The organism is Arthrobacter sp. KN11-1C, assembly GCF_052180225.1.
In the GTDB taxonomy this organism is placed as follows: domain Bacteria; phylum Actinomycetota; class Actinomycetes; order Actinomycetales; family Micrococcaceae; genus Arthrobacter.
In genome coordinates this window covers 3,992,030-4,049,700 of record NZ_CP197467.1, presented here as the reverse complement: position 1 = coordinate 4,049,700, position 57,671 = coordinate 3,992,030, and the positions used below count along the sequence as shown (strand labels likewise).

Annotated in this window: 53 protein-coding genes (2 of these 53 running past the window's edge); 30 read left to right on the top strand and 23 right to left on the bottom strand. The window is 62.0% G+C overall.

The annotated features are described in order from the left end of the window. Positions 1-118, bottom strand: partial view of a pyridoxal 5'-phosphate synthase lyase subunit PdxS gene (gene pdxS, locus ACSBOX_RS18875; RefSeq protein WP_241709994.1) — the 5' end (the start) only. The gene continues 731 nt to the left of window position 1, outside the view; 118 of the gene's 849 nt are visible here — the first part of the coding sequence; its start codon is at positions 116-118; its stop codon lies off the left edge, out of view. Between the two features lie 365 nt (positions 119-483). Here pdxS and ACSBOX_RS18870 point away from each other — a divergent pair, with 365 nt between their 5' ends. The 4 genes from ACSBOX_RS18870 (at position 484) to ACSBOX_RS18855 (ending at position 4,627) form a co-directional block, all read left to right on the top strand. Then, on the top strand, positions 484-1,485 hold the full coding sequence (locus ACSBOX_RS18870) for a shikimate dehydrogenase family protein (protein WP_442543835.1): 1,002 nt from the start codon (positions 484-486) through the stop codon (positions 1,483-1,485). A gap of 51 nt (positions 1,486-1,536) precedes the next feature. Next, complete coding sequence (locus ACSBOX_RS18865; protein WP_442543834.1) at positions 1,537-2,172, top strand: bifunctional 4-hydroxy-2-oxoglutarate aldolase/2-dehydro-3-deoxy-phosphogluconate aldolase; 636 nt, start codon at positions 1,537-1,539, stop codon at positions 2,170-2,172. Positions 2,173-2,176: 4 nt separating this feature from the next. After that, positions 2,177-2,797, top strand: coding sequence for a histidine phosphatase family protein (locus ACSBOX_RS18860; protein ID WP_442543833.1), 621 nt, complete (start codon positions 2,177-2,179; stop codon positions 2,795-2,797). 447 nt (positions 2,798-3,244) lie between these two features. Then, a complete protein-coding gene (locus tag ACSBOX_RS18855) occupies positions 3,245-4,627 on the top strand; it encodes a YhfT family protein (RefSeq protein ID WP_442543832.1) in 1,383 nt (460 codons plus the stop codon). A 134-nt stretch (positions 4,628-4,761) separates the two neighbouring features. On the opposite strand, the gene ACSBOX_RS18850 is transcribed toward ACSBOX_RS18855, so the two are convergent. Then, entirely contained in the window at positions 4,762-5,697 is a 936-nt protein-coding gene (locus ACSBOX_RS18850; protein ID WP_442543831.1) for a phosphotriesterase family protein, read from the bottom strand. A 334-nt stretch (positions 5,698-6,031) separates the two neighbouring features. Further along, entirely contained in the window at positions 6,032-6,757 is a 726-nt protein-coding gene (locus ACSBOX_RS18845) for a GntR family transcriptional regulator (protein WP_442543830.1), read from the bottom strand. A gap of 159 nt (positions 6,758-6,916) precedes the next feature. Here ACSBOX_RS18845 and ACSBOX_RS18840 point away from each other — a divergent pair, with 159 nt between their 5' ends. From ACSBOX_RS18840 to ptsP, 6 genes are all read left to right on the top strand, one after another. Next, on the top strand, positions 6,917-7,318 hold the full coding sequence (locus ACSBOX_RS18840) for a DUF2620 family protein (protein ID WP_442543829.1): 402 nt from the start codon (positions 6,917-6,919) through the stop codon (positions 7,316-7,318). 98 nt (positions 7,319-7,416) lie between these two features. Beyond that, the gene (locus ACSBOX_RS18835; RefSeq protein ID WP_442543828.1) at positions 7,417-7,722 is read left to right on the top strand and encodes a PRD domain-containing protein; all 306 of its coding nucleotides are present in this window, start codon (positions 7,417-7,419) and stop codon (positions 7,720-7,722) included. A gap of 3 nt (positions 7,723-7,725) precedes the next feature. Then, a complete protein-coding gene (locus ACSBOX_RS18830) occupies positions 7,726-8,946 on the top strand; it encodes a phosphopentomutase (RefSeq protein WP_442543827.1) in 1,221 nt (406 codons plus the stop codon). Next, the gene (locus ACSBOX_RS18825; RefSeq protein WP_442543826.1) at positions 8,937-10,184 is read left to right on the top strand and encodes an alanine racemase; all 1,248 of its coding nucleotides are present in this window, start codon (positions 8,937-8,939) and stop codon (positions 10,182-10,184) included. The genes ACSBOX_RS18830 and ACSBOX_RS18825 overlap by 10 nt, the downstream gene beginning before the upstream one ends. After that, positions 10,181-10,462 (top strand): HPr family phosphocarrier protein, encoded by a 282-nt coding sequence (locus ACSBOX_RS18820; protein WP_442543825.1) that lies wholly within the window; start codon positions 10,181-10,183, stop codon positions 10,460-10,462. The genes ACSBOX_RS18825 and ACSBOX_RS18820 overlap by 4 nt, the downstream gene beginning before the upstream one ends. Then, positions 10,459-12,162 (top strand): phosphoenolpyruvate--protein phosphotransferase, encoded by a 1,704-nt coding sequence (gene ptsP, locus ACSBOX_RS18815; protein ID WP_442543824.1) that lies wholly within the window; start codon positions 10,459-10,461, stop codon positions 12,160-12,162. The genes ACSBOX_RS18820 and ptsP overlap by 4 nt, the downstream gene beginning before the upstream one ends. A 6-nt stretch (positions 12,163-12,168) precedes the next feature. Here the strand turns inward: ptsP and ACSBOX_RS18810 are convergent, their stop codons facing one another. From ACSBOX_RS18810 to ACSBOX_RS18790, 5 genes are read right to left on the bottom strand one after another with little or no spacing between them, the layout of a single operon-like run. Continuing rightward, a complete protein-coding gene (locus ACSBOX_RS18810) occupies positions 12,169-12,873 on the bottom strand; it encodes an HAD family hydrolase (protein ID WP_442543823.1) in 705 nt (234 codons plus the stop codon). Continuing rightward, complete coding sequence (locus ACSBOX_RS18805) at positions 12,866-13,798, bottom strand: phosphoglycerate dehydrogenase (RefSeq protein ID WP_442543822.1); 933 nt, start codon at positions 13,796-13,798, stop codon at positions 12,866-12,868. The genes ACSBOX_RS18810 and ACSBOX_RS18805 overlap by 8 nt, the downstream gene beginning before the upstream one ends. Further along, entirely contained in the window at positions 13,795-14,367 is a 573-nt protein-coding gene (locus ACSBOX_RS18800) for a glucose-6-phosphate isomerase family protein (protein WP_442543821.1), read from the bottom strand. The genes ACSBOX_RS18805 and ACSBOX_RS18800 overlap by 4 nt, the downstream gene beginning before the upstream one ends. A gap of 17 nt (positions 14,368-14,384) precedes the next feature. Further along, on the bottom strand, positions 14,385-15,599 hold the full coding sequence (locus tag ACSBOX_RS18795; RefSeq protein ID WP_442543820.1) for an aminotransferase class V-fold PLP-dependent enzyme: 1,215 nt from the start codon (positions 15,597-15,599) through the stop codon (positions 14,385-14,387). 25 nt (positions 15,600-15,624) lie between these two features. Then, positions 15,625-16,986 carry an aminotransferase family protein gene (locus ACSBOX_RS18790; RefSeq protein WP_442543819.1) on the bottom strand — a complete coding sequence of 454 codons (1,362 nt, stop codon included), beginning with the start codon at positions 16,984-16,986 and terminating at the stop codon, positions 15,625-15,627. A gap of 106 nt (positions 16,987-17,092) precedes the next feature. Between ACSBOX_RS18790 and ACSBOX_RS18785 the strand changes: the two genes are divergently transcribed. After that, positions 17,093-18,142, top strand: coding sequence for an SIS domain-containing protein (locus ACSBOX_RS18785; RefSeq protein WP_442543818.1), 1,050 nt, complete (start codon positions 17,093-17,095; stop codon positions 18,140-18,142). A gap of 44 nt (positions 18,143-18,186) precedes the next feature. Here ACSBOX_RS18785 and ACSBOX_RS18780 read toward each other — a convergent pair whose 3' ends face one another. Continuing rightward, positions 18,187-18,345 carry a hypothetical protein gene (locus ACSBOX_RS18780; protein ID WP_442543817.1) on the bottom strand — a complete coding sequence of 53 codons (159 nt, stop codon included), beginning with the start codon at positions 18,343-18,345 and terminating at the stop codon, positions 18,187-18,189. Positions 18,346-18,593: 248 nt separating this feature from the next. Between ACSBOX_RS18780 and gdhA the strand changes: the two genes are divergently transcribed. Continuing rightward, a complete protein-coding gene (gdhA, locus tag ACSBOX_RS18775) occupies positions 18,594-19,931 on the top strand; it encodes an NADP-specific glutamate dehydrogenase (protein WP_442543816.1) in 1,338 nt (445 codons plus the stop codon). Positions 19,932-20,047: 116 nt separating this feature from the next. Beyond that, entirely contained in the window at positions 20,048-20,173 is a 126-nt protein-coding gene (locus ACSBOX_RS18770) for a hypothetical protein (protein WP_442543815.1), read from the top strand. 140 nt (positions 20,174-20,313) lie between these two features. Here ACSBOX_RS18770 and ACSBOX_RS18765 read toward each other — a convergent pair whose 3' ends face one another. The 3 genes from ACSBOX_RS18765 to ACSBOX_RS18755 all read right to left on the bottom strand — a co-directional run bounded on the left by ACSBOX_RS18765 (position 20,314) and on the right by ACSBOX_RS18755 (position 23,385). After that, positions 20,314-21,090 (bottom strand): glucosamine-6-phosphate deaminase, encoded by a 777-nt coding sequence (locus ACSBOX_RS18765; RefSeq protein WP_442543814.1) that lies wholly within the window; start codon positions 21,088-21,090, stop codon positions 20,314-20,316. Between the two features lie 107 nt (positions 21,091-21,197). After that, positions 21,198-22,193, bottom strand: a complete 996-nt coding sequence (locus tag ACSBOX_RS18760) for an ROK family protein (RefSeq protein WP_442543813.1) — start codon at positions 22,191-22,193, stop codon at positions 21,198-21,200. A 76-nt stretch (positions 22,194-22,269) separates the two neighbouring features. After that, a complete protein-coding gene (locus tag ACSBOX_RS18755) occupies positions 22,270-23,385 on the bottom strand; it encodes an ROK family protein (RefSeq protein WP_442543812.1) in 1,116 nt (371 codons plus the stop codon). 210 nt (positions 23,386-23,595) lie between these two features. On the opposite strand from ACSBOX_RS18755, the gene ACSBOX_RS18750 reads away from it, so the two are divergent. The 9 genes from ACSBOX_RS18750 to ACSBOX_RS18710 are packed head-to-tail and all read left to right on the top strand — an operon-like array spanning position 23,596 to position 33,163. Then, positions 23,596-24,708, top strand: a complete 1,113-nt coding sequence (locus ACSBOX_RS18750; RefSeq protein ID WP_442543811.1) for an ABC transporter substrate-binding protein — start codon at positions 23,596-23,598, stop codon at positions 24,706-24,708. Between the two features lie 39 nt (positions 24,709-24,747). Beyond that, entirely contained in the window at positions 24,748-25,500 is a 753-nt protein-coding gene (locus tag ACSBOX_RS18745; RefSeq protein ID WP_442543810.1) for an ATP-binding cassette domain-containing protein, read from the top strand. Continuing rightward, entirely contained in the window at positions 25,497-26,720 is a 1,224-nt protein-coding gene (locus ACSBOX_RS18740; protein WP_442543809.1) for a sugar ABC transporter permease, read from the top strand. The genes ACSBOX_RS18745 and ACSBOX_RS18740 overlap by 4 nt, the downstream gene beginning before the upstream one ends. 9 nt (positions 26,721-26,729) lie before the next feature. After that, positions 26,730-27,632, top strand: a complete 903-nt coding sequence (locus ACSBOX_RS18735) for a sugar phosphate isomerase/epimerase family protein (RefSeq protein ID WP_442543808.1) — start codon at positions 26,730-26,732, stop codon at positions 27,630-27,632. Then, positions 27,629-29,242 carry a GMC family oxidoreductase gene (locus ACSBOX_RS18730; protein ID WP_442543807.1) on the top strand — a complete coding sequence of 538 codons (1,614 nt, stop codon included), beginning with the start codon at positions 27,629-27,631 and terminating at the stop codon, positions 29,240-29,242. The genes ACSBOX_RS18735 and ACSBOX_RS18730 overlap by 4 nt, the downstream gene beginning before the upstream one ends. A 15-nt stretch (positions 29,243-29,257) precedes the next feature. Then, positions 29,258-30,127, top strand: a complete 870-nt coding sequence (locus tag ACSBOX_RS18725) for a sugar phosphate isomerase/epimerase family protein (protein WP_442543806.1) — start codon at positions 29,258-29,260, stop codon at positions 30,125-30,127. Positions 30,128-30,129: 2 nt separating this feature from the next. Beyond that, the gene (locus tag ACSBOX_RS18720; protein WP_442543805.1) at positions 30,130-31,122 is read left to right on the top strand and encodes a Gfo/Idh/MocA family protein; all 993 of its coding nucleotides are present in this window, start codon (positions 30,130-30,132) and stop codon (positions 31,120-31,122) included. Further along, positions 31,123-32,127, top strand: a complete 1,005-nt coding sequence (locus ACSBOX_RS18715; RefSeq protein ID WP_442543804.1) for a Gfo/Idh/MocA family protein — start codon at positions 31,123-31,125, stop codon at positions 32,125-32,127. It abuts the gene before it with no gap. Between the two features lie 19 nt (positions 32,128-32,146). After that, positions 32,147-33,163, top strand: a complete 1,017-nt coding sequence (locus ACSBOX_RS18710; protein ID WP_442543803.1) for a zinc-dependent alcohol dehydrogenase family protein — start codon at positions 32,147-32,149, stop codon at positions 33,161-33,163. 773 nt (positions 33,164-33,936) lie between these two features. On the opposite strand, the gene ACSBOX_RS18705 is transcribed toward ACSBOX_RS18710, so the two are convergent. The 3 genes from ACSBOX_RS18705 to ACSBOX_RS18695 form a co-directional block, all read right to left on the bottom strand. Then, on the bottom strand, positions 33,937-34,947 hold the full coding sequence (locus tag ACSBOX_RS18705) for a WxL protein peptidoglycan domain-containing protein (RefSeq protein ID WP_442543802.1): 1,011 nt from the start codon (positions 34,945-34,947) through the stop codon (positions 33,937-33,939). Positions 34,948-35,097: 150 nt separating this feature from the next. Next, entirely contained in the window at positions 35,098-35,664 is a 567-nt protein-coding gene (locus ACSBOX_RS18700) for a WxL domain-containing protein (protein ID WP_442543801.1), read from the bottom strand. A 933-nt stretch (positions 35,665-36,597) separates the two neighbouring features. Further along, positions 36,598-36,777 carry a hypothetical protein gene (locus tag ACSBOX_RS18695; protein ID WP_442543800.1) on the bottom strand — a complete coding sequence of 60 codons (180 nt, stop codon included), beginning with the start codon at positions 36,775-36,777 and terminating at the stop codon, positions 36,598-36,600. Between the two features lie 1,279 nt (positions 36,778-38,056). Here ACSBOX_RS18695 and ACSBOX_RS18690 point away from each other — a divergent pair. Continuing rightward, positions 38,057-38,275: a hypothetical protein gene (locus tag ACSBOX_RS18690; protein WP_442543799.1), complete on the top strand. Its 219-nt coding sequence runs from the start codon at positions 38,057-38,059 to the stop codon at positions 38,273-38,275. A gap of 263 nt (positions 38,276-38,538) precedes the next feature. Here the strand turns inward: ACSBOX_RS18690 and ACSBOX_RS18685 are convergent, their stop codons facing one another. The 6 genes from ACSBOX_RS18685 to ACSBOX_RS18660 all read right to left on the bottom strand — a co-directional run bounded on the left by ACSBOX_RS18685 (position 38,539) and on the right by ACSBOX_RS18660 (position 45,945). After that, on the bottom strand, positions 38,539-39,768 hold the full coding sequence (locus ACSBOX_RS18685; RefSeq protein WP_442543798.1) for a hypothetical protein: 1,230 nt from the start codon (positions 39,766-39,768) through the stop codon (positions 38,539-38,541). A 277-nt stretch (positions 39,769-40,045) separates the two neighbouring features. Beyond that, positions 40,046-41,674 carry a PucR family transcriptional regulator gene (locus tag ACSBOX_RS18680; RefSeq protein WP_442543797.1) on the bottom strand — a complete coding sequence of 543 codons (1,629 nt, stop codon included), beginning with the start codon at positions 41,672-41,674 and terminating at the stop codon, positions 40,046-40,048. 601 nt (positions 41,675-42,275) lie between these two features. After that, a complete protein-coding gene (locus tag ACSBOX_RS18675) occupies positions 42,276-43,985 on the bottom strand; it encodes an FAD-dependent oxidoreductase (RefSeq protein WP_442543796.1) in 1,710 nt (569 codons plus the stop codon). A gap of 23 nt (positions 43,986-44,008) precedes the next feature. Then, on the bottom strand, positions 44,009-44,272 hold the full coding sequence (locus ACSBOX_RS18670) for a UBP-type zinc finger domain-containing protein (protein WP_442543795.1): 264 nt from the start codon (positions 44,270-44,272) through the stop codon (positions 44,009-44,011). 165 nt (positions 44,273-44,437) lie between these two features. Further along, positions 44,438-45,010: an HdeD family acid-resistance protein gene (locus tag ACSBOX_RS18665; RefSeq protein WP_442543794.1), complete on the bottom strand. Its 573-nt coding sequence runs from the start codon at positions 45,008-45,010 to the stop codon at positions 44,438-44,440. Positions 45,011-45,075: 65 nt separating this feature from the next. Beyond that, positions 45,076-45,945: a S1C family serine protease gene (locus tag ACSBOX_RS18660; protein ID WP_442543793.1), complete on the bottom strand. Its 870-nt coding sequence runs from the start codon at positions 45,943-45,945 to the stop codon at positions 45,076-45,078. 707 nt (positions 45,946-46,652) lie between these two features. On the opposite strand from ACSBOX_RS18660, the gene dnaK reads away from it, so the two are divergent. From dnaK to trxA, 6 genes are read left to right on the top strand one after another with little or no spacing between them, the layout of a single operon-like run. Then, positions 46,653-48,551, top strand: a complete 1,899-nt coding sequence (gene dnaK, locus ACSBOX_RS18655) for a molecular chaperone DnaK (protein ID WP_442543792.1) — start codon at positions 46,653-46,655, stop codon at positions 48,549-48,551. Between the two features lie 8 nt (positions 48,552-48,559). Continuing rightward, on the top strand, positions 48,560-49,105 hold the full coding sequence (locus tag ACSBOX_RS18650; protein WP_442543791.1) for a nucleotide exchange factor GrpE: 546 nt from the start codon (positions 48,560-48,562) through the stop codon (positions 49,103-49,105). After that, a complete protein-coding gene (locus ACSBOX_RS18645; RefSeq protein ID WP_442543790.1) occupies positions 49,098-50,027 on the top strand; it encodes a DnaJ C-terminal domain-containing protein in 930 nt (309 codons plus the stop codon). Before ACSBOX_RS18650 ends, ACSBOX_RS18645 begins: the two co-directional genes overlap by 8 nt. After that, complete coding sequence (locus ACSBOX_RS18640; RefSeq protein ID WP_442543789.1) at positions 50,024-50,338, top strand: chaperone modulator CbpM; 315 nt, start codon at positions 50,024-50,026, stop codon at positions 50,336-50,338. Before ACSBOX_RS18645 ends, ACSBOX_RS18640 begins: the two co-directional genes overlap by 4 nt. Continuing rightward, a complete protein-coding gene (gene clpB, locus ACSBOX_RS18635) occupies positions 50,335-52,971 on the top strand; it encodes an ATP-dependent chaperone ClpB (RefSeq protein ID WP_442543788.1) in 2,637 nt (878 codons plus the stop codon). Before ACSBOX_RS18640 ends, clpB begins: the two co-directional genes overlap by 4 nt. Beyond that, positions 52,968-53,396, top strand: a complete 429-nt coding sequence (gene trxA / locus ACSBOX_RS18630) for a thioredoxin (protein ID WP_442543787.1) — start codon at positions 52,968-52,970, stop codon at positions 53,394-53,396. Before clpB ends, trxA begins: the two co-directional genes overlap by 4 nt. A gap of 166 nt (positions 53,397-53,562) precedes the next feature. On the opposite strand, the gene ACSBOX_RS18625 is transcribed toward trxA, so the two are convergent. Continuing rightward, positions 53,563-55,539, bottom strand: a complete 1,977-nt coding sequence (locus tag ACSBOX_RS18625; RefSeq protein WP_442543786.1) for an amino acid transporter — start codon at positions 55,537-55,539, stop codon at positions 53,563-53,565. Positions 55,540-55,983: 444 nt separating this feature from the next. Between ACSBOX_RS18625 and ACSBOX_RS18620 the strand changes: the two genes are divergently transcribed. Continuing rightward, positions 55,984-56,634: a DUF1345 domain-containing protein gene (locus tag ACSBOX_RS18620; protein WP_442543785.1), complete on the top strand. Its 651-nt coding sequence runs from the start codon at positions 55,984-55,986 to the stop codon at positions 56,632-56,634. A gap of 715 nt (positions 56,635-57,349) precedes the next feature. Here the strand turns inward: ACSBOX_RS18620 and ACSBOX_RS18615 are convergent. Beyond that, a protein-coding gene (locus ACSBOX_RS18615; RefSeq protein ID WP_442543784.1) for a DUF1931 family protein crosses the window boundary here: on the bottom strand, positions 57,350-57,671 show its 3' portion. Its footprint extends 128 nt past the window's final position; 322 of the gene's 450 nt are visible here — the last part of the coding sequence; its start codon lies beyond the right edge, outside the window; its stop codon occupies positions 57,350-57,352.

Here is a 57,671-nt window from a genome sequence, read left to right as displayed (position 1 = left end):
TGTCGGCGGGAACGCGCTCGAGCGCCATGACGGCCACGGCACCGGCATCTTCGGCGATGCGGGCCTGCTCGACGTTGACGACGTCCATGATGACGCCGCCCTTGAGCATCTCGGCCATGCCGCGCTTGACGCGGCTGCTGCCCGTAACGCTGGCTGCGGACGAAGGTTGGAATGGCGTCTCAAACACGAGTAATTCCTTGGCTGGTGACGGTAGATTCCCCTGCCAGCCGGGCAGCTGGCAGGGGTATTGAGGCAGTTGAAGCTATGAAGGCGAATCCCTTGAACGGAAGGACGTGCCTTCAGCTCGCCGACGAGAGTCGCGGAAGGGAGCGACTCGCGCTGCTGCGGCAATGCCAAGGGTTTGGGACTTTACTTTGCCATCATATCATTACATGATGATGTGATTATATGTTGCTGATGTTGGCAGCTCGAACCTCTACGGGCATTCCACCCGGTTCATACGCAGACGCGAAAGGGTAAGAAGTGGATATCACCTATAAACATGACACTCTCCAGCCAGCGGTCCGTCCAACCTTGTATTTCATTGGGGTGACGACCGGCAGCTCTTCCATTCGCAGGGTATTTCCCCTGTGGGCTCAGGAGCTGGGGTTGAGCGGCGTTCAACTTGTCGGCATTGACATGCCGCTGCATGCATCGCCTGACGCCTACAGGAATGTGGTGGCCTTTATTAAGGATGACCCCCTCAGTCTTGGCGCCCTTGTAACGACGCACAAGATTGATCTCTACAACGCTGCCGTGGATTTGTTCGATGTCGTAGATCCCCTTGCGGCGCTGATGTCGGAGGTCAGCTGTATTTCGAAGCCGGGTGGAATCCTCACCGCTCATGCGAAGGATCCTATTTCGTCAGGCTTTGCTCTGGAGGATTTTATCCCCCGCGGTTACTGGCGTGACCGTGAGGCCGACGTGTTCGTCATGGGGGCTGGTGGCTCGGCAGTTGCGATCAGTTGGTATCTGACCCGCCCGGAAAGGGGAACGGACCGGCCCCGGCGGGTCGTAATTTCGAACCGCAGCCAGCAACGATTGGCGAGTCTTCGCCGGGTCCACGACGAACTGAAGTCGGATGTCCCCCTGGAACTGGTGCATACCCCGAATCCGCAGGACAACGATGCGGTGCTGCAGAACCTCCCGGAGGGTTCCGTAATCATAAATGCCACTGGCCTGGGTAAGGACATGCCCGGATCCCCGCTTACCGACCGGGCCCGGTTCCCGGAGAACGCGATTGTCTGGGACTTGAACTACCGGGGTGACCTTGTCTTTCTTGACCAAGCGAGGTCGGCTGACGCTCAGCTAAACGTCACCGTCGTTGATGGCTGGGTCTATTTCATTCACGGCTGGACACAGGTCATCGCGGAAGTATTCGGAATTGAGATCCCCGCCTCCGGACCTTCATTCGACCGTTTGTCCGAGTTGGCATTGTCGGGCAAAAGCGAGAGCGGCACATCGATGGCCACCGCCGGATTGTGACTCCCTATTTGCGCCCTAGAATCAGACATCCACGACCGTAGGAAGTGAATTATGACTACTCCAGTATTGACCGTCCTCAAAGAAGATAGAGTCGCAGCGGTCATCCGAGCCAAATCCGTGGATGATCCCGTGCGGCTGGTCCGTACACTCAGCGGTGAAGGTATCCGGTGCGTCGAGTTCACTTTCACTATCCCATCAGCCGCGGAAATCATCCGGGAAGTCGCTTCCGAGGCATCAGCGGTGGTGGGCGCTGGCACGATCCTGACCGCAGATCAGGCCCGAGAAGCGATCTCTGCGGGAGCCAAGTTTGTCGTGTCGCCTGGCCTCGTCCCCGCAGTGGCCGCCGTATGCAACGAACATGACATACCCTTTTTCCCCGGTGCGCTGAGCCCGACCGAGGTCTACAACGCCCATTCGATGGGAGCCGCGGCAATAAAAATATTTCCCGCGAATACCGCAGGCCCCAGGTACCTGCGCGACCTCTTGGGACCGTTTCCCCACCTTGCCTTGGTGCCATCGGGCGGGGTGACGCCAGAAAATGCTCTTGCATTTCTCCAAGCCGGTGCGGTGGCCGTGTTCGCCGGGTCAGATCTGGTGCCGAGCCTGTCCGCCGAGCAGGGCGCGTATGAACTCGTCAGGTCAGGGGCGAAACGGTTTCGTGACGCCCTATCCATTCAGGTGGGATAGGGCGGTGCGACTCATAATGGTTCGGCACGGGCTTCCGCTGCGTGTCGACGGGCCAACCGAAACGGTTCCGACTGCGGCAGCGGACCCCGGTCTGGCAGCCGACGGCGTCCGTCAAGCCCAACAGGTCGCTGACTTTTTGGCTGCGGAACGGATCGATGAGATCTATTCCTCGCCCTTACTGCGTGCAGTGGAGACGGCATCACCGTTGGCAAACCGGCTTAGTATCACAGCGACCCTCGTCCAGGAGATTGCTGAATGGGACTCGGCCGGCCCCGCGTATGTGCCGGTTGAAGAACTCAAAAAGGCGAACGACCCCCGATGGCAGGCGCTTCGGCAGGGACATTTTTATGACCCTGAAATCGATCTCACCGCGTTCCGAGCTCAAGTTGTCGGGGCCGTAGAGTCGATCATCCGTAAACATCCAGGTGGTACTGCCGTGTTGTTTACCCACGCGGGCGTCATTAATGCTTATACCGGCCATGTTTTGGGCCAAGACAAAGCCTTTTGGCTTGCCCTTCCCTATTCTCCGGCATATGGATCAATCACCCGGGTGATCGCTGACCAAAGGGCTGCTCGCAGCCTCATTTCGGTGAACGAAACGGGCCATGTGCGGGACCTGCTCTAGGGCGGGCGGAACGATCCACCGCGAGGGCAGCTCAGGCTTTCGATGACAACCGGTAAAGCCGCTCGGTAGCCGCAAGCTAACCTAGACACGAAATGACCTTGACAGGTCATCACGTCATAATAATATGATGACAAAGTTGGATGCTCGCAAGCGGACGGACCCACGGCGGTCGCCGGGGCCTTTGTATTAGTGGCTGGGGCAAGCGCTTCGTCACTCCGAGATGGAGCAATATGAAAAAGCGACAAGGACCTGGACCAATTCTGTTGAACGCAGCTCTGGTCATAGTGGGTTCAACAATTGCGCCGGCAGTGCACCTGTGGGCTCTGCTGGAGCCGATGCGAAGACGGCGAACCGGGAGCGCAGCTTAACGCAAACGGCGGAAGCCACAGGTAGAGCCGCAATCCGCTAGTTCTTGTACACACACTCTTCACCCTTTGGAGGGCCCCAATGTTCGGTTCGGAAGTAGCTATGCCCGTCCCTCTGTTGCCACAAGCCATTCTTTTCGCCGCGATGGGTGGGTTATCCGCAGTTCTTGCGAACCGCGGGGTGGCAATATTCCATGACGGGCTCCGACCGATCTTGCCCTCCTATAAGGCCGGCAACGTGGACACCAAATCCATCCGACGCACGTCCTTTACGCTGGGGCTCGGGTTCCTGTGGGCGTTCGGTCTGCCGTTCTCGCTCGGCCATGCCATTCCCATGCTCTACCTGATCTTCATTGCAACCGACTACATCGGCGTTGCAATGCGGACGACTCACGATGAGGCCTGGTACAAATCGCGGCGTGGGCTTTTCGGGGTGCTGTCCTCATTCGTTCTGGGAGCAGCGTGGAGCGCGGCTGTTGCCGTCGTTCTTCGGTTGGCTTCGGACCTCATGGCTGCCGCACCTATTGAGATGGCAAGAACTGTTCAGCTCATCACCCAGCCGGCCCTTGAAGCATTCTTCCTGTTTGCCGTTCTCACAGTTTTTTACCACTACGGACTCAAGCAGGGGCTCTGCTCAGCCATTGTGGCCACAGCCGTGTGGGCTGCCGCCGCGACACTCGGGCTGCCGTATCCACCGGCCTGGGCCTTCGGGGCGGGACTCGTTTATCTCGTGGTTCTAGTCGTGCGCGAATCACGTCGGCCAGGAAATGAATTCGGCGATGTGCCGCCGGAATGGCTCACGGATGAGGCCGGTTCGGGTTCGGTCCAAAACGCCCCTGATGAAGACGATTTCTTCAGAAAAAATACCGGACGCATCAAACGGAACCTCCCGCTGATCATTGTCATCCATGCGCTGGCAGGGGCGGCGTACAATCTCGGGTACATGGCCAGCGACCCGATTTCGGCCTCACTATATCTTCACGGAATGGCAATCCCTGCCGCCCTGGCAGCGGCCGCCTGGTTCCTGGCCTTCGTCCCAATGAAGTATACGACCGCCGTCATGACCGGCGTGTGGATCCTTACAGGAACCTCCCTGGAACCATCCATCGCCATGCTGATGCCAAACCCGTGGGTTGCTGCCGGCGCCGTGGCCGTCTTCCGTGTCATCGAAGTGTTCAGCCTCCTGTGGTTCTTCAAGAACCTGGACCGGTTCACCGTTGTTCGGGAAATTGCGGACACCATGCGAACCGCGATCTTCCACGTTATGGAAATCGCATTCCTGGCGGGCGGGGCAATGGCCGCAGCAGCATTTGCCGGCGGCTGGGGAGTGGCGGCCGTCATTGGCGCCTGGTTCATCAACCAGCGGTCCAATGCGCCGGTGATGCCGATGGCCCTGGGCGCGGTGACAGCCATTGGCGTAGGCATCATTGCCAATCTGCTAGCCCTCGTGGGCGTTTCCCTCTGACGACCACACCCAGTCAGGGGCGACGCATATCCGGAGCTGCGACAGCGGCTTCCAGAAGCACTTTTCAGTGAGCGCTTCTCCTTCACTTGACCCGACTGCCTCCGCCAGCACAGGCAGTCGGGTCATTCCCCGATTCAGGACCAGGTAAGGAGTTTGGCCGGGTTCGAGACCAGCGTCGTAAGTGCGTCCTGTCCCAGGCCGGCTCGTCGAAGCCACGGAACCAGACGGTGGGGGATATGGGTGTATCCCGGGCCTCCGCCCCAGGAGACCAAAGCGCTCCGCCGAGCCAGGTCGCCTGAGAGACAGACCCTGTCGCCAAGTCCGAGTTCCACGAGCCGCACGATGAAGTCGACCCGCCGGCTGTCCGGTTCGTACCAGTCCTTGGACGTCTGGTCGTAGCCGAGACGGAAGCCTTCCTCGGCAAGGTGGCGCTGTTCCTCAAAATCGAGGGACCTGTCCAAATGACCGATGCAGACACGTTCCGGGTCGGCCCCCGCATCCAACAATATGCGGGCCTGCGCCGTCGCCATGGTGCCGGCCGTAGTATGCGTCGTGATGGGTGCCCCAGTCAGCTTCTGAGCGGCCGCAGCGGCACGGAGCACCCGCTCTTCCGTCTCCGTGATTTCACCCTTGGAGCTCCCGGCCTTTATGACGCCGGCCCTTACTCCGCTGGTTCCAATACCCACGGTCAGTTCCTCCACCATCTCCTGGACAAGGCACTCCCGCGACATGGAGTCCACGTCGAGCACGCCGGCCCAGAAATAGGGCGTGACGTGACCCGTTGTGGCAACGATATGGATCTTGCTCCGGGCAGCAATGCGCCCGAGTGCTTCGGCGTCCCGGCCGTACTCTTTCGTTGTGAGTTCAACAAGGGCTCCACCGCCAGCCTCGTGGAACCTCGCCAATTCTGCCACCGCAAGGTCTTCGTCGTCGAGTAGCAGGTCCTCGCTGCCCTGATCCTCGTGAAGGAGACGGTCAGCTGGGCGGGTGATGAGATGCTCATGGCCCAGAGTCAAGCCCAGTTCCTCCGGTTTCACATCACCTAGCACCGTTCGTACAAAATCACTCATCGCTACACCTTCCCATTGAAGAATTCCTTGACCCGCAACAGGACTCATCATAATATGATTACGACTAGGAGGAGGATCAATGATGATATCAACGGCACCGCCGCAGGTCGCCGCATCACAGCGGTCTCTCCCGGAGGCGATCAAAGGACCCTCAGGCCCGCCTCATGGAAGCCGTCGCCCTGCAGGCGTCGGGGCGGGCCGCCAGTTGCGGGCGCAGCCAGGGGGCTGCAGCGGCGCAGCTGGTGGATCTCTGAGGTTCCGCGGTGGCCCGACTGCAAGACAGGCATCTTCGCGCGGCGCCGGCCCAAATCCACCGGTAAAAGTGGCGGGGCAGCTACCGACGAACTACGTCAATTTCCAGTCGGGTCCGGTCGGCCCGATGCCATGCACGAAAATACTCGACAGGGGTGCCGCCAGCGTCTCGTCCGATCGATTCGATGTAGAGCGCCGGGGTCCCTGCCTTGACTTCGAGAATGCCCGGCAGCACGCCGCTGGTCGTCACCACTTCAAGGGAGCGCCTGCCGGACTCAATGCGCAGGCCCCAGTTTTCTTCAAGAGTCCGGTACAGCGAATTAGTGGAAAGGTCGGCAGCAATCAGGTCGTCGACCATGTTGGCATCCGCGCTGTTGATGTAGGACTTTGTAAAAGCGATCAGATCTTCATTGACGTAGCGAAGACGGGTGATTTCCACGCATTTCGACCCGGGGTCAATTTCCAGTGCCTCGGCAACGGTGTTTTCCGCGCCGACAAGCTTGCAGCTGATGACCTTGCTTTGTACGGAGTGGCCGCGGAGGCTCAGATCTTCAAAAAAGCCTACGGTGCTCTGCATGAACTGTTCCCTGACCTTCGGCCGGGAAATGAAGGTGCCCTTGCCCTGTTGGCGAACCAGTATGCCCTCGTTGACGAGCTCGCCGATGGCCTGGCGGACCACGGTGCGGGAGACCTCGTAGCGTTCACACATCTCACCCTCCGAAGTGAGCATGTCGCCGGGCTGCATGTTTCCCGATTCGATTTCCTTCAGAATCAGAAGCTTGACCTGCTCGTAGTAGGGGATCCGCACATTACGGCGGACCGAGGGCGTAGGCCGGGACATTATGACTCCCACTTCCTTCTCGATTGAGCGTCACACGTGTAATAACAACGTAACAACATTATAAAGCATGCCAGCTTGGGGCTGTCGGAAACCCGACGCAGTGCAGCGATAACAAAGGAGTTTCTCGTGATAGAAAATCGAGCGGTTCGGATTGTCCTTGCCGGAGTAGATGCCAAGATCATGGCCAAAATGGCCCAGGACGCCGGGGGTGACCGAGTGCAGGCTGTCGCAATGGGGGACATGCAGGGAGCAAGGCTGGTGAAGAGCGGTCAAGCCGACTACTACCTGGGCACGTGCTGGTCCGGGGGCGGCGGCGCGCTGGCCGCCGCGACGGCGACGCTCGGTGCCAATCTGGTGGGCATCGCAGGTACTCCGGGCATGCCCGTTACCGAAAAGCATGTGGCCGAACTTGTGGGCGAAGGCCGGATGGCTTTCGGGTTTGCCTATGAGCAGTCGGGTGTCGCAATTCCGATGCTGGTCAGGGAGATCCTGGCCCACCGGTCCCGCACCGCCGGCGCATCATCGTGACGGGCACAACCCAGCCGCATGACACGGCGCCCGCCGATGTCCGGGAGCCCTTTCGCGAACGTCTGGACCTTCTGGAAGATTCGGGAATGGCGAGCCCCGTGGCACGGAAGCTGGCCGAGACTGCCCTCCTTGAAATTACCAGGCAATTCTCTCTGGAATTGACGGAGGAGAATGCGGCTCCCTTCGTGACACACCTTGTCATCGCTCTGACCCGCCTGCAGCGCGGTGAGCCGGAAGCGGAGGCATCGGAGGCCGTCGAATCGGAAATCACCGGTCGAGACCGGGAAAAGACAGTGATCGGGGGGATCATGCACAGTTTCGAGGATGAGCTGGGACGGTCCGTGCCAGAGTCGGAAATCTCCTACATAACGGTTCACTTGTGTGCGCTTCTAGAGGAGGACTAGCGGATGATGCGGTTCCCCCCGCAACGGCGCGTCGTTATCCTCGTCCTGGACGGGTTCGGAGTCGGGGCACTCCCCGACTCGGAAGGTCAACAGCCAAATTTCAACACGCTCCGTAGCATCGACGAAACTGCAGGGGACCTGCAGTTGCCGATTCTCGAATCCCTGGGACTGGGAAATCTGACGCCGCTGTCGAAGATAGCTCCTGCGCCGGTGGCCAAAGGTGCCTATGGACGCTGTTCGCCGATTCACCCCGGGGCGGACACCTATCTGGGCCATCAGGAACTTATGGGCGGCGGTCTCGATCGCATTGAGTCGAGGCTGCTCTCCGAACTTAAGGTCCCGGTGACTGAGGCGCTTGTCAGCGCCGGATACGAAGTCGACGCATTGGAGATGGACAGCCCTGCGCTAGTCGTCGACGGATGCGTTCTGGTCGCCGACAACATCGAGGCCGCTTCCGGACTCAACATCAACGTGACCGGCTCACTGGACGATAAGTCCTTTGACGAACTCACCAGCATCGGGCAGATTGTCCGGACAGTGACACCGGTTGGCCGGATCATCGTCGTCGCCAGCCGCGGGTTCGGTATTGACGAGATCCGGGCCCACGTTAAAGAGAAATCCCCGGGACAAGTCGGTGTGGATTCTCCGGAGCTGGGGGTCTACAACGAGCACTACCAAGTTCGTCATCTAGGCATCGAATTCGACGTGAACGAGCAGTTGCCTACGCGGGCGCTGAACGCCGGGCACGAGGTTGTCCTCCTGGGGAAAGCGGCTGACGTAGTCCGCTGCGACGGCGCGGTCAGTGACAATGTCGTCGATACATCGGCAGTCATGGCGGGGGCCTGTTCGGCATTGGCGTCGATGAAATCCGGGTTGATCGTGGCCAATATTCAGGAAACCGACCTGGCCGGCCACGAGCAGGACGCGCATCGCTATGCCGAGGTGCTGGAAAGGGTGGACAGGCACTTGGCACTTCTCCTCGACCTGCTCGGCGACGAGGACGTGCTGTTCATTACCGCGGACCACGGGAACGATCCGTCCGTCGGCAGCAGCAGGCATACCCGTGAGTTTGTGCCATTGCTTGTGGCCGGTTCCAGGGTTCAATCCGTGGATCTGGGCACCCGACGAACATCAGCAGATATTGGGGCGACCGCTGCGACGCTTCTGGGCGTCGCCCCTCTGGGTTCAGGAACTTCATTCGAGGAGGAAATTCAATGTTTTTAGATGTGACCATGCGGCGGAACCCTGCACTGATAGAGGCCGCCGTGAAGCTGCATCAGCGGGGTGACATCCCGGCAAACTGCTATGTCATTGATGTCGATACGGTCGCTGCGAATGCGCGTCTGGTCGCCGAAGGCGCAGCCGCGCATGGCCTAAAGACGTACCAGATGACAAAGCAGTTCGGGCGGAATCCCATCGTTGCCAAGGCAATAGCGGAGGCTGGCATTGGCGGTGTCGTTGCCGTTGACTTCGAAGAGGCCCGGGTCCTGTATAAGTCCGGACTGCGCATGGGGCACCTCGGGCACCTGGTCCAGGTCCCGGCGCGCGAAGCACAGCTTGCCGTGGAGATGGCCCCGGAGTTCATCACGGTTTTCGGAGTGCCGCAGGCGGAGGCTATTTCCCGTGCTGCCGTCGCCGCGGGGACGGTTCAGCCCGTGCAGATAAGGGTTTCCCGAGAGGGGGATGTCTACTATCCGGCGCAGAAGGGCGGCGTTCCTATTGAGGACCTGCTGGAAGCGGCCGCAGCGGTGGATGCTCTTGATGGCGTACGGGTGGCCGGTGTGACGTCCTTTCCCTGCCTGCTGTGGGATGAAACCGATCAGGAGTTCCGGCCAACACCGAACCTGACGACGGTGACTCGCGCGGCCGAGCTGCTGCGGGCGAATGGATTCACTGATGTGCAGGCAATAAACGCCCCGAGTGCATCCTGCCTGGCGACCTTCGAAGTGTTGGCCAGGAACGGTGCTACGCATGTGGAGCCCGGCAGCTGCTTGACCGGGCAGACACCCCTCCACGCCGTATCCGACCAGCCGGAACTGCCGGCAATGATCTATGTCAGTGAAATCACCCACCAAACGGCCGAAGCGACCTACGCACTCGGTGGCGGATTCTACCCCCGGTCCAAGGCCAGGAATGCCGTAATTTACCCGAAGTCCGGAGGTGAACCTGTCAGTGCCACTGTTGAGCTCGACCCCCCGGACGCAATTGACTATTACGGCACGCTGCACGTGACGGGGCCCGGCGAGGTTTCCGTGGGGGACACCGTGGTTTATGCCTTCCGATCTCAGGTCTTTGTGAGCCGTTGCTTCGTTGCGGTCATCGGTGGCGTGGCCACCACCCCTCAGGTTCTCGGCATCTTCGACCGCGACGGGTTCGTGCTTGGCCCGGACCTTCTGCCACCAGCGCAGCCCTCATCGGGCGTCAGTGCTCTGGACACGCGCGCACGAGTAGGTGCAGTGTGAGCGTCTCGCGAATTGTCACGGTGACCAACCCTTCCGGGCTCCACGCCCGACCTGCGGCAATATTCGTTGCGAAAGCCAAGGAATATGAGTCGGTGGTAACTCTGGAAAAGGACGGCAAAACAGGAAGTGGAAAGAGCCTGATCGGTCTTCTCAAACTGGGTCTGGCTTGTGGAAGTACGGTGCAAATCAGTGCCGCCGGCAGTGATGCACAGTCGGCCGTAGAGGGGCTCAGTACACTGTTGCTCCAACTGGCTGAGGATGAAGGTGCGGCGGTATGAAGCTTCTGGGATTGGGAGTGTCTCCTGGCCGGGCGACGGCCCTTGTACAGGTATTCCGGGACGAACGCTTCATTTTCAGTGACGAAGAGCCGGAAGACCAACGTTCTTCCAGTTCGCTTTCCGACCTCGATACGGCCTTACGGAGCAGCAAGGCCGAACTTCTGGACGTCGTCGCCGACGCTACCGAGCGGCTCGGCGCCGGTCATGCCGCAATTTTTGAAGTCCAGCTCTCGATGATGGACGATGCTGAGTGGCTCGATCCAATCGTTGCCGGCATCACTGCGGGAGGGGACGCGGCACGCGTGGTATGGACCGTCAGCGGCGAACTTGCTGACGAACTGCAGCTCCTGGACGACCCCTACTTGCGGGAACGTTCTGCAGATATCCGCGACCTCGCGAAGAGAGTCGTGCGCCACCTCCAGGAGACCAACCCCGGGACGTCGGCGGCTTCAGTCCGGCCACTGGTTTCTGGCTGGGAACCGGTCATTCTTTTTGCTCAGGAACTTACACCGTCGGACACCATAGGGCTGGACCCTTCCATGGTCAGGGCGATCGTGACAGAGGCGGGCGCACGGACGTCACATGCGGCGATCCTTGCCCGCCAGCTGGGCATTCCTGCCGTGGTGTCTGTTCCCGGGCTGATGGCTCTCGCGGAGGACGGAATCCAAGCGACGGTCGACGGATCGACCGGCGAATTGCAGATCAATCCGTCCGCCTCGGATCTGGCTGCCTTTAACGCTGTCAAGGAATCCGTCTGGGAAATCGACCCGACCCCCGTCCACACCCTGGATGGAATCGGCGTAGCCGTCTACGCCAATGCGGGCAGCGCCGAAGATGTCTCCCGTGCTGTTGCCTTCGGGGCAGACGGTGTAGGGCTGTTCAGAACCGAACTGCTGTTTATCAAGGCCGGACAGCTCCTCGACGAGCAGGCGCAGTTCCGCGCCTACTGTGCCGCGGCAAGGGATGCAGCCGGTCGCCCCATTATTTTCCGGACTCTCGATATCGGCGGAGACAAGCCGTTGACCGGTCTGAGCGTGCCCGCCGAGGAGAATCCCTTCTTGGGGGTGCGAGGCGTGCGGCTCAGCTTGGCGCACCGCGACGTCTTTTCGGCGCAGCTTAGGGCGCTCGGGCGGGCATCAGCGGAGTATCCGAACATCCGCGTCATGGTCCCCATGGTCTCAGAGCTCCGGGAACTGGACGAGGTCCGAGACCTCATTGCTGTCGAAGCCGGCGCGCCTCTCCGGATCGGGGTGATGATCGAGGTGCCCAGTGCGGCCATCCTCGCGCACGAATTCGCCGAGGAGAGCGACTTTCTGAGCATTGGGTCCAATGATCTGACGGCATACCTGATGGCCTCCGACCGGAACAATGCAGGGGTGCAACACCTCTACAACGAGATCAGTCCGGCGGTGATCCGCATGCTGGCGTTCATCGCAAGGGCGGGATCCGCGTCCGGTACGCCTGTGTCGCTCTGTGGTGAACTTGCCGGTGACGTCCGTGTGCTGCCGCTGCTGATAGGCCTGGGTCTTCGCAGCCTGAGTGTCGCTCCCGGTCTCGTGCCGCAGCTTAAGGCGCAGATCCGGGTCCTGGACACCCGGCTGCTGGCAGGCCCGACTGAGGAGGCCCTCCGGGCAAGGGATCTGGGGGGTATAGAAAGTATTCTGGTTCGGTTGAACGCTCTTCCCGCCCCCACGACGTAGGTCGGTTCAGTCGCTGTCCGCCAACAGGTGCAGCAGGCTCCCCACCTTCAGGACTCCATCTGGGAACGGCTGGCCCGCTGTCCAGCGGCTGGGGACCGCGACAGTGGGGATGCCGGCTAGCACCGCAGCAATAGCCCCGGAGGATGAGTCTTCCAAGGCGAGTGCGTCGCCAGGATCCAAGTCCAGCAGCGTGCACGCCGCCCAGTACGGGTCCGGGAACGGTTTCAGCCTCGACACCATCGCATGGTCGGCCGCAACGACGGCATCGAAGCGGCCCCCGAATGGCAGGGCGCTGAGGGCCGCATCAACCAGGGACTGCGGTGACGAGGAAACGACGCCGAGCCGTTTTCCGCCACGCACCGCTTCAAGAACCAGCGCTTCCGCACCTGGAAGAACCTTTGGGGCTTCGTACCAGCGTGCCAGCAATTCATGGCGCTCCGCGAGCAGTTCCTGAAGCCGGGGACGAAGACGAAAATCCGTGCGCAGACTATCGTATGTCTCCGCGGCAGACTTCCCCACCTGCGCGCCGTACCAGGCTGCCGGAAGCGTGAGACCGCTGTGCCGCGCCAGGACAGTCTTTGCCGCCTCAAAGCAGGCATCTTCGCTGTCGATTAGTAACCCGTCAAGATCGAATAGAAGGGCAGCCGCGGCGCGGCCCCGGGCCCGGGCTGCCGAACAGTCGGCAGCCCGGAGACCGCCGGGCTCAGTCAATCGTTCCCAGCATCGGCCGGCCGGCCAACGCCCGCAGCACCTCTTCGACCGCCATCACGCCGGCCCGTTCAACGGCCTGGACGGTGGTGGCCCCGCAATGGGGAGTGAGCACGATGTTCTCCAACTCGAACAGGGCGGTCTCCCTGGTTGGTTCGTCCGCAAACGAGTCAAGCGCGGCGGCGGAAAGCGGTCCGCTCTTCAGCGCGGCCGCCAGAGCTGCCTCGTCAATGATCCCCCCACGGGCGGTGTTGACCAAGACACTTCCGGGACGCATCGCCGCCAAAGCGTTCGCGTCGAAGAGACCCGCAGTCTCCGAGGTCAGAGGGGCATGGATGGAGATCACGTCGGAACGGCTCAACAGTTCCTCAAAGGTGACCAATGCTAGCGGCGACACGGCGGCGAAAGGGTCGAAAGCTATGACATCCATGCCAAGGGCTTTGGCCCGTACCGCAACTTCCTGACCGATCCGTCCGGCTCCCACCAGTCCGAGGCAACGACCCGAGAGCTCAAAGCCCGTTTGCCGCTGCCAGGAGCCCTGCCTGACGCTTCTGTCCATAGGCAGGATCCTCCGGGCTGCGGCAAGCATGAGTCCCAAGGCCAGCTCCGCGACGGACGTCGCCGTCGCCCCGGGTATGGTGGCCACTTTCACGCCGTGACGGCGCGCTGCGAGAAGATCGACGTTATCCGCCCCTGCGCCGAACCGGACGAGGATTTCCAGCCCAGGTGTTGCCAGGATCCTTTCGGAGACATCGTCAAGTCCCACTATGGCCGCCCGGCAGCCCGCCACGAGTTCGCTCAGCTCCTCCACCGTGAGCGGTCTGTCCTGCGCGGGGTAGCGGGGACTAAGTCCGTGGTCCCGCAACAATGCCTTATGCCTCCCCTCATTGCTGCGAAACCCGCGGGGGGTAATGGCAACGGTGGTCATGCCTGCTGAAACCTTGGGTTTGGCACGGCTTCGGGTCCGTTTTCGCCCTCGACGATGATGACCGGAAAGCCGCCCTGATGTTCGATGGCGAGGTAGTCCTGCCCGGCATCTGCAATATAGACGGCGTAGAACACCAGCGGTTCTTCGCCTACGTTGACGCTGCGGTGGGCCCACCCCCCTGGCACGTAATTAACGCTTCCGGCGCGCATTTCCTCTACCACGACCTCCCCGCTTTCGGAGGCCATCAGCAGTCTGCCTTCTCCGGAGAGGCCGACGTAAACTTCCGCGCGGTCACGCTTCTGATGGAAGTGGCCCTTGGTCATGTAGTACTCGCCGTTGGTCTTCCCCGGGTAGAGCGTAGTGGTCGAGGAAAGAAGGTTTGAGTTCGTGGTGGGGACGTCGATCTGTCGCACCTCGTATACGAGGTCGTCGCCGGAAGTTTCCTGGGCGTAGGCGGTCTTCATGTCGTCGAGGCGACGTTGCACCGGAGGACGTTCAGGAGTCAGTGTTCCGTTGACCGTATCGATGGCAAAACTGAAGGGGACTAGCAGCGTGTCTTTCATGTTCATGTCCTTATTGGTATGTGTCAACGCTCGGAGGAAGACTTAGCCGTTTCGAGCGAGGAAACGGCGTTGCGGAACGATTCGTCGGAGAGGCTGGCCCGCAAAATGCGCACGATGGTGTCCGGCCCCGAACGCATCGGGTTGATGCGGATGGCGTATTGCTCGAGCCCTGGCATGGCCTTGAGGAAGGTGCTTGTCAGGTAAGTGAACAGGGGCAGGAACTCATACTGGGCTTCTTCACCGACGGACTGGCTGGGGGACCCGTTTCGCCATGCGGACCGAACAAATTCTTCCGCCAGAGGGCGGTCGAAGGTAAGCACGATGGATCGGATTCCTGGTTGCGCGGCGAAAGCCCGGTGGACAAAGGGAAGCTCCCCGGAAATCGCCAGTTCGTTGATGCGCTGCGTTGCATCGAGCACGGTCTGGTTTTGAATCGCCAGGGCAATGGGTGCGTGAACCAGCATGCGCAACGCTCCCATGGCTTGCGATCCCTGTACCTGGCAACCGGCGGACGACAGATCCAGGCGTATCGAATTGACCAGCTTCCCGTCTCCTACGACTACCCCGATGGGTGTGGGGGCGAGGAGTTTGAACAGCGAAATCGCGGATGCATTGGCACCCATTTGAGCGCCGATCTTCCGGGCACGCATCACTGCGTAGTTGTCATCGACGAGGATGGCCGCATCCGCGCCGCAGATCTCCCTCGCGGATTCGATGACTGCGGCAATGTCGTGGGAGTCACCGAGCTGCTGTGGAACGTGCTGGACGTAGATCCCGTCGGGCCGGGCGTTATGCAGCGTGTCCCTGAGGCCTTTCAAGTCATTGAAGTCCGCGTGGACCAGCTGCAGTCCCATGTGATTCATGGCCGGCAGAGTTGTCTTATATGGATGCGCGTTGTGCAGCACGACTTTGGCCCCCGGCCTGAGACCGGCGTTGAGCATTCCCCGGATTGCACCCGAACCTGCGCCGTGAATCAGTACAGCATCTTCGGTTCCGAAGAAGTCGGCCAGCACCTGTTCGACATTGGCCGTACTTCTGGGCCGTCCTCCGCCTCCGAAACCGACCGTCGCCAAGTCCCTGACCTGCCCGTAGTCTTCGGTGAAAACCGCGTCCGAGCCCATCACGCGCTGCGCGGCATCCACGAGGGCGAACTGGGTCGTAATGGCTTCTGCGACGTTCATGTGGTCCCGTACGGCCGTAGCTTCCAGTCGTGCGCAGACCTGTTCGATGAATTCCACTCTTCCGCCTCCGTCAGATGACTCGCTATTTTGGAAGGTCATTGAGGACTTCATCGATTGCGCGCATGGTCGCCGTGACCATGTCTTCAACTTCGGATCGGGTCGAGACGAGGGCTGGAAAGAGGGTGATAACGTCTCCCGACGCCCGGCACATGAAGTTCTGGTTCATGGCCGTTTGGACGACCTTCTTGCCCACGCCCGACGCTGCCGGGAACGGCTCACGGGTCTTGGTGTCTCGAACAAGTTCAATGCCCATAAGCATGCCCTTGCCTCTGACATCCCCCACATGCGGGCGGCGTTCGCCGAATTCGCGGAACTGGTCCAGCATCCATGAACCGAGAACGTCTGCATTCTGGACCAGGTCCTCATTCTCGATCGCGTCGAGAACTGCGAGGCCGGCGGCGCAGGCGGCAGGATGTGCGGAGTACGTGTGGCCGGCGACTTTGGCCTGGGACCCCTCGAGCAGCACATCCATGATGCGCTGCGAGGCGATGGCCGCCCCGAGCGGGATGTAACCTCCGGTGATGCCTTTGGACGAGGTAACAATGTCGGGCTGTACGCCGTAGTGCTCAAACCCGAAGTATTTTCCGGTCCGGCCAACGCCGATGAACACCTCGTCATCGATCCACAAGATGTCGTATTTGTTGCAGATCTCACGAAGACGTTGCAGATAGTTGGGCGGCGGCGTCAGGACCAACGCAGCAGGAATGGCTTCGGCGAGGATGCCGGCGACGGTGTCGGGACCTTGTGTGAGGATTTCGTCCTCAATGGCCTGAGCGCAGAGCTCCCCGTATTCTTCCACGGTCATACCCGCGGGCCGGCGGTAGGCGTAGCAGGCGTCAAGCTCGATGAATCCTGGTGCGAGGGGTTGAAACCATTCCCGGAATTCGGGGCTGCTGCTGGCGCTTGCACCGATCAGACTGGTGCCGTGATAGCTGGTCTTCCGGTACAGGAACTTCGTTTTTGACGGATTGCCCCGCTTCTTATGATAGGACTTGGCGATCTGGGTGGCGCTCTCCACCGCCTCGGAACCAGAGCTGACGAAAAAGGAAGTTGTGAGGTCCCCTGGGGCGATCTGCGCGATGCGCTCGGCCAGCCGGATCGACGGTTCGTTAAGGAAAGTACGCAGGGAAACCCACGCCATATTCCGCATCTGCCTGGAAACCGCGTCCGCCACGTCATCACGGCCATGTCCAAGGGTGGCCGCCGCCGAGCCCCCCGAAAGAGCGTCCAGATACCGGCGTCCATCGATATCGTCGATGTATACCCCCTGGGCACTTACAGCCACCGGACCCTCGGCTCGGAGCGTCTCCTCGGCAGTTACGCCGTGCCGCCACAGATGCTTGACAGCACTGTCAACCAGGGCGCCTTTACGGTCGGAAGACATAGAAATCGAGTCCGGGGACTCGGAAAGAGTTTCCACACTAGCTCCCAATGTTGTTGTAACATCATTATCAGTCGTATCACGCTAACATGCAGAAGGGACCGCCGCAATGAATGGAAAAACTCCTGGCGAGTGGATGCTCGAGGACATGTACGAACAGCCCGATCGGGTGGCTTCAGCACTACGGGAGGCGGGGTCAAAGGCTGACTCCCTGGCCGCGGTACTGGAAGGAGCGGACTTTGTCGTGTTGCTCGGCCGCGGCTCATCTCGTTCCGCAGCCACGTACGCTGCTGAGGTTTTCCGGAACGTCGCGGGAAAGCCCGCCTACTTGGTGTCCCCTGCCCAGCTCGGCTGGGGAACAACCGCAACGGATCTTCGCCGTGCAGCAGTCATCGCCATATCCCAGTCGGGGGAGAGCCGGGAAATCCTGGCTGCCGCGAGGCGGGCTCTTTCCCTGGGCGCCCGGCTGATTGTTGTGACCAATTCACCGGATTCCGAGTTGGCCGCGCTTGTTCCCTCGGATCTCGTCGTTGACTACAGGGCAGGTGTGGAAGTTGCTATTCCTGCGACGAAGAGCTTCACAGCTTCATTGGCGGCACTGCTCGGCATCGCAATGTCATCCCGGCCCGGTCAGTTGAGCGACGCCATTGCGGAGATTCCGCGGAGAATGACCCAGGTTTTGCACGACGAAAGAGCGCGATTTACCACGTTGGCTTCGGGATTTGTACTCGCGGGGGAAGGCTTCGCGGAAGCTGTTGCAGAAGAAGGAGCGATCAAACTCCGGGAAACGTTGCTTCTTCCGGCGTCCGTCTTTGAAGCTAGCGAATTCCTCCACGGAAGCATCAATTCCGCGTCGGCGACTACCACGGTCGTCGCCATCGCCGCGGACTCGGTGGGCGCCCATCTTGCGGCCCAGGTAGTCGAAGGGGGATTGGCAAGAGGCGCAACCACGGTGTACATCGGCAGCAACCCCCCACCGATCGGAGGTCAGGTTGTCACTATCCCGGAAGTGGTGCCGGAGTGGGTTCCGTTCTTGGCGATAATTCCCATCCAGTTCGCCGCCCGAGCAACGAGCCTCCGTGAAGGCCTCGATCCGGATCTTCCGTCAGGGCTTTCGAAGATCACCCGGATCGAAAACAGCAACCATGTGCCCGGGTGACGGAGCTTCATTGGACAGGTTGCGCCGGGACTGGTGAATACGGTCTACATCAGGTTGGGCCGATGGATGGCTGCCTGAACCAGCACGTGGAACAGCTCAATGCCCCTATCGCCATCAAAGCCCATATCGCCGAGGATTGGTGCCTGGCGACCGGAAAGATCGTAGAGATTCGACGGTGGGGCCAGAGAATTCGGATCGGTCAAGTTGACGCTGTGGCCGCGGACGGAACGATCGTGTGGATCGCCGGCTCTGGCGTCGAAACCAGGGCGTTATTCGAAAGAGCCCAGGGCTTTCAGGTATGGGTTCCTGTCCTGGCGGGTCTTAGCCTTGCTGGCTAATGGGGCTGTCGCAACCAGGTCAAACGGAGCCGGACTGCATCGTAGTTCCATCAGTATTGAGAATTGTCGTAGCGCGTCCGTCCAATGCGGGCGCCGAATTCGAGGAGAGTTGCATGGACGCACGGCTTGAAGCCATCCGGAACACGGTGCTGGCCAGGAATCCGGGCGAGGACGAGTTCCACCAAGCGGTGACTGAAGTCTTCGAAAGCCTCGGTCCGGTACACGACCGACACCCCGAGTTCCTTGAGGGCGCCGTCCTTGAGCGGCTGTGCGAGCCGGAGCGGCAGATCATTTTCCGTGTCCCGTGGACGGACGACGCCGGACGCGTGCAGATCAACCGTGGCTTCCGCGTGGAGTTCAACTCCGCTCTTGGCCCGTACAAGGGCGGCCTGCGGTTCCACCCGTCGGTGTACCTGGGCATCGTGAAGTTTCTCGGCTTCGAGCAGATCTTCAAGAATGCCCTGACCGGCATGCCGATCGGTGGCGGCAAAGGTGGCGCCGACTTCGACCCGCGTGGCCGCTCGGACGCCGAGATCATGCGCTTCTGTCAGTCCTTCATGACGGAGCTGTATCGCCACATCGGCGAGTACACGGACGTCCCGGCCGGTGACATCGGTGTGGGCGGACGCGAGATCGGCTACCTTTTCGGCCAGTACAAACGCATCACGAACCGCTACGAGTCCGGCGTCCTGACCGGCAAGGGCATCTCCTGGGGCGGTTCCCTCGTGCGTCCCGAAGCCACCGGCTACGGCACTGTAATCTTCACCGAGGAAATGCTCAAGACCCGCGGTCAATCCTTCGACGGCCAGCGGGTGGTGGTCTCCGGCTCCGGCAACGTCGCCATTAACGCCATTGCGAAGGCGCAGTCGCTCGGCGCCGTCGTAGTAGCCTGCTCCGATTCCTCCGGCTACATCGTGGACGAAGCGGGCTTGAACGTCGCACTTCTCCGTCAGATCAAGGAAGTCGAGCGCGGACGCCTCAAGGACTATGCCGTCCGCCGGTCCGCCGTCGCCTATGTGGAGGGCGGCTCCATTTGGGATGTCGATGCCACGGTGGCGCTGCCCTGTGCGACGCAGAACGAGCTCGGCGGCGAGGCTGCCGCGCGGCTGGTGCGTAACGGCCTCGTCGCGGTGGGGGAGGGCGCCAACATGCCGTCCACCCGTCACGCCATCGCGGTCTTCCAGGACTCCGGCCTGCTGTTCGGCCCGGGCAAGGCAGCCAACGCCGGCGGGGTGGCAACTTCGGCACTTGAGATGCAACAGAACGCGACCCGCGATTCTTGGTCCTTCGAGTACACGGAACAGCGCCTCACGGAGATCATGGTCGGAATCCACCGCCGCTGCGAAACAACGGCGGACGAGTATGGCGCCCCGGGAAACTACGTGCTGGGCGCGAACGTCGCAGGATTCGTCAAGGTGGCCGACGCGATGCTCGCACAGGGCCTGATCTAGGAATGACACGGCGGCGGATGTCGATGTCGGAGTAGCCGTCGAAACCGGCGCGGCAATTGCTGCTGGCTCCAGCAGTCGGCGAACACTGCCGCCACGCCATTGCTGAGTGAAAATCTATGAGCGCGCATCGGATCCCGGGGAACATCATCAGCTACTGCGGCTCGGGCATCACCGGCTGGCACGCCTCCTCATGGTGGAGCACCCGTGCCTCTGCCAGGGGCTCCGGATCGTCGGTCGGTTAGATCGCAGCACGGGCACATCGCACCTGACCGTTGAAGCTGTACAGCCTTCGCGATGCGGGAAGCCGTGTTCAGTCGGTTCAGAACCCGTCGTCGCAGACCGTTGCCGGGACGTCGATTCTGGCATCTGGTTGGGTAACGCTTTAGCTGGACTGGTCGGGCTTGTTTCTGTGGATGTATTTGTAGAAATCCGCAAGCTCCAGCCCGGCGGCAGCTGCATAATCGACATACACTGTCACCGATGGATGCAGTTGGATAACCGAGGCGGGGCATCGGCTTGAAACCGGGCCTTCGAGTGCCGCAGCTATGGCCTCGGCCTTTGTAGCTCCCTGTGCAAACAGCAGCAATTGCCGAGCGTCCATAATGGTTCCCAGACCTTGGGTTATGCAGTGTTGCGGGACCTCGTCGAGGGTGGCAAAGAACCGAGCGTTATCTTCTCTGGTCAGCTGGCTCAGAGTTTTGATTCGGGTGCGGCTGGCGAGTGAAGAGCCCGGTTCGTTGAAGCCCAGGTGTCCGTCACTTCCGATGCCGAGGATCTGGACATCGACGCCTCCAGCCGACTTGATCGCTGCCTCGTATCGCTCTGCAGCCTCCTGGGGGTCTGCTGCGTCGCCCTCGGGAACATGGACGAGTTCGGGGTTCAGTCCGAGCGGCCCTGTTACTTCACGCTCAATCGTGGCGGTATACGACCGCTCGTCCGATGCCGCGATCCCGATGTATTCGTCCAGGGCGAAGCCGCTCACCTTCCGCATGTTTAGCCCCGCTGCCACGTATCGCTGCATCGCTTGGTACAAAGGCAGTGGGGACGATCCGGTGGCTAGGCCAAGGACGGTTTCCGGGTTTTCATCGATAATCCGGGCAAGCCGCTTCGCTTCTACTTCTCCGGCTTCCTCAAGTGATTCGACGATGATGATTTCCATGGTGCTCCTTTTCCGCTGCGGGCGATGGCTGACGCAGCTGAAGATGATAGGTCGGCCGAGTGGGTGATTACATTAGGAAATCGTGCGGTCCGGCTGGTGGGACTGGCTTAAAGTTTCCGGCGTCCAGCAATTGCGGCACCGATGACCCCCGCGTCCTCGCCGAGCGACGCCGGTAGAACGAGAGGCAACGACGTCGCTCCTAAGACTGACAGGGCATCGTTGAGTGGATGGAAAAGATCCGAACCGGATTCGGCCAAACCGCCGCCCAGGACCATGACCTCAGGACCGATTAGCGCCGAGATCTGGACTATTGCTTCCGCCAGAGCGTCGACGGCTTCTCGCCACACCACTTCAGCGGAACGGTCGCCGTTCTTCAGACGCTTGACCACTTCATCTGCGCCCGTGACTGGGCTTCCGGAACGGGCGTTGTATCTTCGAACGATGGCCGCGGCCGAAGAAATGGCCTCCAGGCAACCGGTCGCTCCGCAGGCGCATGCCGTATGGGCGGCAACCCTGAGGTGCCCGATTTCCCCGGCCCTACCTCGAGCGACGCAGATCCTGCCATCCACAAACAGTGCTGCCGCTATTCCCGTCCCCAACGCGATGATGACGGCATTTTCGTACCCGGAAGCCGCGCCAAGGCGGTATTCCGCAAGGCCAGCCGCGCGAACGTCATGCCCGAAATAGACGGGCATCTGGAGTCTTTGTTCAAATATCGGCCGGAACGGCACATTGCTCCAGCCAAGGTTGTGCGCGAGGACACCGGTGCCCTCTTCCTCATCAACAATCCCGGGCACAACCACGGCGGCCGCGCACCGGTCCGATCCCGCGAGCTCCTGCGAGAAGTCATGGATGGTCCGCTCAATGAGGTCGACGAGGAGTGCAGGGGTATCCTTCCCCGCGACGGGCGTGGGTATCCTGCGGACCGGACTCATCTTGCCGTCCGGATGGATGAGCGCGGCCTTGACCGCGGTCCCTCCGACGTCAAAGGCGACCACGGTTCCGTTTGCGGGTCCCAGGTTGACTTTAGGGGGCTGGGCTGCGACCGCCCTGCCGACATCGGTGCCGGCATCGGTTCCGCCTCCAGCGGCGCTGTCTAACATCTTGTTCCTCGCTTGTGGCTCATGTACTCGGAATGCGTCACGTTTCATGGGGTGGCCCTCTCCGGCCGGCAGGCAATCAGCAATCCGCGGTGCCACGGCTGACCTGCTCGAAGAGGCCTTCCGGATCCCGAAGCAACGGTTCGAAGGCTATTTCGGCAGCACCGAAGATCTGCGCGTCGTCAAAGGTGGAACCGACGAGCGTCACCGGCTGTATCTGGGCAACGACGGAGAGGTCCAGAGCGTCGTTCATTCGTTCCTCAAATCTCGACATCAAAGGGGACAGCGTCCCCGCGAAAACGACACGATCGGGTGAAAGCGTGTTAACAAGACTGATCAAGCCGACCTGCAAATGACCGACGATTCGATCCATTGCCGCGGGGAGGGGGGTGTCGCGGCTTAGGGCATCAAGCGCGGCCCTCAAAGAGAAGGGAGCGGATCCGACTTCACCCATTGCAGCGATCAGGGCGCGTCCGTCAACCAGCAGTTCCAAGCAACCCCTCGATCCGCAGCTGCACTTGGGTCCTAAAGGATCGACGATCAGGTGTCCTGCCTGCAGGGGTTGGTCGGATCGGCCCGTTTGTCCATCGGCCAGGATTAGCGCTGAACCCACACCGATCTGCTGCCCCGCGAGGTACAGAAGTCGCTGTGCCCCCCGTCCCGCGCCCATCCGGAACTCCGCAAGAGCCCCGAGCGTCGCGTCATGGGCAATCAACACCGGCACGTTGGCAGGTAGCCACTCCTCCAGGACCGCGGCCATCGGGATGTTGCGCCATCCCAGAGGTAGCACGGCACGAGCTACGCCTGCGTGCGGGTCGAACACGCCCGGGACGGAGATGCCGATACCTACACACTTCGGCCCCCACACCCCGTGTACCTCATTGATGGTCTTGGCGATTGTTGCCAGCGTCTCAAACGGATCCATGCCTGTGGCGTTGAAGGATTCGAACCGGCGCAGCTTAATGGTGCGTGCCAGGTCCATGACGGCCAGATCCAGGCCGTTGGAACCAAGGACACACGCAATGACTACCGCACCGGAATCAACTATTTCAAGTGTGGCGGATGGTCGGCCGGGCGTGCCGTCCCCGACCGTCGAACCGGCGCGGACCAGGGCCAAACGTTGAAGGTCATCCACCGCCTTTCCTGCAGCACTCCGGGCCAGCGACGCCGCCGCAGTGGCGTCCGACCGCGTCATGGGCCCGTCCGTGCGAATGGCACTCAGCATTCGTCCTGCGGCTGTCGAACCAATGAGCGGTATTGCCGAGGGCGTGCTCGTCGGGTAGTTTGTTCTCACGAGAACAAACTACCCGATAGTTTCATGCAATCCAAGGCCCAGCCGGCGTGATTCAAGCCCTCCGAGGCCCTTCCTCAGATATTTCAATGACGAAAGAAAGGCGGTTTTCTTTTGAAAACCAATCGTAATTACCGGTCTGCCGCCGTGGCGTTGGCCGTTTTCGCACTAGCCGGCTTTGGGCTCAGCGCGTGCGCCGAGCCAACGAAATCCGCCGCAGACACCGCGCAGAGCGGAAAAATTGCATTGCTCCTTCCCGATCTGGTGACCGCCCGCTGGGACCAGCAGGACAAACCGGTTTTTGAGGCAGCAGCCAAAGCCGCCTGCGCCTCCTGTTCTGTTACTACCTACAACGCCAAAGGCTCGGCCAGTACCCAGCTGCAGCAGGCCGAGGCAGCGGTGACGAACGGTGCGAAGGTTGTTGTTGTAGCCCCCGTCGATTTCCGGTCGGCGGCGCAGATCGTGGACAAGGTGCATGCCTCTGGGGCGAAAGTAATCAGCTACGCCAGCATTATTCAGAGCAAGAACGTTGACTACGGCGTAACAACCGACATCGCCGGCATCGGAGCGCAGCAGGCCCAGAGCCTGGTCGACGGCCTCAAGGCCAAGGGCATCACGAGTGGCGGACTCATCGTCATGAACGGGTCTCCCTCCGACGCCTTCGGTTCAAAATACAAGGCGGGAGCGCACTCGATCCTGGATAAGACAAACTTCACCATCGCCGCTGAGTACGACACCAAGGACTGGTCTGCCGACAACGCACAGAATCAGATGTCCCAGGCGATCACCAAAGTGGGCAAGGACGGATTCGTCGGTGTATATGCTGCCAATGACCAGCTCGCCGGCGGCGTAATCGCAGCAATGAAGGCCAACGGCATCGACCCGACCACCCGGCTGATCACCGGACAGGATGGGTCCTCCGCAGCCCTGCAGCGGATTATCAGCGGGGAGCAGTACAACACCATCAACCTGCCGATCAAGGAATTCGCCGCGAATACCGCCAAGATCGCCGTCGCTTTGGCGCAGGGCCAGACAACCCCCGCGAATCTGGTCAACGGCACCGTGGATGGCCCCGACGGCGTAAAGATACCTGCCTACTTGTGGTCCAACAACGTCATCACCGTCAAGAACGTCGCAGACATGATCGAACCCAAGGGCTTCTGGAAGCTGGACGAAATCTGTACCCCGGACTACAAGGCGGCCTGCACCAAGGCCGGGCTGCTCTGAAGCTGACCCAAACTATGAACACAAAGGAGTCATGGCGTCATGACTGAAGCCCTTTTGAGCTTTCATTCTGTAACAAAGTCATACGGGACAATCCGTGCATTGGAGGACGTCTCCTTCTCCATCAAAAGAGGGGAGGTTGTCGCTCTGGTTGGTGACAACGGTGCCGGCAAGTCGACATTCGTCAAGGTGCTGTCCGGAACCGTAGTTCCGGACAGCGCTGTGATGGAATTTGAAGGCAAAACCATCCACCTCGACAGCCCTCTCGCCGCCGTGGACCTGGGGATCGCCACCGTTTACCAGGACTTGGCCGTGTGCAGCAACCTCGATGTGGTGGCGAACCTCTTCCTGGGCCGCGAACGCCACCGCGGATCGATTCTGAACGAACTCGAAATGGAACAGGAAACGAGCCAGCTACTGGCCGAACTTTCGGTCCATCCCCGTTCCCTGCGTGTACCCATCAGCAGTCTTTCCGGGGGCCAGCGGCAGTCTGTTGCGATTGCCCGGTGCCTGCTGGGTAACCCAAAGCTAGTCATTCTCGACGAACCCACCGCTGCCCTCGGCGTAGCACAGAAGGCCCAGGTCATCGACCTCATTCGGCGGCTCCAGGCACGCGGCCTCGCTGTGGTGCTGATCAGTCACAACCTTGCCGAGGTTTTTGCCGTGGCTGACCGGATTGAAGTTCTGCGGCTCGGCCGAAATGGAGGGTCCTTTCCCGGGGACGAGCAATACCAAGACGAAGTTGTGGCCGCGATTACCGGCACACAGCTTTCAACTCCGAAGGAAGTTGCATGAGCGCCCAAAAACTGATTTCTCCGTCACCCGACGGGTCCCTCAAGGATAGAGACATTTCGCTCGCCGCCAGGCTGCGGGGACTGGTTCGCGCCGACGATGCTACCCGCGTCGGCGTTCTCCAGGTCGTGATCGGCTTGGCCGTAATTTGGGCGGTGTTCTACATCCTGAACCCGGCATTTCTCTCACCGACCAACCTCACGAATCTGGCCTTGCAGATTGTGGCAGTCGCGACGATGTCAATCGGAGTTGTCCTGGTTCTGCTGATCGGCGAAATCGACCTCTCTATTGGAACGGTAAGTGGCCTCGCCGCATCCGTGATGGCGGTCCTGAACGTGTCACAAGGCCTGTCCGCCGCGTGGGCAATCTTTCTCGCCCTTGGATGCGGCGCGGTGGTGGGGCTCATCCATGGTCTGATTATCTCCACCTTCGGCGTTCCGTCCTTTGTCGTGACCCTGGGGGGCCTCATCGGCTGGCAAGGTCTTCAGCTGCTGCTGCTCGGAGACACCGGAGCCATTAACCTCACCGATCCTGCCATTGAGGGCCTTACAAGCTCCTTCTTCGCTCCGTTGGTTGGGTGGGCGCTGACGGCGATCCTGGTAGCTGCCATATCGGTCCGGACATTCGGTGTCCGAGCCAAACGCCGCAAGGTGGGCTTGAACAACACTCCGGTTGCCGCTGACATGATCCGGCTCGCGGTTATTGCGATTGTCCTCGCCACCACTGTCCTTGTCTTAAGTGCAAGCCGGGGCATTCCGTTGAGTGTGCTCCTGCTTCTCGGACTTGTGCTGCTGATGGATTTCATTTGCCGCCGCACGCTCTTTGGTCGTCGGCTGTTCACAGTCGGCGGCGACGCCCAGGCGGCCTCCCGTGTGGGGGTTCACGTGAAAACCACCACTGTTCTGGTATTCGTGCTCGCATCGACCTTCGCTGCCCTCGGCGGAATCCTTTCCGCATCCCGGCTGCTGGCAGTCAACGAGACGTCCGGCGCAGGGGAAATCCTCCTTAACGCCATCGCCGGAGTCGTCATCGGCGGGACAAGCCTCTTCGGCGGCCGCGGCAGTGTCTGGTCCGCCGTTCTAGGCGCCCTCGTTATCGGATCTATTTCCAATGGTATGGACCTGCTCGCGCTTCCTTCGCCCGTGAAATACATGATTACCGGGGCCGTGCTGATTGCGGCCGTCATATTCGACGCCGTTATGCGGCGCAGGCAGAGCAGGTAGGGAACGAACATGAAAAAAGGAATCAACGTCTGGTCGTTGGCATCCGGAACTTCGCCCGAGGAAGCCCTCCGCCTGTCTCACTCGGCCGGCTTTCAGGGTGTGGAACTGGTTCTGTCGGAGACCGGGAAGCTTAGTCTCGACAGCACCCCGCAGGAACTACGCTCTCTCAGGGGACATGCGGAAGACCTGGGTATCGAAATTCATTCCCTGGCGACAATGCTGCAGCTGCAGTACAACTTGGTGAGCGATAGTCCCCTCGTCCGCCAAAAGGCAGTAGATGCAACCAAGGTCCAGATCGAGACCGCGAAAGTCCTCGGAGCCGAAACGGTACTTGTCGTGCCGGGTTACGTGGGGGTGGATTTCATTCCGGACGCGGAGACTGTGCGCTACGACCACGCCTATGACCGCGCCCTGGACGCCTTTCGCGAGCTGGCGCCCTTCGCTGAGGCGGCAGGCATCCGCATCGGAGTCGAGAACGTGTGGAACCGATTCCTGACCACTCCCCGAGAAATGCGCGAGTTCCTGGACGAAGTCGGCAGTCACTACGTGGGTTCGTACTTTGACATTGGAAATGCGCTCGGAACGGGATTCCCCGAGCAATGGATCGAGATCCTGGGGCACCGGATCGTCAAGGTCCATGTGAAGGACTACCGCACCAACCCAGGAGGACTGAGTTCCTTCGTAGACCTGCTTTCCGGCGACGTGAACTTTCCGGAGGTCCTGCGGGCGTTGACGGAAGTCGGGTTCAACGACTACTGCTCCGCGGAAGTGACCCCGTACCGGTGGCACCCCGAACAAAGCGCTTATAACGCTTCCGCCTCGATGGATCGAATCTTCGGCTGGAACCAGAACCAGCGGCTGCCAGGCAGGCCAGCGTGCGAAAGAACTATGGTCAGGAGGGCCATCCCGTGAGTAATGAATTTGACTACATCATCGTTGGCGGAGGAACAGCGGGCTGCGTCGTTGCAGCGCGCCTCACCGACAATCCGGGCACCAACGTCCTGCTGTTGGAGGCAGGGCCGGACTACCCCACCAACGAAGCAACGCCGGAAGGCGTGCACGAATCGCGCTACGTTCCAATGCGTGGCCACGCACCCGAGGTCGATCCCCGCCACGACTGGGGACTCAACATCGAAATGAATGGCGCGACGATTGTGGTTCCGCAGGCCCGGCTCATCGGCGGTGGCTCTGCCATCAACGGCACCCTGGCCCTTCGCGGAGCCACCGCCGACTATGCAGAGTGGGCTGGTGCCGGCAACCCCGACTGGTCCTGGGACCAGGTGCTCCCAGCCTTCCGTGACCTGGAGGACGACACCGCTCCCGGCGTCGGCATCCACGGGCGCGGCGGTCCCTATCCGATCACACGAACGGCGGAGCCGGAACTCGCGCGCCTGCAGAAGGCCTTCGTGGACAGTGCACGCAGCGTAGGAGCGACGGACTGCTGGGACTTCAACGCCCCCGACGCGCAGGGTGTCGGCCCGGTGCCCCAAAGCCGTGCCGGAAACCGCCGCGTCTCCACCGCTATCGCCTATCTCAACCCGGTCCGTCACCGTGAAAACCTCACTGTTCGCGGGGAGACCCTGGTTTCGCGCGTACTCTTCGACGGTGCTCGGGCGACCGGCGTTGAGCTGGCGGACGGCACAACCATCACGGCCGGTGAGGTGGTCCTAAGCGCTGGCGCCATTGTGACGCCAGCACTGCTCCAGCGCTCCGGCGTGGGACCCTCGGGGCTGCTCGCGGCAATGGAAGTTCCGCTCGTCTCGGACCTACCCGTGGGCGAAAACCTGGCCGACCACAGCTGTGTGCCCCTGATGGCGCCTCCCCGTGAGGGGTCCTGGTCTCCTGACGACGCCAGCCTCCAGGCAGTATGGCGGTTTTCCACCAGCCAGCAGCCGGACAGCCTCGATGCCCAGCTGACCATGTTCAGCTACCTTAATGTGCGCACCACCGGAGATGGCGCCCGCGGCATGGCCGGAGCTGGCAACGAGGGGCTGGACAACGTGGCCGGCATCGGCTGCGTCATCAACAAACCCCGGTCCACCGGCGTCGTCCAGATCACCTCTACGGACCCTGCCGTACTACCCTTCGTGGACCCCAAATACCTCTCGGATCCGATCGATCTAGCTGTCATGCGAGAGATCGTCCGACGCGGGTGGCAGGTCTTGACGGCCGAACCGCTCGCCGGCCTGCTGGAGGAACCGCTGGGCATGGATGCAGAAACGGTAGCGGACGATGAGGCGCTGGATGCGGCCATCTACCGGACGATCGCTTCCGGCTACCATTTCACCGGTACCTGCAAAATGGCGTCGGTTAACAACGGCGGCGTGGTCGATCAAGGCGGCCTTGTCTACGGGTGCCAAGGCCTGCGCGTCGTTGATGCCTCGGTTCTTCCCACCATCCCCGCCGCTAACCCCATGCTGCCAATCGTCATGGTTGCCGAACGGCTCGTAGGGATGGCCCGCGGGATAACCGTCCCAGACCCCAGCACAGACGAAACCCACGACTTGGCGCGGACCGCCTGAAGGGAATACCAGATCATGAAGACGAATGCCCTATTCGCGCTGGACACCTGGTTCTATAACTCGCTTGGCTCATACAATCTCGAGGCCAAATGCGAGATGCTGGCCGAGCTCGGCTACGACGGCATTAACCTCACCCTCTGGAGCGATGAATCCTGGGCCGATGTCGCGAGGATCCCCGCAATCAAGCAGCGCTTCGGCATCGACGTCACGGGGGTCTACGCCTCGGTGTCGGGCCCGGACGACGCCGTAGGGGTGCGCCGGGTTTCTGAGCTGCTGGAGACGATGGAAGGCTGCACGCTCCTCGACTTAGCCATCCTCGGCAGCCCGGAGGCCCACACTAATTCCGACCCCCGCGGTGATGCCGCCGTGGAAAGAATGTTGAAGGGCCTCCTCGCCATCGCCGAGCGACGCGGCATTACGCTGTCCTTGTACCACCACATCGGATGCTGGATGGAAACCCTCGACGACGCCATGCGCCTATGCCTTGCCGTCAACCACCCCAACCTCAAGATCACATTCTCCAGCCACCACTGGTACCTCACGGACGGCAAACATCCGGAACGGACCTTGGAACGCATCAGTCCCTACCTGTCCGGGGCAAACTTCTGCGGTAGCCGCCGCGTTCCCAGCGACAACGGCACGGATGCCACAATCGAGCTCCTGGATGATGGTGAACAGGACAATTTCTATTTGCTAAGTCTGCTTCAGAAGGCCGGTTTCACGGGGCCGATCGGCGTCCAGGGATTTTCCATGGGCGGGGACGTCTACTCGAAACTCCGCCGGTCCATTGCCGCCTACGAGGACATCCAGCGTCGGCTGAAGCAGCACCCCGAATGGGCGGATTTCCGCAACGACCCCATCCCCTCAGCCCGTGAGGACGTATAGGCGTGAGCGAACGAAGAGTCGGAATCATCGGCACGGGGTTCATGGGCGAAGTTCACACGGCCGCCTGGCGTGCTATCGGCTCGGCCCCGTCGGCCGTTCTTGCACGGTCCGCAACGCTCCGACCCGCGTATCTGGGCCTGGAAGTCGACATCTACGACGACCTCCAGGAATTCCTGGCAGCGGTGGACATCGTGGACATCTGCGCCCCAACGCATCTCCACGCAGAATTTGCCTTGGCAGTGGCGGCGGCGGGCAAACCGGCAATCTGTGAAAAGCCGCTGTCCCTCAGCGTAGACGAAGGGCTGGAGGTCATCAGGGCCTTCGAAGGGGCCGGCGTGCACCTGCACGTCGGACACATTCTCCGCTACAGCCCGGAATACACGGCTGCACGGCAGGCCGTCGAAGCCGGCCGGATCGGAGAACCGGCCGTGCTGCGGCTCTCCCGTCTGTCATTTGCCCCGGAACGCGGCCAGGCGAGCTGGTTTCAGGACGACAGTAAGTCGGGCGGAATCGCGTTCGACCTAATGATCCACGACCTGGACTATGCCCGCTGGATTGCTGGAGAGGTGGTCTCGGTCTTCGCCAAGTCAGCGCAAAAGTCGCGTGGCCACACCATCGCCATACTCAAGCACGCTGGCGGTGCTATCACCCATATCGAAAGTTCCTGGTCAGGCCCCGCTCCGGAATTCCGGACAAGCTTCGAAATCGCAGGCGAACACGGCATTCTCGGATTCTCATCGGGTGAAACCACGCCGCTGACCCTGCGGCTGCACGAAGAACGGAACGACAGCAGCACAGGTCTCGGCAATATGTCGCTGGCGGCCAACCCGTTCGAACTGGAGCTGCAGAATTTCCTGGAAGTAGTTGACGGAACAGCACAGCCGGCAATCACACCGCGTGACGCCCTCGCGGCGGTTCAGCTGGCGGCGGCCGTGCGGCAATCCGCCCGCACCGGTCAGCCTGTCCGGATTGAATCAATAGGAAAAGGTGAATAAGTGGAGCGCATAGGCATTTTGGGCGTGGCTCATCTGCACGTTGACACCTACATCCGGAACCTGCGCGAGGCCGGGGCCCAGGTCGTTGGCGTCTGCGACCGGGACGCAGCCCGCGGGGCCGCTTGGGCGCGCAAATTCGAGGTGGCTTACTACCCGGACGCCGACGAGTTGCTCGCTCAGGGCGTCGACGGCGTACTCGTTTGCGCCGAAACCCTTTACCACCGAGAACTGGTGGAAAAGGCGGCCGAGGCCGGTGCAGCCGTCCTCTGCGAGAAGCCGCTCGGGGTGGGCATGGAGGACTCACAGGCGATTGTCCGCAGCTGCCGGGAGGCAGGGGTCCCGTTGATGACCGCCTTCCCCCTGCGCTTCGACAAGTCCCTCAGCCAAGTGAGGGATCTGGTCATCAGCGGAAGACTCGGGCAGGCGCGGGCTTTCTCCGGTACCAATCAAAGCGTCATGCCCATGCGGGAGCGCTCGTGGTTCGCCGATGGCGCACTGGCAGGTGGAGGCGCGATGATGGACCATATCGTCCACCTCGCCGATGCTTATAGCTGGATCATGGGCACACCACCGGAGGAGGTCTACGCGGTCAGCAACCGCATCGTCCACTCCGAATCGGTGACTGTGGAGACATCCGGACTCGTAATGCTCACATACCCCGGTGGCGTTTTCGCCTCCATAGATTGCAGCTGGAACAGGCCGCTGAACTATCCAACGTGGGGCGGTATGACTCTCTCTGTAGTTGGCGACGGCGGAACGGCGGATGCCGACCTCTTCAGCCAGCGGTTAACCCAGTTCGGTGGGGACCAGAACTTCGGCTGGATTCAGTGGGGCTTGGATACCAACCAGCTCATGATCGACGATTTCCTTGCATCAATCCGGGATAGCCGGAAACCGGCAGTGTCCGGCAGGGACGGCTTGATCGCGACGGCGGTGGCCATTGCAGCCCTTGAATCTGCCTCCACCGGCGCTCCCGTCTGTCTCTCACCTGATTTGTTCACTTAACCTACGAAGGAGCCAACCCATGCGCGCGGTTGTATTTGAATCACCTGGCCAACTCATGGTCAAAGACCTGCCAGACCCCACCCCAGGTCCCAAGGACGTCCTCATTAGGGTGGCAGCAGTCGGAATGTGCGGCACTGACATCCATGTATTCGAGGGCGACTACCTCGGCGGCCAATTCCCGATGATTCCCGGCCACGAGGCCACAGGCACCGTCGAAGCAATCGGCGAGGCTGTTGCCGGATTCTCGATCGGGGACCGGGTGGCGGTCGATCCAACGATGACCTGCGGGGAATGTGAATACTGCCTCAACGGCCGTAACAACCTTTGCCGCAACTGGGACTCCATGGGTGTGATCAGCAGCCACGGCGCCTCGGCGGAGCTTCTCCTCGCCCCGGCGAAAAACGTGTACGCCCTGGCCCCGGATGCAGACCTCTACGACGCCACGATGATCGAACCGATTTCCTGCGCTATCCGGGCCTTTGACATCCTTCCGCGCAGAATCGGTGAGCACTACCTGATCTATGGTGCCGGCACCATGGGTCTGTTGCTGGCTCAGCTCGCTCCGCGCGCCGGCGCGGCCTCGGTCAGCGTCGTGGACCCTAACGAGAGCCGCCTGCAGCTCGCCAAGGAAGTCGGCGTCCAAATTGTTGCTACCGGCGCCGGTCAACTGGAGCGTGAAACGTGGGACGTTGTCATTGACTGCACCGGGGTCATTGCGGCCATCGAAGACGGAATGCCGAGGGTGAAGCCGGGCGGCTATTTCCAGCAGTTCGGAGTTGCCCCCGTCGACGCTAAGGCCCGATACTCGCCACTGAGCATCACCAAGGATGAAATCAACATCGTCGGATCCATGGCTGCACGCCATACCTTCGGACGAGCTGTAGAGATGTTCACGGCAGGCACCATCAACATCAAGCCGATGTTCAGCCACGCTTTTGCCTTGGACGACTACGAAACGGCCATGGATACCTTCCGCCGGGGCACCGGCCGCAAGCTTCAGATCCGGCCCGGGGCCACCGAGTCCAAGGTACTCTGACCGCCCACTCACGGCCAGGGACTGGCGTTGAGTAGCGCCCGGACAACGCAACGGCCACTCGGAGACCAGTGATAACCGGAAACCTCCGGGAGTCCTCATCATCCACTCCGCGCGCATGGTCACGGACGGAGACGTGATCGAAGATGCCCGGGTTGCATTCGAGGAAAATCGATCGACGTTGTCCGAACGGACAGCTGTAAGGATCACCTGAACGTTCCCCTCGGGCCACGGCCCGAGGGGAACGACGTGTCAGGACATTGGCGCCTTCCGGGATTCGTGGACATCCGCTGCCATTGGGGGCGGGGGCACTCGTTTGAGTCCGCCGATCACCCGCGCCTTGGGCTCGATCTGCACCGGCAGCATGGAACGTCCCGATCAGTGCTCTCGCTTGTCAGCAATCCGCTGCCCGCACTCAGTATCAGATCATTGCCATCGGGAACTGATCACGGCGGATGAACTGATCCTTGCCGCCCATCTGGAGGGCCTATTCCTGGACGACGGCCACAAGGGTGCCCACGATCCGCTCAGGTTTGCACGTGCCGGATCCTGTAACTAACGCGGAGCTGATGTCGGTGGGGGTGGGGCGGTTGCCGGGCGAGGGCAACGGGTGCGGAACCATCCGATGCCCAGACGCCCCCAACTCGGGGATGATCGGTGGATATTCCGGAGATGACCGCGGTCAGGGCCCGCGTCACGAAGACTGGCGGCGGAAGCCGAAGATCGCCGTGTCACCTTCGGCGGCCCTGCTGATTCCACGTGAAGGGTGCGCTTATTCAGGCGTCCCGGCGGTGACGTCCTGCGGTCGCCTCGGCGGCGGTTTGGGCCAGGGCTGTGCGGGCGCGGCGGATGAAGCGGGCGGCGCGCCATGCCCCGTAGGAGGCGCCGGCGAGGATCAGGAGTCCGATGCCAAGGAGGAGCCAAGGGGCGTAAAGAACATGAGTGGTGGCCTGGGTGGTGCCGGCTTCGGAGCTGAGTTTCGCCTGGGCGTCGGCGTTCATGGCCGAGGGTGACTTGGGCGCGGTGGCGTGCAGGTCGATGCTGCTGCCGGGGAGCAGGCTTTCGGGGGTGTCGAATTTCAGGGAGCTGTCCGGGCCTGGCCACCCGGTGAGTTTCAGTTCGGCGCTCGGGTGCAGGATGGTGTTTCCCGTGTTGTGCACGGGCAGGGTGAAGGCCAGATCATTCCCTTTCTGATCCCATGCCAGGTCTCCGGGGGTGAGGGATTTGACGGCGGTTCCGGCGACGTTTAAGTAGATGCGTACTCCCTGGCGCTGGACTACGTCGATGCGGACCGCGGTGTCGCCGTTGACGGTGGTTGTCTTTCCCTGCACGGGCGGGCTTTGGATGATCAACCCGCCGGCGTAATCCCCCGGGGTTGTGCCGGGGGGCACGGTGAGGCGGAAGGGAACTTTCATTTCCGACTTTGCCGGGATGGTGAGGCGGTCCGAGGGCAGGTGTACCCAGGCGCCGATCCCCTTCTGCGGGTCGGTCTGGGAGCCCAGAGCGAAGCCGCCCTGGGGGGTGGTCTGCCCGTCCACCGGGTAGTTCAGCAGGACCACCGGGGCCTGGCTGTGGTTGGCAACAACCGCTTCGGCGTCGATGGCCGCGCCCGGATACAGGGAGATGTGGAAGAAGTCCGATTCATTCGCGGGGCGGATGCCTACGGTGCCGTCATCGACCGCGGAGGCCTGTCCGGCGGCCGAGAGCACGGCCAGGACCAGAAAGGCCAGGGCCAGAATCATGCGGACTGGTCCGCAGGCGCGGCTGGGGGAAGATGACGCGGTCAAAACAGGAATCCTTCAACTAAACGGACGCATGCGGGCGAAGCCGGGGTCGGGGGGGCAGGAGGGCGTATGGCATGGGGCGTCACCGCGCTCCTGTCCTGACCTTCCCGGAACGGGCACGGGGCGGGGGCGCGGCGACGGCTGAGCCCTTTGTTAGGCGATGGTGTAGGTGTACGGATTCAGGGCGCTGGACCCGACGGTGTCGGAGTAGTTGGAGCGGTACGCGTTTGCCGGGACCGACAGGCTGAACGACGGCGTCAGGTTGTACGTGCCCTTGTTCGGGCCGGCTGCCGAGATCAGGGCCTGCGAAGTAGTGGACATGGCTAGGGCCGGGGCGGTGATACCGGTGGCCGCGTCGGCGCCCGCGGCGGCGGTGACCGTGCCGGGGGTGATGGTCAGGTTCGGTGCTGTGATCGTGCGGACCGTGGTTTCAACGGTGCCGGCGGCGCTGGTGAAGTCCGTGGCGCTGGCCGAAACGGTCCAGGCCGCGCCGGTGCCACGGGCATCGGTCAGGCTCCACTCCGTCGACGTACCGGTGGAGGCCAGCGTGCTCGTGCCGTTCAGGGTCACCGCCGACAATGCCGGGGCCGCGGTGGTCGCCGACAGGCTGGCACCGGAAACTGTGGAGTTGATCGTGTCTGCTGAAACCGGGCCGAGACCGGCCGCGAGGGAAATGCCGCCAGCCGCGATGAGGGCTGAGACCTTGCTTAATCTACCCATTCGTTTTCTTCCTGTGGTTGAAAGTGGGTAGGACAGTTAATTGCATGGGATGACACGTCTGCACACCCTGAAACCCGGGCATGCAGACCAGGCATCACCCCCACCCACCCGTGCAACGGGGCGGAGGAGGTGATGCTTGGACGCTCCAGCCAGCCTCCCAAGGGCCGATGACAACGGGCAGGGAAGCACTCGGACAGCGCTCTGAGTGACCGGGCCTAATCGCCCCGCTACTGGGAACTCCACCATCACGGGAACCAGCTCCGGTCCCGCCGGCCACCGTTCATTCCACTATTTGAACTCCGGTTTCTGTTTTGGACGGTCAGTCCCACCCCAATTCGCTCCTTTGTGCACGTATCGGTCGACTTATCGCCCAGGCCTGCACGGATTGGACCTCCTGGCCGCCTTCACCAAACCTAGCCGGCCGAAGGATTTGCTACGAAGCTGGTCTTCAGAGCCTCCGAGAGATGGAAAAACAGGAATCGTTGCACTTCGTCGGGTTAACTTGGAATCCGATCTATAAGTGATCTGAATGCAGGCTCGACCGATAACCATTGTTAGGTCCCATCGGCCCTTCCGGGCAGCACGGTCCCGGATAAGGAGAGCCCTCGGAGCCACCCAAATTTGTTGGAACCCAACTTGGGGGCCCGGATGCAGTCGAGAGAGCGGTCCGGATCCGAAGAACCAAAGAGAGCAGGAACGACAGAGTGATCACGAGGACCGAGACCCGGCGCACTTATCGCTTCACCAGAGACAGGGTACGTATCGTAAACGCGGACCTGAACGCGGCCGTCGAATTAGCCCAACAACACGCCATAGGGGAGGGCAGGCATGGTGTCCTCGTGACGCGGCATGGGCCCGCGTGCTTCACCGTGGCTTCGAGCGCCGCGGTCCCTTACGGCATTACCCAGGAACGAGAGCGCGCTTGACGCCTGTCTACAGCGAGAACCCCCGGTCGCAGAGAGTAACAGGAGCGGGCTGGACGGTGCTGCCGGCAGGCGCCTGGAGCACAATAGTGACGCCGTGCAGGAGGGATGCGGCACCGGAGGCGGGCAGCGCCGCGGTAGGACACATTTTGGCCGAATCAGGAATCAACTCCGGAAGGAGCGCTGACATGCCGTAATCAGTCGGCCCCGGAGCCGCACGGATAGCGCGTTGATGCGGAAGTTAAACAGCTCAGGGGAAAATCTGCCTGCCGGCATCCGAAGGGGGTACCCAGGGCTTCATCGGATCACGTCAAACTCGGCCTGTTGTCTCCGGGCGGTTTGTGGCTGCTCGTTGTCGTCGTGTGCGTCGAGGCTGCGTTCTCTCTGTCCATTCGGCTGCCGATGATGTTCGGCCAAGAACCCTGAGAGGGTTTCGACGGACCGTAGCTCATCGACGCGTCAGGACAATGGCTTGTTTCCGGTATCCGTTGGGCATCCACCGCCATTGGGGGCGGGGTACCCGTTTGAGTCCGCCGACCACGCGCTCCTTGGGCTCGATCTGCACCGGCAGCATGGAACGTCCCGATCAGTGCTCTCGCTTGTCAGCAATCCGCTGCCCGCACTCAGTATCAGATCATTGCCATCGGGAACTGATCACGCCCGATGTTGGGACCAGATAGATCACGCCGCAGGCATGATGTTGCACTGCGCATAACCGATGTTATTGGCGGCTGCGTATGACACCGTCAAGCTCAACTTCTGCTCCGCGCTCGTCGATGACGCGTTCCGGCGACAACACCATAACGGAACCAGTGAAATCCTGATCTTCGCCAGCAAGAATGACCACAGCGTCCGCTAAAGCGTCGGCTGCGTGGCTGCGCCATCTCACCCGGCGCTGTCGTCTCCTGCACCTTCGAGACCTTGGGCGCCGAGGTTCGAAAAGAACTCCCCGTAGCAGACCGGCGCACCGCGGCACTGAACCGTGCCAACGGAAGGAAGGGACATAGGCCGGCCGTCGACCGTGGACAACGTCTGAGTCATCCGACTCGGCTCAGTGGCGTGCTGTCAGGGGTACCGTCCTGTCGGAGACCAGATTCCCTAGGTGGCGGGGGCCAGCGGCCCCGGACACGAAAGGCTTCCCTGAGATCGAGACCAGAACACAGGGACGCACACTGACCCCAAACCCGATTGACGAGACTCCTGCACGAAGTGATCTGCCCGGGACCAAAGAATGCACACATTGGATCACTCGTCCCCTTCTTTGCGCGACCATCAACCGTAGGATTTTGAAATCATTCAGACAGCTTTCGACCGGGCAACTAGGGGCGGACGGGTTGGGCCGTTCGTGACGCAATGGCCCGGCGCCGCGATTCATAAAGACCTTTCGGTGCCGCACGCGGCTCCGGCCCGGTGATACCGGGCGGGAGAGAGCGAACTGCCTACGAGTGCTACCAGAACAGGAACGACCCATGATCACCGCCAACACCGGGCCTATTTCTCACGTCACGGCAGACGAGCCCCAGTTGATCGCCGAACGCCTTAATGCCGCGGAGAAATTGGCTCAGGAGCATGCTCTCAGGGAGGGCAGTCACGGAATTCTTGTGACGCGCTATGGACCGACCTCGTTCACAGTAACTCTGAGCTCAGACGTTCCCTACGGAATCACACAGGAACGCGATCTCGCCTAACCCCGGGACCGGTCCGGTCGGCCCTATCCGGACATTCCCTGTCGCGTCACGGCGTGCCGTAGGCGGACATCTGCCAGTGCTGACCTCAGCTGACCTAATACGGAATCGAGCACGGAGGAAGATGACTCGCTTTTCTTTACCAGACGCGATGCGTCAACACATTGCCCTCACGACTGATGCGGCAACATAGCGTGCATCGGTCCGCCGGACAGCGTCGATGATCGCGTCCGGTTCGTCTTTAGAGTCCGACGACAGGTTCGCAGTTATTGCCTCGTCTCTTGCGAGGGCTTGGCCTTTTGATGCTGCCTTCCTGGAATCCCCGCCGTGAACCGGGTCCGGGCTGTCCAGTTCCAACCCCCGGCGTTTGCGGGCAAAAGAACCCGGTCGTGATGCCAGGAACAGCTGAGTATGTCAACCTGATTCAGGACCACTGAGACGGCCTGAGCTGGGGGAGAGGCCGCCCGAAGAATGTCCTCCTTTGACTCGAATCCCGAGCCTAACGCACCACCGATGAGCGCCGTCGATGTCGTCATCCAGGCGATTTCCATGAAGTCCCAAACAGTCACGGGATGTTGCAGGGTCACCGCCAATAGGCCATCGTCGATGGTGAACGCCGCGGCCAGCAGCACGGCCACGAATAACAGGACGTAGCTCATCACGACGCCGATCATCAGCGACCACACTGTAGAAGTGTTGTACAAGGAAGCCTTGTATCGTTCGAGGGGATCGTCGCGCCGGGGGCTTTCCCACAGATCGTGTTGGGTGATGTTCCAGAACACCATCGAACTGCTCGAAAGGATCATCAGCAATGTCAGTCTTGGAGATCCCAGCAAGTCTGCGAGTTGGCAGATTGTGTTCGTGACAAGCGCGAAGGCGCCCGTGGCGATCGCGGCGGCCATTGCGCTTCTCAATCCGAAGACCAGCCGCCAAGGACGGTTCGCCCGGAGCATGCCCGCCAGCAACCGTCCGCGGCCGAGGCGGGTTGCCGAAACGTAGCGGAACCCAATCGGCCCCTCGTCAAGAACAGGGGTCTCGATATGCCGCGATTGGTGCAGCGAGGGCGGACCGAATTCCCCGGCGTCATCCTCGGGATCGAAGTGGCGGTGCATCGCCCAGCCGAGGTCGGCGACGGCAGCGCGGACCCGGCGGTCGATGTTGACGGCGCCGAGCGCAGGCAAGGAAACCAGAGAGACCGGCTCCACAAGCGCAACTTCCGCGACCACCGTCCGGGCCTCGAAACGGATCGGAAGATCGGTCAGGCAGACCATGACATCCCATGCGCGGCGGATCCGGTGCTTGGCCATGGAGTCCAACATCGGCATCAACCCGTTGCCAGCCGTAAAATCCTGGTACCCGAACACTACGGACCAGTCGTGGCGCTCATCGGCGAGGTTGAGCAGATGCCCCACTTCGGGGCCGTTGCGCTCAGCAAACTCGTCGGTGACTTCCGGTTCGGCGAGCACGCCCAGCGTACGGGATCTGGCGCGGTTCACGTCACCCGAACGTCCGGCACGGCCGGCCTCCTAGGGTTCAGTGTCCATGACCTGCGAACTGGACGTCACCGTCGCCGTGGACACAGGATCCCGGTGCCGGTGTGCTCCGGGGGCGCCGTGGTTAGTGGTCCTGCCGGCTTCCCGTGCTCGCCCGGTCAGGTTCTACCGGCTGCGGCCTCACGTACGGGTTTCTCTGACTGCCATGGATGCCGCATTGCCCTGACCTTCCAGAAACTGCCGATGTTCGAATCCGGCGGGTCAACCGGTTGAGGGCCGGCTATGGGACGTGAAAAGGGGTGCCGTGCGGACGAAGGCGCCATGCGCGCGTTGCGACGTGCAGGTTTAGGCGGGTCTCGGGATCGGCAAGGTTGAAGCCGGTGATCTGCCGGATGGACTTTAAGCGGTAACGCAGAGTGCTTCGATGGATGGTCAGGCTCTCGGCCGTACTGTCATAGTTGCCGCCGCGGTCCAGGTACTGGGCCAGGGTTTGCACCAAGTCGGAGCCCCGGCTGTCGTCGGCGCGTTGAAGGGTGCCGAGCCACTCGTCGACATAGCCCGCCAGGTCCGGTTCGCCTCCAGCTGTGTCCAAGATGCGGTAGATCCCCAGTTGATCAAAGCGGGTGACACCGTAGCGATCGATTGAACCGGCCCGGATGTGCAGCGCGTGCAGGGCTTCCGAGAAGGAGCGCGGAATCTGGGCGACATCCAGGCTTGGACCGCCGATGCCCACGGCCCCGGTGGCACTTCGCAAGGTCCTGGCGACAACGGAAAAGACCTCGGCACCCAACGGATCTCCACGTACCACGGCAACAGCCATGTCCGCGCGCCGTGAAACGAGCGCGGATGAACGGAGTTCCAGCAACGTCCTGCGCAGTGCGACCACGACCGTATCGTCGGTTCGTGGCGGTTGCCACTCCGCCACGATGACGTGCTGCGGACCACTGATGTCGTATCCCAAGGCCTCGGTACGAACGCCTGCGGTCGCGCCATCCATTCCGGACACGAGTTCGTCCACGAGGTCGCGTCCCAGCCTCAGTTCCAGCCGGGTCAAGCTGCGGCGGTGCGACAACTCGACCTCCAAGAGCCGCGTCGCGTACTTCAAAGCGAAGACGTTGCCGGCGGTGACCGGCCTGTCGGTTTCCAGCATGCAAATAGCCCCCAACACCTCGCCGTGTGACAGGGCAACGGCAACGAGCCTTCGCGGTTCGCGGACCGGTGAGCCGGAGGCAAGCCAGAGCTGCGCAGTCCGCGACCTGGCCGCCGCGCCAAGCCTGGGGTAGGGGCGTCTGGACCCGGTCCCAGCCGCCGCGCTAATGTGCCCGAACGCGTCCTCAATACAGATGGGCCGCCCCGTCAGCCGTGAAAGAACCTCCGCCAGGAGTCCCTCCCTGGAGTCGCTGTCTCCGAGCTCGGAAGTCGCACCCTGGTCCAAGGCATCCCGGATCTTGGCGTTTTCTTCAAGCTCAACTACCGTCGCCGAGAGGGATAGGAGACGCTGGTTCATGTCGTCACGGCGGAGCAGCCGACCGATTGAGTCATTCGGGAGTTCCCTGCGGGATTCCCTGGCGTGAGTCGTTCCCATTGTCCCCGCAGCTGACCGGAGCTGGATCAGTTGCGGGAAATCCGGAGGGTCGGCGGCGGACAGCACCAGACACCCGTTCAGCTCGCCAAAGTCGCCGGCGGTGAACAGCGCATATCGCCAGCCCGGCCTGGCGCACGGGAGGACGGAGTCCCTGCCATCGAGACACCGGACGTCCAGATCCTGGGGCAGCACCGCGCGTTCGGGGAAGGGATACAACTGGCCATTCACCGCAAGGTAACGGTCCTTGACCTCGCAGAACGACATCTCCGACACAGTCTGCGCGGCCGTGTTGAGGATATCCTCTGCCGTACGTTGATCGAACATATAGATTCTCGTTTCCGTCCATCGCAACGCGCATCTTGCTGTGAATACGAGTCGAGCAGACCGTAGCCCATTGCCCTCTGTGGTCGAGATTCGGCTTGAGACGCTGGTCCCCATCAGGGGGCAGGGATCGATCATTTTCGGGTCCCGACGGTTTGCCGTCATGGACGTTAACCCTCGACGCGGACCATCCAACGCCGTAATTGGCCGGGATACCCATGCTCGCCTCTTGCGGGCCCGGCACATTTTGCGGCCGATGTGGCGAGGTCGGGATCGGCGCTCCAATACCATCAAGCTACGCCCGTATGTCGCCGTTGTTAAGCTCTTCTCGTGCACCTTCGGATTGCCGTCAGTGCTGGATGCCCAACGGCAGTTCGGGACGTCATCGACGCTTCAACGGCATAGCCAGGTTCCTCAGCAGCCGGTAGGCGTGTGCGCAGAAAGGACGGCTGAGCTCCGCCGTGCGGCCGATGGGCCCTGTGCTAAGGCACCTATCTCTGGCCGGCGGCACGCCAGGCAGAGAGCAGTGGCAGGGAGAGGCTTTCTTCGCCTCCAGCCGGATCTGCGTTTCGATCATCCTTATCGAGAAACGCGGACCGGACAGTCAACCCCGGAGGAGGCGCAGGTGCTCGTGGATCATTGCCACTGCCGTTGAGCCTTCACCGGCGGCAGCCGTGACGCGTTTCACCGATCCATGCCGAACATCGCCGGCCGCGAACATCCCGGGGACGCTGGTTTCAAAGGGCATTCGTCTGCGGCCCAGATGGCTGAACTCGGGAGGGAAGTCCTCGAGATCGGCCCCGGTCAGGATAAAGCCGTCCTCATCCAGGGCGAGCTTGTCCTGCAGCCATTCTGTGTGCGGCTTGGCCCCAATGAAAATGAAGAGATACCGGGACTCGAAGATGCGTTGCTCGCCCGTGTCTCCCAGATCGACGATTATCCGTTCAAGGGCGCCTGAACCGTCCACGCCCACGATGTTGGCCCGCAGCAGGACCTCTACGCCTGGGTGCTCTTCGATCCGTTCCGCGAGGTACCTGGACATGCCCGCCCGGAGGTCCGCTCCGCGCAGCACCAGCCGCACTTGTGCTCCCGTGCCAGCAAGGAAAAGAGCGGCCTGTCCCGCGGAGTTTCCACCGCCGACGACAGTCACCGGCTGCAATCCGCAGAGCCTGGCCTCATGGACGGTGGCGGCGTGGAAGACACTGATCCCCTCGAACTCCTCCAGCCCGGGGACCGGCAGCCGACGGTAACGAACCCCGGTTGCGAGCAGCGCAGCCCGTGAGGAGGCAGGGCCGCTCTCGTTGAACTCTGCGCGGAACTCGCCTTCCCTGAACTCGATGGTGGTTGCCCGGCAGGCGACGTTGATCTGGACTCTGAACTTGCGGGCCTGAATGGCAGCTCGTTCAGTGAGTTCCCCGCCGGAGATTCCGGCGGGAAAGCCGAGAAAGTTCTCGATCCGCGGCGACGTGCCGGCCTGCCCACCTATCGCGAAGCCTTCCTTAAGGACGACCGACAACCCGTCGGATGCGGCGTAGACGGCGGCCGCCAGCCCGGCCGGCCCGGCCCCGATCACCATGAGATCGTAAGAGGCCGGGTGCTCTTTCGCCACCCGTAGGCCCACTGCAGCGGCCAGAACTCCGTTTGAAGGGTTTTTGAGGACCCGCGAGGCGCTAAGCACCACTGCCGGCAGGTCGTTCGCGAGGATCCCGGCCCGGTCCAGGATGGCCTGCGCCTGCTCGTCATTCTCCAGATCGACAAGCCGGTGGGGCAGGCGGTTGGCGGCCGAAAAGTCCAGGAGGCGAATCGTGTCACGGCTGAAACGGGATCCAACGATGCGGATGCCTGCGCCGGAGCTGATCATCCGGATCCGGCGCTGAAGATATGCCCGCAGGATGGTCTCGCCCACCGCGGCGTCGGTCAGGACCACACGGCGCAGATCGTCTCCGCTGATCTGGAGAACCTCGCCTGCCTCGGCGAATACCGTGCTGGTAAAGGCCGGTTGCCCCTCGACCAGGCCCAATTCCCCGAGGAACCGTCCCGGACCGTGAACTTCGAGGATCCGCGCGCCGGGTCCCGGATCATCAGGCTGTTTGCTCCCGGCGACATGCAGCCCCTCCATGATAAGTACCGTGCCCTGCAGGATGACGAAGAAGTCGGTGTCGAATTCTCCCTCCTGGATGAGGACTTCTCCGGCCAAGGTGGCCCGGCTGGTGCCGGCACGGCCTAACAATTCGAGCTGGGCTTGGCCGAGCGTGGGATAGGCGCCGGAGATGTCCGGCGCTTCGATCATCCGAGAGGCTTCGACAGGTTCCATCAGCTGGTTGCGCCTCCGGTACCTTAGACGAATGCCTCATGGGGATAGCACCAGCGCCAGTCCTCGCCGGGCTCGAAGGAACGAACGATTGGATGCAACTCCGTGGCATGAGCTCGCGCGTGCCGCATAGGTGAGGAATCACAACATCCGACATGGCCGCAGGAGAGGCACAAACGCAAATGAACCCACGGAGTTCCCAATGACAGACACTCCTCGCAGCCCTGCGGCGTGCGGACACGAACCGGACGAATGTGCGCGAGATGCGGATCACGAATTCCCGAAATCATGTTGGCTCCTATGTCAATCCGGCCGCGGGGCCGGCATCGGCGCGACAGCTGGCGCAAGTGTTGTGTTCGCGCTGATCGGCGGCAAATAGGGTGTCGTGAATCAGGTGAGATCAGCGCTTGAGTGTGCGAAAGGGTCCTGAGGATTCATGCTCCGAGATCCGGCTATTAGCCCGTCGAGAGGCGCGTAACCGGGCTTTCGCCCAGCCTGCGCAAGCCAACGCCGGAGGCGATCAGAAGCACTCCGAAGACAATTGCGAAGGACGAGAGCAGCCCCAGGAGACTGAGTATGCCTGGGCCCGGAAGAACAATCAAGAAGAGCCCGAAGACAGTGGTGACGATACCTGTGATCAGCCAGAGCCACCACAGCCCGACAGTCCTCTTGACTTCAAAGGCCAGTGCCATCTGGGAGACACCGAGAATGAGCGCCCACAGCCCGATGACGAGCGCCAGCGAAAGGGCGGTGATGCCCGGCCAGGCGAACGCGACGAGACCCGCGAGCACGGAGATGATACCGCCCACTAGCTGCCACGCGGACCGGCGCCGCTTGCGCGTGACGTACTGCGCGATGTTGGCGACGCCGTCAAAGACAGCGTAGATTCCGAAGAGGATCACCATTGCGAGTAAGGAAACACCGGGCCAGACGACAACCAAAATGCCGAATAGAACGGCCGCAATGCCCCGGATAATCAACGCAGTTCCTGATCCCTTAAACAATTGTTGTGTCAGTGGGTCAGACATGGCCACACCTCTGTTTCTGGAAATGGTTCATCGTAATCTTTTGCTGGTCAGGCCCAGGATCAGGTCTATCCCTTTGCAGTGCTCCCCAAAGTGACTTTCACTGACTTTGTGTCTTGCCCGCGCTGAAACCCGACGTCGGACTGCTGGCCCGGCTGCTTCTTGCGGACAGCGGCAAGGAGGTCGGTCACACTGGCAATCTTCTGCCCCTCGAACTGGGTGATGATGTCTCCTGGCTGCAATCCCGCTTTGGCTGCCGGTCCGCCCTGGGCAACTTCGATGACCAGCGCGCCTGACGTCGTAGGGAGGCCGAAGCGATTTGCGAGCTCGGGAGAGATGTCGGTCGGAATGATTCCAAGGACCGGGTGTGTGGCCACTCCGTTCTTCAGTATCTGGTCCGCCACGTCGCTTACCGTGGTTGCGGGGGTCACGAACCCGATCGACACGGCGCCCGAACTGGGCGGCAGATACGCTTCAGAGAGTCCAATGATCTCCGAACTGCTGTTGACCACGGCCCCACCGGAGTTGCCCGGGGAGATGGGCGCGTCTGTCTGGATAAGGTCGATAAGCCCCTGCGGCGATCCCTCGGATGGTGGCATATTACGGTGAAGTGCGGAAACAATGCCCGCCGTGACGGTCTGCTCTAGTCCGAGCGGACTGCCAATAACAACCGCCAGTTGCCCAACTTCGAGAACCGCCGCAGAGAATTTGGCGGCCGGAAGGTTGCCCCGGTCAGCCTTCACCACTGCCACATCGGTTGGGTCGTCAACACCGAGCACAGTGGCCGACGCCTGAGATCCGTCCCCGAAGTGGATCCGGACGTCCTTCAGCGGCTTCTTTTGTTGGTCCTCCACCACGTGGGCGTCCGTGACGATGCTGCCGTCGCTGCGGTAGACCACTCCGCTGCCGATGCCGCTTGACGTCTCGATCGTGACCACGGAGGGCTCGACTTCTCTGACGATTCCAGGAACGGCTGAAAGGTCTCCTGTGGAACTCGATCCCCCCGTGCTGGCGGATTGTGATGCCGCAGGCGGAGGCGACCCTGTGCACGCCGACCCGAAGATAAGGAGCCCCGCGCCGAGAACGGCGGTCCATGCCCTCCTGCGTCTTAGCGCCGGGAGTGAGGCCGTGCCCTTCGCGGTCGTTGGTCTGCTCTTGCTCATTGGATTCCCGCTGCCTTTCCTGGCTGTCTAGGAAACAGGTAACAGGTTGAGTCTCCTCCGCTGCCATCTCGTCCGCATGGCCCCGGGACGCCTAAAAACGGTCCGCATATGAATCCCCCAGGTCAACCCGTGGTAGCTGGTGCGCTCCCGCCTCGTGCTTGACCGGAGTCATGCAATCCCTCGGCGCCCGCGCGGACCTAGGCGCCGGAAACGCGGGGCACCGTGGGGGTGGAGGCGGATCCCGAGGTAGTGAGGATGCGACTGTGGAGTCTAGCCCTGATAGGTCTATTCTCTGGAGCGTATTTGGACCCTGGAGGGTCATGCCGTCGTTCCCGTCTAAGGGGCAGACTCAACCCTATAAGGCCCCATGACAAAGCCCGTTGAGCCTCGTGGCCCGACAGGACAGGGCGTGAGTCATGCGGTGCAATCTCGGGCGGACGCCGCCACCGGACCGGTCGCGCCCTCTAAGACCGGAGTGAGTGATGGCCAAAGCAGTAGGAATTGATCTCGGAACAACCAACTCGGTGATCGCCGTGTGGGAAGGCGGGGAAGCCCGCGTCATACCAAACGCGGAAGGAGCCCGGACCACTCCCTCAGTTGTGGCGTACACGGACAGCGGGGAACGGCTGGTGGGGCAACTGGCCCGACGGCAGGCGATTCTCAACCCCAAGGGAACCATCACGTCAGCCAAACGGTTTATCGGCCGACACTATGATGAGATCACGGATGAGGCCAAGGCCGTGAGTTTCGACGTCGTAGCGGACGACAACGGTGTGGCGCGTTTTGAGGTTCAGGGTAAGAAAGTCGCACCCGAAGAGGTGAGTGCCCTCGTTCTCCGCAAGCTAGTGGACGACGCCGCGAAGCAGCTGGGCGAAAAAGTGACCGAGGCCGTCATTACGGTTCCCGCGTACTTTAACGACGCACAGCGCACCGCGACCAAAGACGCAGGCAAGATTGCCGGTCTGGAAGTCCTGCGCATCATCAACGAACCCACCGCAGCGGCCTTGGCCTACGGCATTGACAAACGTGAGCATGAGACTGTGCTGGTGTTCGACCTGGGCGGCGGAACCTTCGACGTGAGCCTGCTGGATGTCGGCGACGGGGTGGTGGAGGTCCGCTCGACCGCGGGCGACTCACACTTGGGCGGCGACGATTTTGACCGCCGTCTCGTCGACTACCTGGCTGATGAATTTCACAAGGAGAACGGAATCGACCTCCGCAACGACCCCCAAGCGTTGCAGCGCCTGTTCGAGGCGGCCGAGAAGGCCAAGGTTGAGCTCAGTTCTGTCACCCAGACACAGGTGAATCTCCCCTTTGTTACGGCCGACGCAACGGGTCCAAAGCACCTGACCAGCAGCATCCGGCGGTCAGTCTTCGAGGACCTCACGCACGACCTCGTCGAGCGCACCATGGGGCCGGTGCAGCAGGCAATGACGGACGCCAAAGTCACCGCCAATGACATCGACGAAGTGATTTTGGTCGGCGGCTCCACCCGCATTCCTGCGGTACAGAACCTCGTGCGGCGGCTGACGGGCGGTAAAGAGCCGAATATGAGCGTCAATCCGGATGAAGTCGTGGCAATCGGTGCTGCGATCCAGGCCGGCGTGCTCAAGGGCGAGGTGTCCGATGTCCTCCTTCTCGATGTCGTACCACTTTCTCTGGGTGTCGAGACCCGTGGCGGCGTCATGACCAAGATCATCGAACGCAACACGACCATCCCCGCCCGACGGAGTGAAGTCTTCTCCACAGCGGAGGACAACCAGCCCGCCGTCGACGTCGTGGTCCTGCAGGGTGAGCGTGAACTGGCTGCGGACAACCGCGTGCTGGGACGCTTCCAACTGGGCGATATCCGTCCGGCACCACGCGGCGAACCGCAGGTGGAAGTCACCTTCGACGTCGACGCCAACGGCATCCTGAACGTCACCGCGCGCGACAAGGACACGGGCAAGGAGCAAGGCATCACCATCAGCGAAGGCTCCAACCTTGACACCAAGGAAGTCGAGCGCATGATTTCCGAGGCCGAGTCTCACAGGAACGAGGACCTGCAGAACCGCGAGCGGATCGACACGCTCAACGAGCTCGATGCGGTGGCCTACCGTGTCGAGCGGACAGTGAACGAACTCGGTGACGCGGTCCCGACCCACGACAAGGCCCGGGCGGAACTGCTGGTTGGCCAGGCGCGCGACGCCGTCAGTAATCAGGCGGAGGTCTCCGCCGCGAGGGAACTCATCTCGGAACTTCAGCAGCTGCAGGCGGCACTCACTGCATCGGCCGCCTCCGCGGCCGCTGCAGGGGCGGACCAGGGAGCCGTATCTCAGCCAGGAGCCTCCAACGCTGTAGATGACGATGACATCGTCGATGCAGAATTCGATCGTGGCTAGGAACGGCGATGAGCGACCAGGTAGGGCCGGCTGGACAGGCCCACCCAGGAAGTGACCAGGAAGCGGCCATCGCACCCGATGAAAAGGAAACCGAAGCGGCAGAACACGCGGACGCACTGGCCAAAATGGAGGACCAGTGGCGTCGCGCGTTGGCCGACAACGTCAACCTGCGAAAGCGCGCCGTCCGGGACGGCGCACAGCTAAGAGCACAGGAGCGCGCTGCGGTTTCCTTGGCATGGTTACCGATCTTGGACAATCTGGAACTGGCCTTGGCCCACGCGCCGGCGGGTGCGCAGGACCCCCTCGTGGAGGGCATAGCGTCAATCCGGAAACAGGCCATAGATACCTTGGCGCGGCTGGGCTACCCCCGCATCGACGCCGAGAATGTCCCCTTCGATCCACGGGTCCATGAGGTTGTCAGCGTGGTGGAAACTGACGACGTTCCCCCGGGGACCCTGGTGAGCGTCCTGCGTCCTGGCTACGGTGGCCCGGACAACACTCTCAGGCCAGCCTCCGTTGTGGTGAGTCGGGCGGTGACCCCGGACCGTGGCTAAGGATCACTACTCGGTTCTCGGCGTCCAGCGCACAGCGAAGCCCGACGAAATCCAGCGCGCCTACCGCAAGCTGGCAAGAAAATACCATCCGGACGTCAACCGCGAGCCGGATGCCGCCGACAAGTTCAAGGAGATCGGCGAGGCGTATAACACCTTGTCGGATCCCGAAACCAGGGCGCGCTATGACCGTTTTGGGTCCGACTATCGACATTACGCCAGCAGCGGCGCCGGCCCGGGGGGCAATGGCGGGCGTTGGGGTCCCCGCGCGGGCGCACGCCCGGGGCGCGGCGGATATGGCAACGTCGAAGTCGATATGGGAGGCGACGTCGATTGGGAAGATCTGCTCGGTGGCTGGTTCCGGCAACAGGCAGGGGGGCCGGCCCAGGGTACAGACCACGAAGCCGAGCTATGGCTGACCCTGGAGGAAGCTGTCCGCGGCGGAAAGCGCACCGTAAGGCTGGCTCAGCCCGACGGCGCGACCAGTAATTATGTCGTCGACGTGCCCCCCGGTGTGCTGGATGGGCAGCGTATCCGTCTGGCGGGGCAAGGCGGTCCGGGCCGGGAAGGGGGCCCACAGGGCGACCTCCTACTGACCATGCGGATCCAGCCCGACTCCAGGTACCGCCTCAAGGGACGGGACATCTACGTCGACCTTCCGGTGACGCCCTCGGAGGCAGCACTCGGGGCCAAGATCAAGACCCAGGCGCCAGCCGGGACGGTGACAATCACCGTGCCCAGCAGCTCCTCCAGCGGCCGCAGGCTGCGGCTGCGAGGGCAGGGCATGCCAAACCCGCGGGGATTACCGGGGAACCTGTATGCGGAGATCAAGATCATGGTGCCCCCGAGCCTTAGCAAAGAGGAGCGCAAACTGTACGAGAAAATCGGCAGCGTCTCCGACTTCAATCCGAGGGAGGAGCGATGAGCGAAGTGTATGCGCTGGCCTACCCGTGGCGCCTGAATCTCGAGGCAGTGGCACGCAGCAGCGGCGTGCACCCCGACGTCGTCATGCGGTTCGTAGATCTGGATCTGATCCGGCCGCTGGGCGATGCGCCGGGTGGACCCTGGTTCAGCCCGAAGGCCCCGGAACTCATAGCGCGTGTCATGCGACTCCATTCGGAGCTGTCGCTGAACTACGCGGCAATCCCGCTGGTACTCGATCTGTTGGTGCGGGTTGACTCGCTTGAACGACGCTTGGTTGAAATCACGCAGGTCGAAGGGACTGCTTCACGATGAATATGGAGAGTTTGACGCAAAAATCGCAGGAGGCCTTGGCGGAGGCTCAACGGATAGCCGAACGCAATGGGCACACTGAGACCGACGGCGAACACCTGCTGCTGGCCCTGCTGGAGCAGGAAGGTGGCCTTGTCCCGCGCCTGCTCGTGGGCATGCAGGTGGATGTGGATGGGCTGACGGCTGCCGTCGAGGCCGTACTGAGACGCATGCCGAAGGTCACGGGCCCGGGAGCGGCACCGGGTCAGGTGTATGTGAGCCGCAGGCTGGGCGCACTCTTGGACGCCGCCGAACGTGAGGCCAAGCGACTGAAAGACGAGTATGTCTCGGTGGAGCACCTGTTCGTGGCCTTGGCGGAGGAGGGGCGGTCGACTGCGGCCGGAAGGGTGCTGGCTGAACATAGGATCACTCGTGAGGCATTCCTGTCGGTCCTGACCCAGGTACGGGGGAATCAGCGCGTTACCTCGGCAACTCCGGAGCAGACTTACGAGGCGCTGGAGAAGTACGGCCGCGATCTGGTGGCGGACGCCCGCACCGGAAAGCTGGATCCGGTCATCGGCCGCGACGCGGAGATCCGGCGGGTCGTCCAGATACTTTCGCGAAAGACCAAAAACAATCCGGTGCTCATCGGCGAGCCTGGAGTCGGCAAGACCGCCATAGTCGAGGGACTGGCCCAGCGGATTGTCCGGCAGGATGTGCCGGAAGGGCTGAAGAACAAGACCATCTTCTCCCTCGACATGAGCGCTCTCGTGGCCGGTGCCAAGTACCGTGGCGAGTTCGAGGAGCGGCTGAAGGCGGTGCTGTCCGAGGTGCTGGCGGCAGAAGGCAGGATCCTGCTCTTCGTTGACGAGTTGCACACCGTCGTCGGGGCGGGCGCGTCAGAGGGGTCGATGGATGCCGGGAACATGCTGAAGCCAATGCTGGCCCGCGGGGAGTTGCACATGATCGGCGCCACCACCCTCGACGAATACCGCAAACACATTGAGTCCGATGCGGCTTTGGAACGCCGCTTCCAGCCGGTCACGGTTGACGAGCCCGACGTCGAGGACGCCATTTCCATTCTTCGCGGGCTGCGGGAACGGCTTGAGGTCTTCCACGGCGTACGGATCCAGGACAGTGCTCTGGTGGCTGCGGCTACCCTGTCCCACCGGTACATCACTGACCGGTTCCTTCCGGACAAGGCCATTGATCTCGTGGATGAGGCGTGCGCCAGGCTGCGGACGGAAATTGATTCGATGCCGGCGGAACTGGATGAACTCACCCGAAAGGTCACGCGGCTCGAAATAGAGGAAGCGGCACTCTCGAAGGAGACCGATCCGGCAAGCAAGACCCGGCTCAAGGAGTTGCGGCGTGAATTGGCGGACCTGCGGGCCGAGACTGATTCGAAGAGGGCCCAATGGGAAGCCGAGCGCCAAGCGATTCACAAGCTGCAGGAAATCCGCAGTGAACTGGAGCGCGTGCGGCAGGACGCCGAGGAAGCCGAGCGGAACTACGACCTCAACCGGGCCGCGGAGCTCCGCTACGGCAGGCTTGCGGACCTCGAACGGCGGCTGGCCGCCGAGGAGGAACGGCTGACCGCGAAACAAGGTGAAAAGCGCCTGCTCCGCGAGGTGGTGACGGAGGACGAGATCGCCGACATCGTCGCGGCTTGGACAGGCATACCGGTCGCACGGCTGAAGGAGGGCGAACGTGAAAAAGTCCTGCACCTGGATGAAATCCTGCGCGCACGCGTCGTCGGGCAAGAAGAAGCGATCAGCGCGGTCTCGGACGCCATCATCCGCGCCCGTTCCGGTATCCGCGATCCCCGCCGGCCCATCGGCTCCTTCATCTTTCTCGGCCCGACGGGCGTCGGGAAGACCGAACTTGCAAAGGCCCTGGCTGCAGCGCTCTTCGACAGTGAGAACGCAATCATCCGGCTGGATATGAGTGAGTACCAGGAGCGCCACACCGTGAGCCGACTGCTGGGGGCCCCTCCTGGTTACATCGGTTATGACGAAGGAGGACAGCTCACGGAAGCGGTACGCCGGAAGCCGTACTCGGTGGTGCTGTTCGATGAGGTGGAAAAGGCCCATCCGGACATTTTCAACACGTTGCTGCAGGTGCTCGACGATGGAAGGATTACGGACTCGCAGGGCCGCACCGTCGATTTCCGCAACACCGTCATCATTATGACCTCCAATATCGGCTCCCAGTATCTTCTGGAGGGTTCGGCCGAAGGCGGGGCGATCACCGAGGAAGCGCGCGGCAGGGTGATGAGTGAGCTCCGGGCGTACTTCCGTCCCGAGTTCCTCAACCGCGTGGACGACACGGTCCTGTTCGCGCCCTTGGGGCTGCCGCAAATCGAACGCATCGTTGATCTGCAGTTCCAGCAGCTGCGGCAACGGCTGTCCGAGCAGCAAATAGAACTACACCTGAGCGATGAGGCGCGCCTTCTCATAGCCGAACGCGGCTTTGATCCGGTCTACGGAGCTAGGCCCTTGCGCCGCTATATTTCCCATGTGGTGGAAACGCAGGTAGGGCGGGCCCTGCTGCGTGGCAGCATCGCGGAGGGAGGGGTTGTCACGGTCACTGCATCCGGAGGGGAACTAGTGGTTGACTACAGCACAATGGAGCTGGAAGGGGCCGGAGCCGCATGAACAAGGCCATCATCCAATGTCCGCATTGCGGCAAATCCAACCGCGTGCCGGCCGTCGCCGACGGCCGGCCACGCTGCGGGAATTGCCACCGCGAGTTGCCTTGGGTCGTTGTGGCGGGCGACGACGACTTCGGCGAGATCGCGGAACGGTCCGGGGTTCCGGTACTGGTGGACTTTTGGGCGGTGTGGTGCGGACCCTGCCGAATGGTGAGCCCCGTGCTGGACCAATTGGCACACGAGCGCGCGGGACAGATCAAACTCGTAAAGGTCGACGTGGACCACTCACCGCAACTCTCCGCCAGATTCGCCATTCAGGCAGTGCCAACATTGATGATCATCGTGGACGGTAAGATCGTCGCGCGGCAGGCCGGCGCAGCTCCTGCCGCCGCACTGAGGTCCTGGCTGGAGGGTGCACTCACGAAATGATAAAAACTGTAGGCGGCGATTTCCGCCACCGTCCCCTACGGACCGGGTGTCCCCGTTTCCAATGAGTTGAGAATCCCGGGAGAGTTGTCGGACCAAAATCCGTGCCAATAGACGAAACTTTGACCATTGGTATCGCGCACGGTCTAATGACGGCCGTCCTGGATGCTCAGCCGACATGCACCCAGGGCCGGCGGGTGATATCGGGTTCGGCTTCACGCAGGACTTCCCGGGTGACCGGGGCGATCTCGCCTTCGCCGAGGAATAGGAACTTCAGGAGATTGATGATCGGGTTGCCTTCGGTCCAGCGGAAGTAGATGTGCGGCATCCGACCCGTTACGTCGCGGATGTGCAGCAGCACCGAAGCGATGGTGTTGGGGACCACCGGCCCATGGACTTCCAGGATCTTGTATCCGTGCCGGGTGATGCCGCGGACTTCAAGCGCGGTTTCGAAATCGGAGGAATCGTCCACGATCACTTCGAGGAAGAGCGCCTGGTAATCCACCGGAATGTGGCTGACTTCGATCGCCGAGGTGAGTGTGTCCCGGTAGGCCTCCGCGGTGAGACAGAGGGGCTCGTGGGCGATGAGCGCAATCGGGCCGCTCGGGTTGGTGGACAGGAACTCGAGCGCCTGGCGGTCCAGATGGACGTGGGTGGCGTGCAGTTCAAAGGAGCGCCGGATCCTGGAAAGCAGGGAGATGACGATGATCCCCACGATAAAGATCGCAGCGATCCGGATGCCTTCGGGACGTTCGAAGATGTTGGCAATGGTGGTGTAAATAAACACTATGGCGATGACGCCGAACCCTACCGTGCGCTTGCGCTGCCTCAAGCGGCGCGCGGAGAGGGTCACCGCCACGGCGGCGGAAGTCATCAGCACCAACACCCCGGTCGCGTACGCACCACCCTGGGCGTCGACGTCGGCGTTGAAAAGGAATGTGATCAGGAACCCGATGAGGGTGAACACGAGCACCAGGGGGCGCACCCCCCGGGCCCACCCCGGTGCCATTCCATAACGGGGCAGGTACCGTGGGACCAGATTCAGCAGGCCGGCCATGGCGGAGGCGCCCGCAAACCAGAGAATGGCGATGGTGCTGAGGTCGTAGACAGTGCCGAACCCTACGCCGAGATATTGGTGCGCCAGGAATGCCAGGGCGCGTCCATCGGCCTGGCCGCCGGGCTGGAATTCCTTCTCTGGAATCAGCACAACAGTGATGAAGCTGGTAGTGATCAGGAAGGCACTCATGATGACCGCGGCTGTTGTCAGGAGCCGGCGGGTTCCCTTGATCCGTCCGACGGGGTTTTCCTCGGTGTCTGTTTCGTAGCCGCGGATCTGGGGCATCACGGCGACTCCGGTCTCGAAACCGGACAGCCCAAGGGCGAGTTTGGGAAAGACGAGCAGGGCAATGCCGATCACCATGAGCGGGCTGCCATGTGCGGTAGACAGTGCCCGCCACCATTCAACGACTGCAATGGTGTGGGTGAACACCTCCATCAGCGTCACGACGACTACCACAGCGTTCAGCCCCAGGTACAGGATGACAAGGGTGACGGCGACGCCGATCGCTTCCTTGAATCCCCTCAGGAACACCGCGGCCAGCAGCGCCAGTAGGAACAAGGTGACGAGGATGTTCTGTCCTTGCAGCCAACCGGGTGCTATCGGGTTCTGTATCAGGTGGGCCGTGGCGTCCGCGGCCGAGAGGGTAATTGTGATCATGAAGTCTGTCGCGGCGAATCCGAGGAGAACGAGGACGAGGAGCTTTCCGCCCCAGCGGGGCATAAGCCGCTCGAGCATGGCGATGGACCCCTCGCCGCGGTGGCTTTCTCCTGCCACGCGACGGTAGATCGGCAAAGCGCCGAGCAAGGTGACGGCCACCAGGACGATGGTGGCCAGGGGGGAGATCACTCCCGCGGCCAGTGCTGCGATGGCCGGCTGGTAGCCGAGTGTGGAGAAATAGTCGACGCCGGTGAGGCACATGACCTGCCACCACGAATGCTTCTTCAGATGGGGATGGCCGACCGCGCCGGGGCCTTGGTGGACTCCTTTGGCATCCTGCAGCCCGAACAGCAGCCAGATCCTCAAAGACGCCATGGCCCCGGGCCGTGGCGCCGAAGGATCGGCCGGTGGCCTGCTCAACGTGGTCATGGATTTCCTTTCCGCACGAAGCGGAGCACCGCCGTCATTGCCGAAGTTAGCACCGACTGCGCGCCTTTTCCCGGCTGGCGCCGATCTTGATGGATCCTTAACGTCCATGACTCGGAAACGGAGATCAGCACATCGAGAAACGACACGCCGCCTGAAAGGTGAAATCTACGGGTGGTTAAAGACTTACCGGATAAACCCGTCCTCAACAATCTATGGGACCAATCCACTCTCAACGCCCCTTCAGGACAACCGCCAACGGCTACCGGATAAGCCCGATAATGGAGGCATGGGAAGGCTTATGCGGTGGGTGGGGGTAGGAATGACGCTCATCTTTGGAAGCGACTGTGCCCAGCTCCTGCAGCCCGGACGCCGCTCGGCGAACGGTGTGGTGTCTGCGGCCGTTGCGGCCCGGGTTCAGCTGTTCGATTCGGAGGGGCCCAGGTCGTGAGTACCCGTAGTTACAGTTCCCCGGTTAATAGCACTCAGGTTCGGCTGGCGGTGATGGCAGCCGGTGGGCTGGCCGTGGCCGTTGCGGTGGGGTTTCTGGGGTCCTGGGCCTATGCCCCGGCTCTAGGGTGGGCGGCCGCGTCGCTGATCTACCTGGTCTGGGTCTGGTCCGTGATCGGGCGCCTTGATGCGGCGGAAACCTCTGCCCATGCGCTCCGGGAGGATCCCGGCCGGTTCGCCTCCGACATTCTCGTCCTGGGGGCCACCATGGGTAGTTTCGGGGGCGTTGCGCTCATCCTGCTGGAGGCAGCTCCTGCGGAGGGGGGAACGAAAGCGATCATCATTGGCGTTGCCCTGGGCAGTGTCGCACTCTCCTGGCTCCTGGTCCACACTCTCTTCACACTTCGCTACGCCACTCTCTATTACCTCGCTAAGGACGGTGTGGACTTCAACAAGAAGAATCCGCCCAAATACGCGGACTTCGCGTACCTGTCCTTCACCATTGGCATGACATATCAGGTCTCCGATACCGACCTGACCACGGACGCCATCCGGTATGCCGCATTGCGTCAGGCCCTGCTTTCCTATGTGTTGGGAGCCATCGTGCTGGCCACGGCGATCAATCTCGTCGCGGGCCTGGTCCACTGATCGGCGCCAGCTCCGAAACCGAGCGACCTGGCTGCCCGATATTCAGCAGGGGCCTTCGGTGGCCCATGATGCCTGTCCGTGACCGGGCACGGAGTTGACTGCCCCAACAGTGGCCGGTGGGCCGACTCAAGGGCAGCGAACCGGGATATTCGGACTGCTTCGTTGCGGTCCGGCGGCGCTCAGCGTTGACGTGAGGTTGGCGGCACTGGCTCTTACGGGCGGTTGCGTTCCTCGGGGCCTTGGTCGCCGCTTAGTAAACGCCGAGCTCCACCTCAAAGTCCGGGCCCGGATCGTTCCTGCAGCAAGTCGGATTCCCCGGAGCTCGCCGCTGTAGCAGAGCTAAAGGCCCGAGGGTCAACCATCAACAGCGCGATACGACTCCCGAGGGCTACACCAGCGGGCGGCTCAGCTGCCGGGGCTGTCTTGCGCTGGCCTATCAGCGCCGCAGGTAGGGGGTGAGAACAGGTCCGCGACCTCGAAGTCGAAACCCCGGTGCGGCTCAGCGAGAGTGACGGCACTGGCGTGGAAGGCATCCGCGGCGTCGAAAACCGAGTCCTTTGGGGGCACATCGATCACCCTCTCGGAAGGGACGTGGACGAGGTGCCGGACCCAGGTCATGGAGGGGCTCCGAAGCTAACAATGAGGTGGCCTTCAAAGAGTTAATCGGGGGTTCCGTGAATCCGCTCGGCCTCCATGGACAAAGCGCCCAGCCGCTTTAAAGCAGGAGGTCAAATACCTGCTCGGCCTTATCCCAGTGGGTCGTTTGGGGGTTCTTAACCTTGTCGTCGAGAAGACGGAAGCACCGAGCCAGGGCGACGCCGAGGCCGCCTGAGACCTGCGGGAGCTGCTCTCTCGTCTCCTCGCTGTAGTCGAGGTCAAGCGGCGGCAGCTGGGTCAGCCTAGCCAAAATGGGCGCAAGTTCAACTGCCTGGTCGATCTTGCGGTAGGCGTGCATGCACTCCTGCAGGCCCTTGGTGATGGGCAGGTCGCGCGGCTCGATAATGTCGCGGCCGTTTGCCTTGGCTGCGGCTTCCGCC

Coding starts and splice junctions, on each gene's coding strand:
- trxA (WP_442543787.1), top strand. CDS start 52,968: ATGAACAAGGCCATCATCCAATGTCCGCATTGCGGCAAATCCAACCGC.
- ACSBOX_RS18800 (WP_442543821.1), bottom strand. CDS start 14,367: ATGAACATGAAAGACACGCTGCTAGTCCCCTTCAGTTTTGCCATCGAT.
- ACSBOX_RS18650 (WP_442543791.1), top strand. CDS start 48,560: ATGAGCGACCAGGTAGGGCCGGCTGGACAGGCCCACCCAGGAAGTGAC.
- ACSBOX_RS18675 (WP_442543796.1), bottom strand. CDS start 43,985: ATGGAACCTGTCGAAGCCTCTCGGATGATCGAAGCGCCGGACATCTCC.
- ACSBOX_RS18855 (WP_442543832.1), top strand. CDS start 3,245: ATGTTCGGTTCGGAAGTAGCTATGCCCGTCCCTCTGTTGCCACAAGCC.
- dnaK (WP_442543792.1), top strand. CDS start 46,653: ATGGCCAAAGCAGTAGGAATTGATCTCGGAACAACCAACTCGGTGATC.
- ACSBOX_RS18830 (WP_442543827.1), top strand. CDS start 7,726: ATGATGCGGTTCCCCCCGCAACGGCGCGTCGTTATCCTCGTCCTGGAC.
- ACSBOX_RS18725 (WP_442543806.1), top strand. CDS start 29,258: ATGAAGACGAATGCCCTATTCGCGCTGGACACCTGGTTCTATAACTCG.
- ACSBOX_RS18770 (WP_442543815.1), top strand. CDS start 20,048: ATGAGCGCGCATCGGATCCCGGGGAACATCATCAGCTACTGCGGCTCG.
- ACSBOX_RS18755 (WP_442543812.1), bottom strand. CDS start 23,385: ATGACGCGGTCGGACGCCACTGCGGCGGCGTCGCTGGCCCGGAGTGCT.
- ACSBOX_RS18640 (WP_442543789.1), top strand. CDS start 50,024: ATGAGCGAAGTGTATGCGCTGGCCTACCCGTGGCGCCTGAATCTCGAG.
- ACSBOX_RS18740 (WP_442543809.1), top strand. CDS start 25,497: ATGAGCGCCCAAAAACTGATTTCTCCGTCACCCGACGGGTCCCTCAAG.
- ACSBOX_RS18710 (WP_442543803.1), top strand. CDS start 32,147: ATGCGCGCGGTTGTATTTGAATCACCTGGCCAACTCATGGTCAAAGAC.
- clpB (WP_442543788.1), top strand. CDS start 50,335: ATGAATATGGAGAGTTTGACGCAAAAATCGCAGGAGGCCTTGGCGGAG.
- ACSBOX_RS18670 (WP_442543795.1), bottom strand. CDS start 44,272: ATGATTTCGGGAATTCGTGATCCGCATCTCGCGCACATTCGTCCGGTT.
- ACSBOX_RS18665 (WP_442543794.1), bottom strand. CDS start 45,010: ATGTCTGACCCACTGACACAACAATTGTTTAAGGGATCAGGAACTGCG.
- ACSBOX_RS18765 (WP_442543814.1), bottom strand. CDS start 21,090: ATGGAAATCATCATCGTCGAATCACTTGAGGAAGCCGGAGAAGTAGAA.
- ACSBOX_RS18760 (WP_442543813.1), bottom strand. CDS start 22,193: ATGTTAGACAGCGCCGCTGGAGGCGGAACCGATGCCGGCACCGATGTC.
- ACSBOX_RS18805 (WP_442543822.1), bottom strand. CDS start 13,798: ATGACCACCGTTGCCATTACCCCCCGCGGGTTTCGCAGCAATGAGGGG.
- ptsP (WP_442543824.1), top strand. CDS start 10,459: ATGAAGCTTCTGGGATTGGGAGTGTCTCCTGGCCGGGCGACGGCCCTT.
- ACSBOX_RS18745 (WP_442543810.1), top strand. CDS start 24,748: ATGACTGAAGCCCTTTTGAGCTTTCATTCTGTAACAAAGTCATACGGG.
- ACSBOX_RS18865 (WP_442543834.1), top strand. CDS start 1,537: ATGACTACTCCAGTATTGACCGTCCTCAAAGAAGATAGAGTCGCAGCG.
- ACSBOX_RS18625 (WP_442543786.1), bottom strand. CDS start 55,539: ATGACCACGTTGAGCAGGCCACCGGCCGATCCTTCGGCGCCACGGCCC.
- ACSBOX_RS18695 (WP_442543800.1), bottom strand. CDS start 36,777: ATGTCAGCGCTCCTTCCGGAGTTGATTCCTGATTCGGCCAAAATGTGT.
- ACSBOX_RS18690 (WP_442543799.1), top strand. CDS start 38,057: ATGATCACCGCCAACACCGGGCCTATTTCTCACGTCACGGCAGACGAG.
- ACSBOX_RS18790 (WP_442543819.1), bottom strand. CDS start 16,986: ATGTCTTCCGACCGTAAAGGCGCCCTGGTTGACAGTGCTGTCAAGCAT.
- ACSBOX_RS18735 (WP_442543808.1), top strand. CDS start 26,730: ATGAAAAAAGGAATCAACGTCTGGTCGTTGGCATCCGGAACTTCGCCC.
- gdhA (WP_442543816.1), top strand. CDS start 18,594: ATGGACGCACGGCTTGAAGCCATCCGGAACACGGTGCTGGCCAGGAAT.
- ACSBOX_RS18700 (WP_442543801.1), bottom strand. CDS start 35,664: ATGGGTAGATTAAGCAAGGTCTCAGCCCTCATCGCGGCTGGCGGCATT.
- ACSBOX_RS18825 (WP_442543826.1), top strand. CDS start 8,937: ATGTTTTTAGATGTGACCATGCGGCGGAACCCTGCACTGATAGAGGCC.
- ACSBOX_RS18785 (WP_442543818.1), top strand. CDS start 17,093: ATGAATGGAAAAACTCCTGGCGAGTGGATGCTCGAGGACATGTACGAA.
- ACSBOX_RS18850 (WP_442543831.1), bottom strand. CDS start 5,697: ATGAGTGATTTTGTACGAACGGTGCTAGGTGATGTGAAACCGGAGGAA.
- ACSBOX_RS18680 (WP_442543797.1), bottom strand. CDS start 41,674: ATGTTCGATCAACGTACGGCAGAGGATATCCTCAACACGGCCGCGCAG.